Genomic DNA, 57,671 nt, shown 5'->3' on the forward strand with positions numbered 1-57,671 from the left:
CGCAGGCCGTTCAATGCCTTTGATGCGTCCGACAATCATCAGTCCCGCCGTCATCAGTGCACCGGTATTCCCTGCCGAAATACAAGCATCGGCACGCCCTTCTTTTACTTCCTGTGCGGTCAATACGAGTGATGACTGCTTTTTCCGACGGATGGCCCTTACTGGCTCGTCATCTGCTGTAATAAACTCCTCGGTATGTATAATCCGAATATTAGCCGGACGGACCTCGCCGAGATGCGGTTCGATCTTGCTTTGATCCCCAACAAGTGTCAGTTCCAAAGAAGCATCCTTTGTTGCTGCAAGCACGGCACCTTTGACTATTTCCTCAGGTGCGTGGTCGCCGCCCATTGCATCGATTGCGATTCGCATAACTTATTTCCCTTCTTTGACGCTCGAGCGGAACATCTCAAACGTACCTTTGAATACTTGTTCCTGATCCACAGCACTATCCACTTGGATGACCGTCCGCTTCCTGTCCTGCCGAATGACCTTTGCTTTCGCTACTACCCGCTCGTGGAGTTTCACTTGTCTGGTGAAGGTGATTTCGGAGTGGAAGGTAAGGGCAAACGGATCATCGATCAGCGCGACAGCCAGCGAGTTGGCCTGTGCAAACAGGTGATGCCCCCTGGCAATCTGGTTTCGTGTGAAAACATGCTCTGGCTTGATATCCAATATGCTGATTGCCCGTTCATCCAGTTCCAAATCAATGATTTCCCCGATGACCTCATCAATATTGATCGATTTCACGGTTTCATTCCATTGCGAATTGGCGACGTGCTTAATTCGTTCCCGTAATTCCGGTATCGTCAGCTCCATTCTGTCCAGTCGGATCGTCTGGATGCTGACGCCGAATTTTTTGGCCAATTCCTCATCTGTGATAAACGGTGTTTTTTCAATCGTTTCCCGCAGTAAGTCCTGTCTGTCTTTTTTGCTTCTTCTCATTTCTCCACCGCCAAAATTAAGACTAGGTACTAAAAGTAATATATAATAGCAGCCCAGAATTTGCAACCGCCGTTTTTAGTCCAACACGTTTCCATTCAAGGCAAACTCAGCGTCCAGCGCTTGTAATAAATTACGATAAGCCGGGTCGTTTTCCAGCTTTTCTTCCGCTATGATTTGCTCTGCATCCTTACGCGCCGTTTCCAAGGCACGATAATCGTGCACCATATCACCCACCTTGAATTCCGGTATACCGCTCTGCTTTTTCCCGAAGAAATCACCTGGCCCGCGAAGCTGCAAATCTTGTTCGGAAAGCTCGAAACCATTATTTGTTTCGGTCATGATACGCATTCGCTCCTTGCCGATTTCCCCTTTCGGTTCCGCAATTAGGATACAATAGCTTTGCGCATCTCCCCGGCCCACTCGCCCACGAAGCTGATGCAGCTGTGACAAGCCAAAACGTTCCGCATCGTAGATGATCATTAAAGTGGCGTTGGGTACGTTCACCCCTACTTCAACTACCGTAGTGGATACAAGCACTTGTGTATCATTGGCCGCGAACTCCTTCATCACTTCTTCCTTCTCATCAGCGGGAAGCCGCCCATGCATGAGACCGACATGGATATCCGGTTCGAAGACGGCAGACAGCATTTCATGCAAATCGACTGCATTCTGGATGTCCAGCTTGTCCGATTCCTCGATCAGCGGGCTGATCACATATGCCTGATGACCTGCTGCAACTTCCTTGCGGATGAAATCCAGCACCCTGTCAATCGTATTTTCCTTCACCCAGTAGGTTTCTATTTCTTTGCGGCCGGCTGGCATCTCATCGATTGCTGATACATCCATGTCGCCAAACGCCGTGATCGCCAGTGTACGCGGAATCGGAGTGGCAGTCATGAACAGGACATCCGGGTGCAAGCCTTTATCACGAAGTGTCCGCCTCTGCGCGACACCAAAGCGATGCTGTTCATCTACGATGGCCAATGCAAGATCACGGAAATGGACTTCATCTTGGATCAGCGCATGCGTCCCGACCAGGATATCCACTTCACCATTTGCAACTTGTTCAAGAATGGCTTTCCGGCGCTTGCCTTTAATGCTTCCAGTCAGAAGCGCTACTGTGGCAAAGCCATCGAGCATCCCGCTAAGAGATTGGGCATGCTGTTCTGCCAATATCTCTGTCGGCACCATGATGGCACCTTGCTTGCCAGCTGTGACAGCTGCATAAAGCGCAACTGCGGCAACAGCTGTTTTACCTGACCCCACGTCTCCCTGCAGCAAGCGATTCATCCGATATGACGATTTGAGATCGCGCATGATCTCTGTCAATACACGCTGCTGGGCGTTCGTCAACGTAAAAGGCAAAGTAGCAACGAATGCTTGTACCCTGTCGTTATCGAAGCTTAAGCTTCCGCCGCTGGAAGCTTCCCGTTTTTGTTTTCGGATAAATTGCATTTTCAGCTGGAAAAGGAGGAATTCTTCATAAGTAAATCGCCTTCTCGCATGCGCCAAAGCCTTTCTGTCAGGCGGAAAGTGCATATGCTGCAGTGCTGTTTTCCGATCAGGCATTTTGTAGGATGCCAAATAAGATGAAGGGAGAATTTCTTTGATTTCATCGTCATATTGTTCCAATGCTTGCTTCACACTCTTTTGCAGCTGCCTTACCGTCACCGACCCTTTCACTCCGTAAACAGGCTGGACTGGTGTCAATTCATCCGCCCCGCCAACCTTGAAATTACTGACAGTCAACTGCAGGCGGTGCTGATCCCATTTCCCGATCACCGTCACTTTCCGACCCGGCAGCAGCTGCTTCTGGGCAAATGCACGATTGAACATGATCGCCTTCACCGCGACATTTTCGACCAGAAGCGTTACAGTCAATTTATTTTTCTTCCGTCCATAGTATTGCACATGGGCTGGGGAAGCAATTTCACCTTCAATCGTCACTTTATCATCGTGAATCAGTTCTGCGAGCGGCTGGACATCGAAAATGTCGTAGCGATAAGGTAGATGAAAAAGGAGATCTTCGACTGTGAAGATCCCCATATTCGCCAATCCTTCCGCAAGCTTTGCACCGATTCCCTTGACTTGATCAACCGGTTGCTTCAACACATTCCTCACTCTTTCTCTTTTGTTATCCCATAAATCATATCTGCCAGTCTGCGCCCAGTCGGCGTGGCAGCCAATCCGCCTTCCGCTGTTTCCCGAAGTGCTGAGGGCATGGAACGGCCGATCCGGTACATGGCTCCAATCACTTCATCACAAGGTATTCTGCTTGTGATACCCGCCAGCGCCATATCAGCAGATACGATGGCATTAGAAGCACCAGCAGCGTTTCGCTTGATACACGGTACTTCCACTAGACCAGCTACTGGATCACATACAAGCCCAAGCATGTTTTTTAATGTTATCGCAAAAGCTTCGGCGCTTTGTTCTGGTGTACCGCCAGCCATTTCCACCACAGCTGCACTGGCCATCGCAGCAGCAGAGCCTACTTCAGCCTGACAACCACCTTCAGCACCGCTGATGGATGCATTGTTGGCCACAACGAATCCGAAAGCTCCTGCTGTAAACAAGAAACGAACCATTTGCTCGCGTGTGGGATGCAATCTTTCTTTGACAGCAAACAAAGCACCCGGCACACACCCGGCGCTTCCTGCTGTCGGAGTTGCACAAATCATTCCCATTGCAGCATTCACTTCATTCGTTGCAACAGCTTTACTCACCGCATCCAATAACAGATGCCCTGAAAGCGTATTGCCTTTGTCCATGTATTGCTGAAGCAAGACAGCATCATTTCCAGTCAAACCAGAATGGGAGGTCACTCCCTTCAAACCGCGCTCTACTGCTTCTTCCATAATTTCCAGGTTGCGTTCCATCTGGCCCATGACTTCCTCACGGGAACGCTGATGGATATCCATTTCCTGGCGTATCATCACTTCTGAGATGGAAATGCTGTCCGCATTCGCTTGTTCAAGCAATTCCGCTACATTGCGAAACATAAGTCATTCCTCCTGTTCAATTGATCAATCGGGATACACGATTGATGTGGGATGCATGCTCGAGTACAAGCATCACATCATCCTCCACGTTTTGATCCGTCTCGATCACCATAAGCGCATCCTTCCCGACATCCTTACGGGAGACCTCCATATGCGCTATATTTATCTCGTGCTGCGCCAAAATTTGTGTCACCGAAGCAATCGCACCAAATCGATCATTGTGCATGATCAGGATGGCCGGTTTATTCCCTGACATACGCAGTTCAAAGCCGTTCAGCTCGGTAATTTCCACTTTTCCGCCGCCGATCGAGATACCGACCAGCTCCATGCTGCTGTCTTTTGTACCAAGCTTTACTCTTGCCGTGTTCGGATGATCTGTTGCAGCTGTATCTTCTACGAATTCTATTTTCATATTTTGTTTTTTCGCTGTTTCCAGTGCGAACCTGATTCGATCATCGTCAGTATCATAACCTAGCAGACCGCCGACAATCGCCAAATCGGTACCATGCCCACGATACGTTTTTGCAAATGAACCATATAAATGAATCGTCGCCCAAGTCGGCTCTTTCCCGTAAATCAGCCTGGCGGCACGTCCGATTCTGGCTGCTCCGGCAGTATGAGAACTGGATGGGCCGACCATGACCGGCCCGATAATATCGAATACGGATTGATATTTCATAGGCTCACTCCTCTTGCTTCTATTTTATCATGCATCACACATATGTTCCTACTGCAACCAATGAAAAAAGCTCCTGTCAAGGAGCTTTCCCCACTCTTATTCAACCGCAACCAAGTACGTGTAAACCGGCTGATTGCCTTCATGGACTTCCAGCTCAGCCTCAGAGAATTTCGCTTCGACGAAATCCTCCAAGCGGTCGTCCGCTTTGGTCGCATCTTCTCCGAGGATGACTGTAATCAATTCATCTTCATCACTGACCATTTTCTCAAGCAATAGCTCCAGCGCTGCTTCTGCATCAGAAGCGGCTGAAATGATCTTACCTTCCAAAATAGCAATATATTGGCCTTCCTTGATTGTGACGCCTTCGATTGTCGTATCACGAACAGCATGCGTCACCTGACCGGATTTCACTTGCGTCAATGCTTCCGTCATGGCCTCCTCATTAGCGTCTGCCGGCTGAGATGCCTCAAAAGCGAGCAAGGACCGCATACCCTGCGGAATCGTTTTGGTTGGAACCACAAAAGCTTGTACCTCGGCCATGGAAGCAGCTTGCTCAGCGGCCATTATGATATTCTTATTATTAGGCAGTATATAAACAGATTCCGCATTCGCTGCTTTGATGGCATCAGCAATGTCCTGCGTGCTCGGGTTCATCGTCTGTCCGCCAGAAATGACAATATTTGCACCAAGGCTTTCAAACAAAGCTTTCACACCATCCCCCATCGCCACTGTGACAATGGCGTGTTGGTTTCGTTCCTGCTTTTCTTTTTTACCGACAATAGCTGCATGCTGTTCCCGCATATTTTCGATTTTCATATTGATTAAACTGCCATAGCGTTGGCTGTATGTCATGACTTCCCCTGGATATTCCGTATGGATATGCACCTTCATGACATCCTCATCAGCAACCACCAGCAAGGAGTCCCCTCTACCGTTCAAATTCTCCCGATAAGCTTGTTCATCGAAGGGGTTTTCTTTCAGTTTGTCCGCTTCGAATTTGACCATGAATTCCGTGCAATAGCCATACGTGATATCAGTTGTATCCAAAAAGTCCTGCGCCTGCTTGTGGTGCTCTGCATTCACAAGATTCTCCATCTTGCCATGCTGAACCTCAGCAGGAAGTTCTTCCCCTGTCAAAGCGGCAAGGAAACCTTCATAAACAGTGACCAGCCCCTGCCCCCCGCTATCCACAACGCCGACTTCCTTGAGAACAGGAAGTAAATCAGGTGTACGGCTCAGACTTTTTCTTGCAGCTTCCACCACTGATCTGAATAACGCCACCGGGTCGGCTTCAGTCTTTGATTTTTCGACAGCTGTAGCCGCCGCATCCTTCGCTACAGTCAGAATTGTCCCTTCGACAGGTTTCATGACTGCTTTATATGCAGTTTTAACACCAGCATCCAATGCATTGGCAAGCTTGCCTGCAGTCAGATCCTTGTTTCCTTCCAGCGCTTTGGCAAAACCGCGGAAAAGCTGAGAAAGTATGACTCCTGAGTTTCCTCTTGCTCCCATCAGCAAACCTTTGGCAAAGGCTGCGGCAAGCACGCCGACTTCATCGCTGTCCGATTCTTGGACAGCCTTTGCCCCAGACGTAATCGTTAAGTTCATGTTCGTACCTGTATCGCCGTCCGGCACAGGAAATACATTCAATGCATCAATCGTTTTGGCGTTATCCGCCAGATGATGTGCACCGGTCAGCAGCATCCCCGCAAATGTCTTCCCATCCACATTTCCAACACTCAAACTGTTTCCTCCTTAAATCTGCCGGCTATTCTAGTCTGCAGAAACGCTGACGCCTTGAATATAAATGTTCACAGAGCTCGTCAGCACGCCCAATGCCCGATCCAATGTATATTTCACTTGGGATTGCACGTTATGTGCAACCTCGGATATTTTCGTTCCATAACTTACGATAATATGCAAGTCGATCTGGACTTTGTTGTCCGCCTGGGTTACGACTATTCCTTTTGAATAGTTCTCCCTGCGGAGAATTTCTGCAATGCCGTCACGTAATTGATGTCTGGAAGCCATACCGACGATGCCATAGCATTTTACGGCGGCACTTCCAGCCAATGTCGCGATTACATCCGTTGCAATCGTTATTTTTCCATCTTCTGTAGTCAGATGAAGGCTCATGCGGCTCCTCCTAACGCTTATCAAATCTATTCCTACTATACTATATGGAAGCTTCATTTGAAAGCGGATTAAAAATAGCCCTTTCTACAATGCCAGCTAAACAGAATACTGTCAAGTAATTTTTCTTGATATATTTTTGTTAGATTATTGCATTACGCGCCAAGTTGTGATAAATTTGTTTAGTGTTACAAACTACTCGTCATATTAGGAGGGATAACATGGGACGCAAATGTGTAATCACAGGACGTACAACTCGTTCTGGTAATGCTCGTTCTCATGCCATGAACGCTAATAAACGTACTTGGAAAGCAAACGTTCAAAAAGTTCGCATCCTTGTTGATGGTAAACCTAAAAAAGTTTACGTTTCAGCTCGTGCGCTTAAAAAAGGTAACATCGAACGCGTATAAATAGCATTTCTAAAATACTTTTATGGTAGCATTCGCATGCGACAAAAAAAGCACCCTTTCAAAAGGAGTGCTTTTTTTGTGCTAATCTTTTTTAAACGTTCCGATAATGACACGGACGAAGCCACCGATGAACCTCGGGAGTTTAAAGGTATAGAATTTCATAAGTTCCCCTTCCTCCTTTTTCCTGAGCAGCCTGACGCTGTAGCTTTTAAACATCCTTGCTCTTTATCATTATTACTATGCCAGAGGTGAATGAATAAGTACCAGTTTGTGCAACAAGCTCATTGGAGATGGACAGTGTCTCGCCCCAATGGATTGAAGCATCTGTTAAAGGATATTTAAAGCCGGTCAAGGTTAGACCAGTAACTTGCTCAGAGAAGGAAAGAAATGATACATAACGGTATGTATCCTCTTGTATTGTTCGGTATGTACCCGGACGGTGCATGCGAATCGCGTTCTGCCTGTCGATGATGACGGTTTGATCGAAGGTATCAAGCAAACGGTATAGCATCTGGACGTTGATCAGTTCATGATCGAGCCTTCCGCCAGTCACTCCATATACAGCCACATCACTTGCGCCGATTTCTTGCGCATGCCGAATTGCCAGTTCAAAATCCGTTTCATCTTTTTCCGGCGAGTACAGGAGTACTTGATCAGCATATTGCCGGATCATCACCAAATCCGCTTCCGACACCGAATCAAAGTCCCCTACTGCCAGCTTCATCCGAATACCGGCAGACGCCAGTGCTTTTGCACCAGCATCAGCTCCGATCCATATATGGTGGTTTTCAGCGCGTAAATCCGGCAGGCTGCCAGCACCTCCGACCAGCCCGATACTAAGTTTTGCTGCCATTTGTCATTCAGCCGCTTCCCGAATTGCTGCAATTGCCGCTGCCCGGTCTTCCTGTCCATAGACCGCACTGCCAGCGACCAGTACATCCGCACCGGCATCCGTACATAATTTAGCTGTATCGGTATTCACACCACCATCGATTTCGATTTCGAAGTCGATTCCCAGTTTAGTCCGAAGCTTTGCTAATTCTTCCACCTTCTTCAATACAGAAGGGATGAAGCGCTGGCCTCCAAAACCAGGGTTGACCGTCATCAAAAGTACCATATCAACCTCCGGCAAAATTTCTTCGATCAAACTAACAGGTGTGGCCGGATTCAACACGACCCCCGCCTTGACTCCCAGTTCCTTGATCATCACGATTGTGCGGTGCAGGTGGATGCACGCCTCCTGATGGACAGTGATGATATCGGCACCAGCCTTTACGAATGCTTCAATATACCGCTCGGGATTTTCAATCATGAGATGAACATCGAGCGGAAGCTCCGTGACAGGACGAATCGCCTCAACGATCAGCGGTCCAATCGTAATGTTCGGAACAAAATGTCCATCCATAACATCAACGTGGATATAATCGGCCCCGCCTTTTTCCACGTCACGGATTTCCGCAGCCAAGTTGGCAAAGTCAGCTGAAAGAATAGATGGTGCGATTTTTGTCATCATTAATACCTCGGCTTTCTCGATTTGATTTCCTCAAGGAACTGCAGATAATGCGTATAGCGGTATTCCGGAATCTCACCTGCGTCCACCGCTTGCTTCACTGCGCATTTAGGCTCCTTGTGATGCATACAGCCCCTGAATTTACAACTGTCTTCCCGCTCCCTGAATTCCGGGAAGCATGATGGCAGTTCTTCGGCTTCTAATTCAGTAAATTCCAGCGAACTGAACCCCGGCGTATCTGCGACGAGACCGCCGCCAATCGGAATCAGCTCCACATGTCTGGTCGTATGGCGGCCGCGTCCAAGACTTTCGGATATTTCCTTTGTTTCCAGCTCCAGCCGCGGATCGATCGCGTTAAGCATCGATGACTTACCAACACCTGACTGCCCCGCTATAACCGAGATTTTGTCTTTCATATGCAGCTTGACTCGATCCAAATTAGTCTCTTCCTTGGAAGAAAACATCTCCACGGGATATCCAAAGCGCTGATAATCTTCTTTAAATGCTTCCATTCTAGCTAGTCCATCTGCCGACAGCATGTCCATTTTCGTAATGAAAATAACCGGCTCGATATGCTTTGATTCCACTAAAACAAGGAATCGGTCGAGTAAAGCCGTACTGAAATCCGGCCGTGCTGCCGACGTCACGATGATGGCCTGGTCGATATTTGCAATTGGCGGCCTGATAAGCTCGTTTTTTCGCGGCAAGACATCCAGCACATATCCTTCCTGTTTTGTCTCTGCCTCGAATTCCACTTCATCACCGACAAGCGGCGTTATCTTTTGTTTACGAAACACACCTCTGCCACGGCATTGATAGGTTTCTCCTTCATCTGTCAGGACATAATAAAACCCGCTCAATGCTTTCATAATCTTACCTGATGGCATTTATTCACCTTCCCTGTCTTCGTACGGAACAGTTTTTTCCAAGAACACTTCGTCATTTCGCAGTACGCGATATTCGGCTTCCCCGCCTGCCGGTATGCTGAGTGTGAGCGAAATTTCCTCATCCTCTGTGATCAAACGTTCATCATAAAGCTCCGTCACATCATGATCGGCATCACCGACGTATATCTGAACAAGTTGCGGGACAGGTTCATCCTGCCCCTCCCCCGTACCTTCCCCATCTCCCGTTTGTGCATCTTCAGGTTCATATGGAACAGTGAATGTCACGGTATGTGTCGCGGGCGGCAGATTCTCCGGTCCAGTCGAGACATACAGATCGACACTGCCATTTTCTTCAATCGACTGTCCTGCTCTTGGTTCATGACGGATCACGACGCCTTCTTCGACTTCATTAGATGGCTGTTCGATGAAACTGCCATCAAGATTATTCTTATCCAAGTAAGATTGAGCTTCTTCTTCCGTCATACCGGTAAGATCCGTCAATGTGACCGCTTCCGGCCCTTTGCTCACTTCAAAGATGACAGTCGTGTCCTCCGGAACCACTTTGGATCCAGCTTGAGGCTGGATCTGGGAGATGATAGTACCTACCGGTTCATCCGAGAATTCTTCATAAGAGCGTACATTTTTATATCCCTTATCATCCAACAGTTTTTCCACTTGGGAGAATGATTTGCCCTCATAATCATCGAACTCTTCTTTTTCCTTCCCAATGCTTGTGTAGACTGTGACACTGGTGCCTTCCTTGATCTTGCTGCCGGCTGAAGGATCCGTCTTGACGACATTTCCTTCCTCCACTGTTTCTGATGCCGTCGCTTCGCGTTTTACATGCAAATCCAGATCAGATAGCTTATCAACTGCATCTGCATAGGAGTCCCCAGTCACATCGATCATGGTAACTTCCTTCGGCGTCGTTGCAAGCACCAGTCCTATTCCCGCACATGCCAGCACTATAATGATGGCAGCTATCCATAAAAGGACTTTCCAGCGTTTTTTCTTCTTTTTTGGTTTTTCTTCTTGTTTCGGCGGATTCGTATGACCGTTATGTACGATCGTGTCGGCCAATGACGCTTGGTTAAGGTCCTTCTCGGAAATGATCGGAATCGCCTTGGTCGTTTCGCCATCGTCCTTAGGCGGCGTGAAACGCGGTTCATCCGCTCTGGCTGGATTGAGACATGTTTCCAGATCAGCTTCCATATCGTAAGTGCTGATATAACGATAAAAAGGATCTTTTGTTGTGGCTTTCAGTACGATATTCTCCACACTTTGCGGAATATCGCCAGTCCAGCGTCTGACCGATGGGGTTTCTGTCTGCAAATGCTTCAAAGCGATGCTCACCGCTGATTCGCCGGAAAATGGCAGACGGCCGGTAAGCAATTCGAACATGACTATCCCTAGGGAATAAACATCTGACTTCTTGGTTGCAATGCCTCCCCTTGCCTGTTCAGGGGACAAATAATGAACAGAGCCAAGCAGGGCATTCGTCTGGGTCAATGAGGTGGCACTCAAGGCTGTGGCAATACCGAAATCCGTCACCTTCACTTTGCCATAATCATCAATCAGGATATTCTGCGGTTTGATGTCGCGATGGACGATTCCATTGGCATGGGCATGGGAAATCGCTGAGGTGACCTGTTTCATGATATCCACCGTATCAGGAACCACGATGGTACCATGCGTCTGTATGTATTGCTTCAATGTCATTCCACTGACGTATTCCATGACCATGTAGTAAATGCCTTCTTCATCACCGACGTCATAGATCGTGACGATATTCGGATGCGAAAGACTGGTAGCCGCATGGGCTTCCCGGTGGAATCTGGCAATGAATTCATCATCGTTGGCATATTCCAGTTTCAGGACTTTGACGGCAACTTCACGATCGAGAATGACATCCTGGGCCAGATAGACATTTGCCATACCGCCTCCGCCGATCAGACGGTGAATTTCATACCGTTCATTCAGCGTACGTCCTTCGAGCATGCTAAGCACCCTCCCGGACAGGTGTATCAGCCAAATCGGCTATGATCAAAGAAATATTATCTTCCCCGCCTCGCTCGTTGGCAACCGTTACTAGCTGGGCAGCGATATGTTCAATCTCTTCCCCCGATGTGAGATACTGCAAAAGCTCTTGCTTGTCAATTTTATTTGATAGTCCATCCGAGCATAACAGCAGGCGATCACCGGCTTCCCAGGTGATGGATACCAAGTCCATCTCCACTTCCTGATCTGTTCCGAGCGCGCGCAGCAGAACATTTTTACGCGGATGATGCTCTGCATCCTGTTCCGTGATCTGGCCCGATCGGACCAATTCATTTACAAGGGAATGATCTTCCGTCACTTGCTTGAATCCCTCTTCATTCAGCATATAGCAGCGGCTGTCGCCAATATGGGCAATTGTCACAAAATCATCTGTACAAACAGCTGCAACGATTGTCGTTCCCATACCTGACAATTCCTCGCTCTGACGTGATTCTTCATAAACGCGCAGATTGACATCTTTGATTGCCTGCTTGACTGCTTCTTCCGTCTGTTGCGGAGAATCGAAGACGCTTGCGGATTCCCACCAGCTACGTAAATTGGAAATGGCAAGCTGACTGGCGACATCACCCGCCTTGTGTCCGCCCATGCCATCTGCAATGACAGCTAGATGTTGTCCATGGGAATTAGAGAACACCCCGCCTGCATCCTCATTATGACTTCTGATCTGGCCACGGTCAGTAATGAAAAAACCTCTCACGCTATTCACCTCATCTATATGCAGTCTGTTTGCTGCTCCAAGTTTATCCTACCACATTTCTTACCCTTTTCTAACAAGTCGAACAAGGAAAAAGCCATCCGTATTGAAATCCTGCGGGAAAATCTGCAAACCCGCATCCGTCAGTCCAGGTGCATCGTGAATGGCCTTTGGCAAATCGCTGCGGAAATCCGGATCGACTTCGAATTCTGGATGCTGTTTTAGAAAAGTGCGGACAACTTGTTCATTTTCCGCTTGATCGACAGTACAAGTACTGTAGACAAGCTTCCCGCCTATTTTCAAAAGCGGTGCCACCTCTTCCAGCAGGTCGGCCTGAATGGAAGCAAGTGATAAGACATCCTGTGCCGACTTATGGTATTTGATATCAGGTTTACCTCTTAGCACACCTAGTCCGGAACAAGGTGCATCGAGCAGAATCCGATCGAAGCTCTCTTGTTCGTGTTTCTCCTGCAGCTTCCGGGCATCAGCCTGGTTGGCATCGATGATGGTCAGCTTGAGCTTTTCAGCTTTCTGCTGGACCTGTTTCGCTTTTTTGGCATGCAGGTCATATGCATAAAGCTTGCCTTGATTGTCCATCGTTTCGGCAATATGCGTCGTCTTGCCACCTGGCGCACTGCACGCATCCAGCACGGTCATCCCTGCTTTTGCATTCACCATCCGACCAGCAAGCATACTCGTCTGATCTTGGACGGTCACTTGATTGGAGAGGAATAGATCACTTTTCAGGACATTGCCTTTTTCAATGATGATTCCTTGCGTATCGATGACAGAAGGACGGACAGTGAAGCCTTGGGACTCCAGTTCCTCCATCGCTTTCGCACGTGTTGTAAGCAGAGGCTGTACGCGGACACTTATCGGCTTTTCCACCTGATTGACGGCACACATTTCCCGGGCTGTTTTCTCTCCATATTGTGAAATCCAGCGCTCAACCAACCAGTGGGGATGGCTCGTTTCCAATGCAATCCGCTCTGCTGGGTCCTTTATGTCATCCAGATTCGGAAAGCCTTTTCGCTGTACGTTACGCAGTACAGCATTCACAAGTGATGCAATACCTTTATGACCCCGCTGCTTGGCGATTTCGACAGATTCATGGATGACAGCATGATCAGGCACCCGATCCAACGAATACATCTGGTAAAAAGCAGACAGCAGAAGCCATTTGGCCCATGTATCCAATTTCCTGGACACAAACTGACCGAGAAAATGCTCCAATGTCAGTTTATAAGACAACGTTCCATAGACAATTTCTGTTAGGAGTGCTGTATCCCTGCTGTCAAAGTCTTTGTTTCGTATTGCCTGATCAAGGAGCAGGTGACTGTAACCGCCCTGATCCCCGATCCGGGTCAATAATGTGACCGCTGTGTCACGCAGTTCATACTTCTTCATGCTGGCCCAACCTTTCTCCAGCTTGCATATCTTTACCGACACCGCGCAGATAATCCGCTGCAGTCATTTGTTTCTTGCCTGCCGGCTGCACCTGTGTCAATTTGACAGCTGTATCGTTTCCGCAAACAACAACGATACCGTCGGACTCGATTGCAGCAATGGCTCCTGGTTCTCCGTCGTACTTTTGATCCAGCAATTCACTGCCCCATACTTTGAAAGGCTTGTCTTTATATGTCGTGAAAGCCACCGGCCATGGATGCATGCCTCGGATATGATTGAAGACTTCCCAGTTGGAACGGCTCCAGTCAATCACTTCCTGTTCCCGTTTGATTGTCGGTGCAAAGGTCACCTTGTCTTCATCCTGCTTGATCGGTGTCACATTTCGAGCAAAGATAGCAGGAAGGATATCATGGATCATTTCCGCGCCAAGCACTGCCAATTTGTCATGCATCGTTCCAACATGATCTTCCAATGTAATCGGAACAGAACGCTGCAGCAGCATATCGCCTGCGTCCAGCTTCTCTACCATATACATGATGGTGACGCCTGTCTCGGCTTTTCCTTGCTGGATGGCATAATGAATCGGTGCCCCGCCGCGGAGTTCCGGCAGCAAGGAAGCATGGACATTGATACAGCCATATTCCGGATAATCAAGCAGCTCCTTCGGCAATATCTGACCGAACGCAGCCGTTACGATCAAATCAGGCTCATAGGAAAAGATTTCTTCATAACTTTCCTTGATTTTTTCCGGCTGATACACCGGAATACCGTGCTTCAGAGCTTCCTCTTTCACAGGTGAGCTCGTGAGGATGCGTTTGCGTCCTTTCGGGCGATCAGGCTGGGTGACGACGAGCACTAGCTCGCAATCTTCCTCTGTAAGCTGTTTTAGAACGGGCACCGCGAAATCCGGTGTACCCATGAATACGATTCGTTTCATTCAAATAAGCTCCTTTCCTACATGAGCGAATACGGCTGTAAATCAACATGTATTTGCAAGTCTTCTTTTTTCCGTGCGTCTTCGTAATGATGGAGGATTCTCCTGATCACATCCCGAAGGTTCGGTTCGTTTTTGTATTTTACCATGCACTGGAAGCGATATCTATCTTTGATTCGCGCCAGTGGTGATGGCGTCGGTCCAAGTATCCGGACTTGGTCGGACAAATGCTTCTGCAGCAGCTGTACGATCGTCTGTGTCGTCTGCATCGCCTTCATTTGGTGCTGGTGGCTGATGGTCATGAGAGCCAGATAATAGTACGGCGGATATTGAAATGCACGCCGTGTTTGCATTTCCGTTTGGAAAAATGGACGATAGTCGCCTGCTGCTGCTAGTTCGACACTATAATGTTCCGGCGAATAAGTCTGAATGATGACTTCACCGGGCAAGCTGTGCCGTCCAGCACGTCCGCTTACCTGTGTCAGCAGCTGGAATGTCTTCTCTGCCGCTCGGAAATCCGGCAGATGCAGCATCGAGTCTGCTGCCAGGACACCGACGAGCGTCACTTTTTCAAAATCCAGACCTTTTGCAATCATCTGGGTACCGAGCAAGATATCGGCTTCGCCTCTGCCAAATGCACCAAGCAGCTTTTCATGTGCACCTTTTCGTCTCGTCGTATCGACATCCATCCGAATCACGCGAGCTTCCGGGAGCAGCTGCGTGAGTGCTTCTTCGACTTTTTGGGTACCTGTTCCGAAATAGCGGATCGTATCACTTTCACAAGCAGGACAAATCGAAGGAATCGGTTCTTCATAGCCGCAATAATGACATTTTAGCTGTTCACTGCTCCGATGGTAAGTCAATGTGATGTCACAATGCGGGCACTCCACCGTATGACCGCAGTCGCGGCACATGACAAATGTGCTGTAGCCGCGGCGATTCAAGAACAAAACTGTCTGTTCCTTCCTGTGCAGGCGTTCCTTCATTTGTTCCAGCAAATCTCGGGAAAAAATCGAACGATTTCCCGCATGCAGTTCATCCCGCATATCGACGATTTGATAATCGGGCATCGCTGCTTGGTTCACGCGTTCCGGAAGCTCCAGCATGTGATAGACACCTTTTTCCGCTCTGGCAAATGATTCGAGCGAAGGTGTCGCACTGCCAAGGACAACAGGAGCATGGTGATATTCCCCGCGAAAAACGGCTATGTCCCTGGCATGGTATTTCGGATGATCTTCCTGCTTATAACTTGTTTCATGCTCTTCATCAATGATGATGATCCCCAAATTCTCAAAAGGTGCGAAAATGGCGGATCTGGCTCCGACAGCTACTTTGACTTGTTTTCGCTGAATTTTCCGCCACTCATCATATTTTTCACCTGCTGATAAAGCACTGTGAAGCACGGCAACATCAGAGCCGAATCTACCTTTGAATCGGTTGACTGTCTGCGGGGTAAGTGCAATTTCGGGAACGAGCACAATGGCTTCCTGTCCTTTTTCGAGCACCTGCTGGATTGCCTGCAAGTATACTTCCGTTTTCCCGCTTCCCGTGACACCATGAAGTAAGAATACTTCATGTGATTCCGACTGGATGCTCCAAAGGATGGGTTCAAGTGCTTTAGCCTGTGAATCTGAAAGCTGCAGCGGTCTTGTTCGCTCAATTTGCCTATCTTCATACGGATCCCGGAGCACTTCTTTGTCATATGAGTGGAGCAAGCCTGTTTCCAGCAATGGCTTGAGTGTGGATGCTGTCGTCTCATACATGTCGAGCAAATGCTTTTGTACGATCGGCCCTGGCTCTTCGATGAAATGCTCAAGCAGCGCTCTTTGTTTCATGGCACGGGCATTCACTGATTCAAGTGCTTTCTGAAGTTCTTCCACGTTCTTGCTGGCATCCACCATCCGGATTGTTTTCTTCGTTTCCTTGGAGTTAACTTGATAATGCAGTTCAATCTGCCCCGCTTTGATCGCTTGCTGGAGCGTTGCTAATGGTACGCCGCTGTGCTCAAATTGTTCATAACCGGCAGTGTCTCCTTCCAGAAACAGCGGATGCAAAGCTTCCGCTATTTCTCCTGTCCGGATAAGCAGTTTCTGATATTTCGCCTTCATCGCTTGGGGCAGCATTGCCTGGAGAGCTGTGATGTGGAAACTCAATGTCTGCTCTCCCATCCACACTCCCAAATCAAGCAATTCAGGTGTCAGTGCCGGAAGCAAATCCATCGTTTCCTGTATTTCCTTCAACTTGTCCACTTCAGCAGAGCTGCCGATCTCCAGGACAAAACCCATGATGCGGCGATTTCCGAATGGCACGACGACACGCATCCCCGGCTGTAGGACGCCAATCATATTCTCGGGTATCAGATAATCATACACGCGGTCGGTCTGACTAGCCGGGACGTCGACAACAACCTTCGCGATGTTCATTTTCTGTCAGCCTCCATATCTTCCAGGATTTCATCCAAAATCCGGTGAGCGATTTGTTTCTTCGTTTCAGTAGGAAGATGCTGTTCCTTGCCTTCTTTATTCAAATAAATCACTTCATTGGTGTCAGATTGAAACCCGCTGTCTGCTTTTCCGACTGTATTTACGCAAATGGCATCCAGACGCTTGCGCTCAAGCTTCCCTTTGCCATATTCTATTGCATTGTCTGTCTCTGCCGCAAAGCCGACTAGGTACTGGTGCTGTTTTCGCTGTCCGAGCGTTTGGAGGATATCGGTCGTACGTTCCAACTCGATTGACAAGTTGCCATCCTTTTTCTTCATTTTGGAATCAAAAGTCTGCACTGGCCGATAGTCAGCTACAGCCGCTGCCTTAATGACGATGTCCTGCTCCTCATATCGAGCCAGTACTTGATCGAGCATATCCTGGGCACTCGCAATATCCACTCGCTTTACACTCCGAGGTGCAGTCAGCTGGGTAGGTCCGCTCACTAGGGTAACATCTGCTCCGCGTCTAGCGGCTGCTTCGGCAAGAGCATAACCCATTTTGCCCGAGGAATGATTCGTAAAGAAACGGACCGGATCGATCGTTTCCTGAGTCGGGCCGGCCGTGACTAACACGCGTTTACCTGCCAAATCACGTATAGGTTCCTTTCTTTCTTCCAGGATTCGGATGATGGATTCCGGTTCTTCCAGTCTGCCTTTGCCGACATATCCACAAGCAAGATAACCTGCTTCCGGTTCGATAAAATGATAGCCCCAATCATCCAGCTGCTGCATATTGCGAATGACGGCAGGATGCGCATACATATGGACATTCATCGCGGGCGCTATATAGACAGGTGCCTCGGTCGCAAGCAATGTCGTCGTAAGCATATCGTCTGCAATACCATTGGCAAGCTTTCCGATCAGGTTGGCTGTTGCTGGTGCCAGCAGGAATATATCTGCTTTATCTGCCAGATCGATATGAGCGATTTTCTCCGGATGCTTCTCATCAAATGTATCAATGTATACCGGGTTACGGGATAAAGCTTGGAACGTAAGCGGTGTTACGAATTCCGCGGCATGCTTTGTCATGATGACGTGCACATCAGCACCCTTTTGCGTCAGTTTGCTTGTCAGTGCACATGCTTTATACGCTGCAATTCCTCCGGAAACTCCGAGACAAATCGTCTTTCCAGCTAAATTCATTTCACTTCCCCCTCCTGATGGACAATAAGAAAGAAACCCCCGCTAGGTGTTCACCATCGCGAGGGCATCTCCATCGGATGCACCTGGCATCCTCACCGTTTATTCTTCTGTATATTCCAATTGATCAGCTTGGATTTCTTCCAGCGCAATACCAACGTATTTATGAGATTTCGGATTGGCAATCTTCGTTGTTTTTGTCTCCTGCAGCTGACGAGCACGCTGAGATGACAATGAGACCAAAGTGTATTTCGAATTGATTTTTTCCTGTAGTTTATCAATAGACGGTTCTAGCATCATATCAATTTACCTCCAATGCTTTCTTGTATTCTTTTGCGACACGCTCGCGCTTGCAATGTTCACTCTGGACGATGGATTGGATCTTCGACACAGCATGATCCAGCTGATCATTGACCACGACATAGTCATAAGCATCCATCATCTCGATTTCATCCCGGGCAGCGTTCAAACGGTTCTTGACAAGATCCGGTGTTTCGGTACCACGCCCGACGATACGATTCTTCAATTCCTCCAGACTTGGCGGAATGAGGAAAATGAAAACTCCTTGCGGGAAGTTCTCTTTCACCTGAAGTGCACCTTGTACTTCAATTTCGAGAAAGACGTCATGACCTGCTTCCAATGTCTCTTCTACGTAATCACGAGGAGTGCCATAATAATTGTCTACATAGCTCGCATATTCAAGGAGCTTATTCTGGCCAATCAAATGTTCGAATTCTTCCTTCGATTTATAGAAATAGTCCACGCCATCCTGTTCACCCGGTCGCATGTTCCTTGTTGTCATGCTGATTGAGTAGCGAAGATGTGTGTCCTGTTCGAATAATGCCTTCCTTACTGTCCCTTTTCCGACACCGGAAGGTCCGGACAGGATGAAAAGGATCCCTTTCTGTTCAATCATGTGCTTCCTCCTAGCTATTCCTCAGATAGTTCATCGTCACGCAGGACACGCTGGCCCACCGTCTCCGGCTGTACAGCCGAGAGGATGACGTGATCACTATCTGTGATGATGACAGCTCTTGTTCGCCGACCATATGTAGCATCCACCAGCTTATTCGCATCACGGGCAACCGTGATGATACGCTTGATGGGAGCCGATTCAGGAGAAACTATCGAGATAATCCTGGTTGCAGAAACGACATTTCCGAAACCGATGTTGATTAATTTCAGACTCATCTTGCTTCTCCCTTCCTGCTGTACTGCTCTTCTTGACTGGCGCTAAAAATAATGTAGCCATCTTCTTAGATCATTAAAAAAGAAAATACCCATTTTTGTTCTAAAAATCATGCAAATGTTACATAGTAAATCATCGGGATAAATTATAATTAATTCATAATAATTCTGCTTTATTGATTCAACTTAACAACTATATGCATAATAATTCTACTTATAAAGGCTACCTTACATTATAAGTATACTCCTTGATAAACTCAATACTATTCTATATTTTGCACTTGCTCTTTTATTTTCTCCAGCTCCGATTTGAGACTGACAACGATTATACTGATGGAGGAAGCAGTCGACTTGGATCCGATTGTATTCACTTCCCGCTGCATTTCCTGCAGGATGAAATCACATGTCCTGCCGACTGGCCCTTTTTCCTCCAGGTTCACAGCAAGCTGATCCAAATGACTTTCCAAGCGAATGAGCTCCTCTGTTATATCCCCTTTTTCCGCCAGCAGCGCTATTTCCTGATGCAAGCGGCTGTTTTCCGGTAATCCATCGTCAACATAGCTTGCAACCCTGTCCTCGATGCGTTGCTTGTATGCTTCCATCACTTGGGGCCGCAGCTCGGTCAGCTGTTTCAGCATCGCTTGAATGGCGGTCATTCTGTTCTGGATGTCACTTGCCAAAGCAGTTCCTTCTGTCGTCCGCATCAATAGGAAAGCTCCAAGTGCTTCTTGCAGTGCCTTATCCACCAAGTCAGGCAGTTCTGTTAGTTCAGGCTGCGCTTCTTCCACAAAGATATCTGCCGATTGCGTCAGCAATGTGTCGATCGTAATATCGCCACGCAGATCGAATGCGGACTTTATAGCTTTCAGCTTAACCATATAAGCCTCCGCTAATTCCCAGTCAATGGATATTTCACGTTTTCGCAATGCTCCGCCTTCCACATCCACTGTCAGCTCGAGCTTTCCCCTGCTGACAGCTTGCTGCAGCTGATCCTTCACAGTCGCTTCTAAAAAGGCGGCCGCTTTCGGCAGCTTGCATTTTATATCCAAGTACCTGGAATTGACGCTCTTTAATTCCGCCGTGACACGCAAACCGCTTCCGGATGCGGCACCTCTTCCATACCCTGTCATACTCCTAGTCAAGCTGATCCCTCCGGCTTTATGGTAGTCACAGTGTATCAAAATCCCAACTGTTTGTCCTGCTTGAGCAACGGGACAAACATAAAAGCATGCTGTTCACTCGAACAGCATGCTTCTGAACTTATTTTTTCATAAAACCGAAAAGTACGGTCGGCACTGCACTCAAAGCCAAAATCAGTGTCCAATCCCGCATAACCAAGTCTGTCGTATGGAAGATCGGCTGCAACGGGTCGACATAGATGACAGCCAGTAAAAGCACGATAGACGAAAGCACAGCTCCGATAAGCCAGACATTCCCCAAAGGATTACGAGCAAATACCGACTTCTCACTGCGGCAGTCAAATACATGGATTAGCTGTGCCATTACCAATGTAGTAAATGCTGTTGTCTGGGCATAAACCAGCCTTTCCGGATCCCCTTGATACATCAGCATGAACGCGATGATCGTCACGGACCCGATCAAAATACCGCGAGTGACGATTTTCGTGCCAAGACCTCTGGCAAAGATTCCTTCATTGGGATGACGCGGCTTCTGTTTCATCACTTCATCTTCTGCCTTGTCCATACCGAGGGCAATGGCCGGCAGACCGTCTGTCACTAGATTCACCCATAATATTTGAATAGGCACAAGCGGCATCGGCAATGCCAGGATCATGGCAAACAGCATCACCAAGATTTCCCCTACATTGGAGGCGAGCAAATAGCGTACAAACTTTCTTATATTCGAATAGATGGTGCGCCCTTCCTTGATGGCTGCTTTGATCGTGGCAAAATTATCATCCATCAAGACAAGTGCACTTGCTTCTTTGGCAACGTCTGTACCAGTCACACCCATGCTTATCCCGATATCACTTGCTTTGATAGCCGGGGCATCGTTGACACCATCGCCTGTCATGGCAACGATATGACCGACCTTCTGCAGAGCTTGGACAATCCTGAGCTTATGCTCGGGTGTAACCCGTGCAAACACATACATGTTATCTACATCTGCCTGTAGTTCTTCATCCGACATATGATCCAAATCTTTGCCTTCCACTACCTTTCCTGCCGGCGGCAGGATATGCAGCATATTGGCAATTGCCGTGGCCGTCTTGACATGGTCGCCTGTGATCATGATCGTTTTGATGCCGGCTTTGCGACAGTCGATGATAGCATCCCTTGCTTCCTTACGCGGCGGGTCGATTAATCCATTCAGCCCGATGAAGCTCATTTCTTTTTCCAGTTCTTCTTCTTTCGGTTCGTAACCTGCCGGGAACTGACGAATACAGACCGCAATCGTCCGAAGCGCTTTGGCCGCCATTTGATCGACCGCTTCATATAATTTCCGCTTATCTTTATCAGCAAGCAGCTTTTTATCTGCTCCGAGATACGCAGCTTTTTCTATTAAAACATCTGGTGCACCTTTGGTGATGGCTATTTGTTTGCCATCTGGCGTTCTTACCAGCACTGTCATCCGTTTACGCTTCGAGTCAAAAGGAATCTCGTGCAAAATATCATATTCAGAGAGCTTCCCTTCATCTATTCCTGCCTTTTTGGCTGCGACAACCAATGCACCTTCTGTTGGATCGCCATCAATCATCCAACGCTTCTTTTTTCGGAATACCTTCGCATGACTTGAAAGCACACCATAACGCAGGAATTGCTGCAGCGCTTCTTCCTTCGATTCTTTATCATCGCGGTAAAATCCGCCGGATGGATCGTAGCCATCACCTGTGACCGTGTAGGTTTTACCATCGAGATATATTTCTTTGACGGTCATTTGATTTTCCGTGAGCGTTCCTGTCTTATCCGAACAGATAACCGTTGCGGAGCCAAGTGTTTCCACAGCTGACAGACGTCTGACAATCGCTTTTTGTTTGATCATGCGTTGTACGCCGAGTGATAGAGCCACGGTCACGATCGCCGGCAGGCCTTCCGGAATGACTGCCACGGCAAGCGATACACCGGCAATCAGCATCTCATATACAGGATTACCTCGGTACACACCTGCCAAAACGGTCAAAGCAGTAAGAAGCAAGGCGATGACGATCAAGATCTTCCCGAGCTTCTCCAGCCTTCTCTCAAGCGGCGTTTCTTTCCTTTTCGTATCCACAAGCAGCTCGGCAATTTGCCCGACTGCCGTATTGGAACCTGTGCCAATAACAATGCCGGTACCGCTCCCCCTCGTGACAAGTGAACTCATGAAGGCGATATTAAGCTGATCCTGAGGACCCAGCTGATCTGATTCCAGTTTCTCTGTCACTTTGGCCACCGGCAGCGACTCTCCGGTAAGGGCCGATTCTTCTGTTTCCAAACTCGTGACAGAAACCAACCGCAAATCGGCAGGCACACGATCACCCGCTGACAATGACACAACATCACCTACAACCAGTTCGGCCGACGAAATTTTTGCCCATTGTCCATCCCGCAGCACCCTGGCCATCGGAGCATTCAGTTCCTTCAGCTTGCTGAGTGATTTTTCGGCATTCCTTTCCTGGAAAAAGCCAATAAGTGCATTCAAAACGACGATCAGCAGGATGGCGATACTATCGATATACTCGCCTAGCAATCCCGAGATGACTGTTGCAACGAGGAGCACCAGAACCATGAAGTCCTTGAATTGGCCAAAGAACAGTGCAAGCTGGGAAACGCCTTTTTCCTCTTTCCATTCATTCCTTCCGTCCCGCTTCAGCCGCTGCTCTACTTCTTTTGTGCTAAGTCCTTTGTGAGGATCGGAATTTGTTTGTTTAGCTGTTTCATCTGCTGAAATCTGATACCATCGCACATTGCATACCTCCACCCTTATTTCTAAAGTAAATGTATGCGTGCTTGTCCGATAAAATGCTATACTAGCAGAGAATGAGGTGAAACATATGGCATTTGACGGAATCGTAACCAGAGCAATGGCCAAGGAACTCCATGACACATTGGCAACTGGCCGCTTATCAAAAATATACCAGCCGACCGATACAGAAATCGTACTCACCTTCCGCAGTCAAGGGAAGAATCACGCACTTGTCTTATCGGCGCACCCAAGCTATGCACGTGTGCATATTACAAACGATACCTACCAAAATCCGCAAAACCCTCCGATGTTCTGTATGCTTTTGCGCAAGCATCTGGCAGGCGGATTCCTGGAAAAAGTGGAACAATTCGAAAACGAAAGGATCATTCAGCTCAGTTTCATCAGTAAAGATGAGCTCGGTGACACGACATCAAAACGCATCATCATGGAAGTGATGGGCAAACACAGCAACATCATGCTGGTCGATAATGAAACGGATATGATCATCGACAGCATCAAACATATCTCTTCCAGCGTCAATCGGCACCGTACCATCCTGCCGGGACAAACATATAAAATGCCGCCGAGCCAGGAAAAGCTGAATCCTTTTAACCTGGACCCAGCCGAGTTTTCACGCAAGCTGGACTTCAATGCAGGGAAAATCAACAAACAAATTTTGAATCTGCTGCAAGGCGTATCCCCTGTTTTGGCCAATGAATTGGCCGAACAGGCATATATGGGTGATAAAGAAAAATATGCAGCAGTTTTCGTAAGCTTCATCAATAAGCTGAAACAAGATGACTATGAGCCTACTTATTTCAGAGGAAAAAAAGAAGACTTTTATGTCATGGACCTCGCTTCCATCGAAGGCACGAGGGAACATTATGATTCAATGAGTGAGCTTATCGACAGCTTCTACTCCGGGAAAGCAGAACGTGACCGGGTCAAACAGCAGGCTGGTGACTTGATCCGCTTCCTGAAGAATGAACGGGAAAAAAATATCCGTAAGCTTACCATCCATGAAAATACATTAAAAAAAGCCGAAAAAGCGGATATCTATCAGCGGCAGGGAGAATTGCTTACTGCTCATATGCACCAAATTAAGCAAGGGGATACCGAAGCTGTTGTCATTGATTACTATGATCCAGAACAACAGCAGCTCACCATTACACTCAACCCGCATAAAACACCGAGCGAAAACGCCCAAAGCTATTTCAAACAGTATAACAAGCTGAAGAAATCGCGTACGATGGTTGAATTGGAGCTGGAAAAAACCAATGCAGAAATCGACTATCTCGATCAGCTTATCCAGCAAGTCGAAGGCGCCCGGGAACAGGATGTAGAGGAAATCCGCGAAGAATTGCGGGAGCAAGGCTATCTGAAGGCTAAAACGCAGCAGAAGAAGAACAAAAAACCGAATCTTCCCGAACCGGAAATATACACCGCAACCGACGGTACAACGATTCTCGTCGGACATAATAACAAGCAGAATGAATACTTGACGATGAAGCTTGCGAACAAACAGGATACTTGGCTTCATACGAAGGATATCCCAGGTTCCCACGTCGTGATCCGCTCTGCAGAACCGTCCGAGGAAACATTGGAAGAAGCAGCTAAACTGGCTGCGTGGTTCAGTAAATCCAGACTTTCTTCCTCTGTACCTGTCGACTATACAAAAATTCGGCACGTGAAGAAACCGAATGGCGCCAAGCCTGGTTTTGTAACATATGATCAGCAAAAAACGTTGTATGTCACGCCAGAAGAATCTCTCGTGAAAAGGTTGGCAAATAAATAAGGAAGTGCGCCCTGTTGGCGCACTTCCTTATTTTATTAGCTTGTAATAAAAGTTACCGGCTAGATATGTACCGAATGCATCCTGTGCAAAGTCCGGCACTTCCCCAAACAATACATACCCCTCGGACTGATAAAGCTTGTTGGCAGGTCCCTCTTTTTCCGTATCAAGCAAGAGAAGTGTTTTGCCGTCTGCCTTTGCCGCTTGCTCCGCATGCTGGAGCAGCTTTCTGGCAACGCCCTTTCTCCTTGCTTTCAGGCTTGTCATCAATTTGGCGATTTCAGCCCGGTGCTGCCCGTTTTCCTTGTCGCTATAATGAAGTTGGACCGTCCCTGCAATTTGAGAGTCTATAAGCCCAATAAAGAGTCGGACCTGTTGAGAAAGTACGGAATTCCAGTAATTCATTGCAGTCTCATCGGTCATCGGATGCAAATAGTTCATGGATGCGCCGGCAGCTACTACTGACTGGAATAAACTTGCCAGCTCTCTTTTATATACTTCAATATCTGTGACTTCCTTGATTTCCATTGTAACTCCCCTTTGCCATACAAGTTGTAAAAATATATGAATGTTACGATAAATTGAGCTCTATCCAGTTAAAGATAACGTAAGTCCGTGGGGAAAACGAATGAAATGTTACATATCCTTACATACTTTTGACATCTTACCTTAAATGAATGATTGGCTCTCTATCGGTTAATCGTAATATGAATTCTTGAAAGTCCAAGTAAGACTTTCAACTCTGAAGAAAGATTATTTCGTGAGCAGCAGCTGCTATTTAGCTAAAATAAATAAATTTAAAATAAAAGCAGATTTGACTCTATTTTCAAGTATAATAAAGCCTATTCGGATCATGCATACAATATATCTCGGAGATAATTCTATACATATGATGAAAAAACAAAAAAAGAGGTTAGAAAATGACTGAAGAAAGTTTTGCTGATTATAACGTTAGCGAAGAAATAAAAAGAGCCTTATCCGTATTAAAATATAGAACTCCAACAGAAGTTCAAAGTAAAGTCATTCCATTAGCATTGGAAAATCAAGATCTTGTGGTTAAAGCACAAACAGGAAGCGGCAAGACTGCATCCTTTGGCATTCCTATTGCTGAGATGGTTGAATGGGTGGAAAAAAAGCCACAGGCCTTGATTCTTACCCCAACCAGGGAGCTTGCGGTTCAAGTGCGCGAAGATATTACGAATATCGGAAGGTTTAAACGCATTAAAGCCGTAGCGGTCTATGGAAAAGAACCTTTTAAGAAACAGAAGGATGAACTGCATCAAAAAACGCATGTCGTCATTGGTACGCCTGGACGGGTCATGGACCATATTGAACGGAAAACACTTGCTTTGGATCAAATAAAGTATCTTATCATAGATGAAGCGGATGAGATGCTCAATAGAGGTTTCATCGATGAAGTCGAAGCGATCATCAAGGCGCTGCCTTCGGATCGAGTAACAATGGTTTTCTCTGCTACCATGCCTACAGATGTTGAGAATCTATGCCATAAATATATGAAGAATCCAGCACACGTTGAAATTGCTTCAACAGGGGTAACGGCCTCTACCATTGAACATGCTTTAATAGAGGTAAGAGAAGAAGAAAAGATTGCTCTCCTTAGGGACGTAACCATTGTAGAAAATCCAGACAGCTGCATGATTTTCTGCCGGACCAAAGAAAACGTCGACAATGTGTACAGCGAACTGAATCAAGCTGGATATCCTTGCGAGCGACTCCATGGCGGGCTGGAACAAGAAGACCGGTTTACTGTCATGGAAGGCTTTAAGAGGGGGAACTTCCGCTATCTAGTAGCTACCGATGTAGCTGCCAGAGGAATTGATATTGATAATGTCAAACTCATCATCAATTATGACGTTCCGATGGAAAAAGAGTCCTATGTGCACAGAACTGGCAGAACCGGCCGTGCCGGAAACAAAGGCACAGCCATTACATTCTCGACACCTCATGAAGGTAAATTCGTTCATGCAATTGAAAAATATATCGGCTTTGAGATACCAGTTGCAAAAGCTCCTTCCAAACTAGAAGTGGCGGCTGGAAAAGATGTTTTTGAAGATAAACTTAACAGCAAACGTATTGTAAGAAATAATAAAACCGCCCGCATCAATCAAGATATCATGAAGCTTCATTTCAACGGCGGGAAAAAGAAGAAAATACGTGCGGTTGATTTTGTCGGGACGATTGCAAAGATCCCCGGTGTCACAGCAGAGGATATCGGCATTATAACGATTCAGGATAACATGTCATATGTGGATATTCTGAACGGTAAAGGCTCGATTGTTTTGCAGGCTATGGAGAATACGACTGTTAAGGGTAAGAAGTTGAAGGTTAGTAAGGCGATTAAATAGTAAATTATAAAAGCATACTTAAATCTCCCTCACTTTTAATGGAGGGAGATTTTTGTCTATATATTCTTCTTTACAATCATATAAATTAAGTAGGAACACGTACTTCTCCTCCTTCCTGTAGTATGGCCTCAACAATTATGCCTAACCTGTTAGTAACTTATAAAAAGGAAGTAGGTACGGAAGAGTATAAATCAAAGGGGATATGCAAAGATAAATACCGAGTAGTTTTTATAGATAAGGATAAAGAACAAGATTTATTTGTCTCGCTCCTTTCGATTTTTTAATTGAATCTAGCAGTCTATTTAATTAGAATTATAAAGGTAATATTACTTATACTTACCAAATATGAGTGATATTAGAAAATCATAAACAGACACCTTGTTATACATAAAAAGGAGTTACATTGTGAAAAAATCATTTATTAGCATGCAACAAGGAAAAAACAGCAATTGGCGATATATATTATCTTTGTTGTCGATTTTCTTCTTTATGATTTTAAGCGGCATTGCTTATTTCGTTTTACTTTTTGTAATTGAACCAGCCTCACTGGATACGCCTGAGTTAACATTAGGAAACCCGATATTAGACTTGGCCTTGTCACATATAGATTATCTTTTTTGGTTGATGGGTCTCTGGTTCAGCATGAAAGTCATTCTTAAGCGTCCATTCAGAACACTTATTACCCCTTATCGAAAAATTAATTGGAAGCGGATCGTATTTGGATTTCTCATTTTCTTTGGTCTTATGGCGATTTCATCCATCGTAGAATTTCTAGTATTTCCAAATAATTTTACCTTGCATGACTTTAATATCTCAAATTATATTTGGCTGTTGCTGATTGCATTATTACTTGTACCTATCCAGACAACTTGTGAAGAATTAGTATTTAGAGGATTTATTCTACAATGGTTAGGTAAAGGATTAAAAAATCCTATTTTACTATCTATTATCGTAGGAGGCATATTTGGTTCTCTGCATTTTGCCAATCCAGAGATGAGTGACGGAGCATTATTCGTAGGTTTTGATTATGTATTTACTGGCTTTATGCTTACCTATATAGCGGTAAAAAGCAATTCAGCTGAATTATCCATTGGTGCTCATGCAGCCAACAACGTCTTCCTGGCGTTATTCTTTACTTCGGATAACGATGTTTTTGGAGAAATCCCATCCCTATTTGTAGTTTTAGATGAGTCTCCGTTTTACAGTGCCCTTATGTCTTCCATCATTATTATTACTTTTTATGTCATCACGGTAAAAACTAGATTTGGAAAACGTATGAACAATGAGGGAAATCGGATATAATAACACAAAAAGAGTTCCGCTAGCAAGCGGAACCTCTTCCTGTATCTTCTTTCCAAACTATAGCATAAACAAGTCATCTATCTTGTCACTCCGCGTAAAAGACTCTTCGTTAAAAGCGATGTATCCGTGATAAAAGCCGCAGAATGTTGAAATGTGGCTTCATTAAAGTACTTTTCACCATATAGGTTAGAAACGTTTGCAAATAAACCCCTAAATCAATTAACCAGCCGACTTCTCAGAACGTGCAGTGAGCTCTGCTTCAATTTGCTCCAGGCTGCGTCCCTTTGTTTCGACAACGACAAATCGGACAAAGAGCAAGCCCAAGACGCATATGACACCAAAGGAGGAAAAGATAACACCAAAGCTAAATTGGTCTGCAAGAATAGGGAATACGAGACCGACGACCAAGGAACCTGTCCAGTTAAAGGCCGAAGAAATTCCAGCACCAATTCCGCGTACAGATAGCGGGAAAATTTCCCCGACTATTATCCAAGTCAAGGGCGCCCAAGAAAACGAATAAAATAAAATAAAGCTGCATAAGGAAATTAAAGTGATCCAGTTGAGTGCGCTTTCATTTAATCCAATAATCTCGAGAATTGCAGGAGCAAAGAAGGAAAGCGCCATACCCGTACCACCGACGGTTAGGATAGCACGGCGATTAAACTTGTCCACAAACTGTAAGAAAATTATCGTTGTTACAACGAAAATCACACCGACAATAACCGTAAATCCAGCAGCGACCTGCGGTGCTAACCCCACATTACGTGCGATACTTGTTGCATAATAAACGATAGAGTTAGAACCTTGGACTTGTTGAAAGGTTGCTATTCCTATCCCGATTATTAATGCCATACGAAATCGTTTCTGGAATAGTTGGCGAACACCTTTTTTCTCGTATTTCGTAATACTATTAATTTCTGCAACTTCAGCATCTACTTCAGCTTTTGATCCGCGCAACGAAGTTAATACTTCTCGTGCCTTGTCCGCCATCCCATTTTTAATTAAATAGCGCGGTGATTCCGGGAGCTTTAATACGCCAAAGTAAAGTACAATCGCAAAAACACCTGCACTGCCAAGCATCCAGCGCCAGCTGTTTGGAACTGGTTCAAAAATGAAAGATACGATATAGCTTAGTAACATCCCGCTTACAATCATCAATTGATTCAAACCTGAAAGTTTTCCACGTACTTTTGCAGGAGCTATTTCCGACATGTATGCAGGAACCAAAGATGAAGCTGTACCGACAGCAATACCTAAAATAATGCGTGATATCGTTAAAGTAATTTCTTCTGGAGCTATGGCTGATCCGATTGAACCAACTAAGAAAATAACAGAAGAAACAAGAATAATGTTTCTGCGTCCGAACCGATCTCCTAATAAGCCACTTAAAATTGATCCAATTATCGCGCCGCCCATCAAAGACGAGACAACAATTCCCAGCCACAATGGACTTAAATTGAACTCATCATGAATGGGGCCTTCCGCACCAGCGATTATTCCTATATCATATCCAAACAAGATACCAGCAAAAGAACCGAAGAAAAAGATAAACTTACTTGATACTTTACTCATGTTTATACTCTCCTTTAAGTGTTGACCCTCTGTGTAAGGTAAATTCCATTTATCTAAAACGCTTTCATTTTAATTCAATTCATCAGGATAACCTTGCTATGCTACTCTTAGATGCGGATATTGTCTCCTAGGAAGCATGGTCGCCTAGAGATGTAAACTTACTTAATTACAACATATTCCAAGCCGACTAATTTTGCATACGAGATAATTTGATCTGTCGTTAGCTTTAACGACACCACGGTATGATGCCCGCCGCCATTTTCAATCCAGGCTTTTATCCCATCATGGAAGTTCGGCTTAATTTCCCAAAGCACCCGAGCCACCGGAAGTTTAGGTGCAGGAACCATTGGTTCAAATGCAGACACTTCATTGATTAATAGCTTAAAATGCGTACCAAAATCAGCCATTGATACAACAACACCTTCTCCAGCTTTACCATCAAATACTAGACGTGCCGGATCTTCACGATCACCGATACCTAATGGAGAAACAACTACCTTCGGTTTATTGCTCGCAAGGCTAGGGTCTACCTCAAGCATGTGAGATTGCAGAACAGACTCCCGGCCAGGAGCCATCTCATACGTGTAATCTTCCATAAAGCCTGTAGATTTGTTGTGGCTCATCACTTTGAGTAAACGATCCAGGGCTGCTGTCTTCCAATCTCCTTCTCCAGCAAAGCCATATCCTTGCTCCATCAAACGCTGAACAGCAAGTCCAGGAAGCTGTTTCATTCCATATAAAACTTCAAAGTTTGTAGTGAAAGCTGAATATCCACCTTCATCTAAGAAACGTTTAATAGCAATTTCATAGCTTGCTTGTACTTTTACGCTAGCTTCCCACTCTTCTTTTGTATAATCGCCATACTCAAAGTCATAGAGATCCTTATATTCATTGAATAGTGCATTAATCTCTTCCTCCGTCACTGCGTCGACATACTGTACTAAATCTCCAATACCGTAATAATCAACCGTCCAGCCAAATTGAATTTGGGCTTCAATCTTATCCCCCTCTGTTACTGCCACATTGCGCATGTTATCTCCGAATCGAGCAACCTTGATGTCAAAGCTCTCTCGATAAGCAGCTGCTACGTCCATCCAATCTGCGATTTCCTGCTGCACTTCTTGTCTATTCCAGTGCCCTGCCACCACTTTATTTTGCTTCTTCAAGCGTGCATTAATGAATCCATACTCTCGATCTCCATGAGCAGCCTGATTTAAGTTCATAAAATCCATATCAATTGTTTCCCATGGAATTCTTTCATTGTATTGTGTGGCCAAATGGAGCATCGGTTTCTGCAATAGTTTTGTCCCACGAATCCACATTTTCGCAGGTGAGAAGGTATGCATCCACGTAATAATTCCAGCAACCTCATCACGATAATTGGCTTCCTTCATGATAGTTGTAATCGTATTTTCACTTACAGCTAAGTCCTGAAGTACAATCGGGTAAGGCAGTACACCGCTATCGTTTAATGCATCTGTCATCGTCTGCGCATTTGCTTTTACCTCAGCTAATGACTCTTCCCCATAGAGACCCTGTGACCCGACAACAAACCAAAATACATTATTCTTTATTTGCATCCTAATTTCTCCTTTATCGTTGATGTTAGCTTCTACTTATTGTCCGTAATAGGCATCTTTGCCATGCTTCCGTAAATAATGCTTATCTAATATTGGCTGCGGTAATTCGGGCGCAAAATGATTTAATTCTCGAGCAAACAAATTCATCTTCGCTACTTCATCCAGCACTACACTATTCATTACAGCCGATTTCGCATCTTTGCCCCACGTAAACGGCGCATGTCCTTGTAGCAGCACACCTGGAACTTCCAAAATATTCAAGTCGCGCTCTTTAAATGTTTCAATAATGACATAACCTGTTTCTGCTTCGTATCCGCGGTCAATCTCTTCCTGTGTCAAGAAACGTGCACATGGAACAGCACCATAAAATGTATCAGCATGAGTCGTACCCATTGCTGGCACATCAAGACCGGCTTGCGCCCAGATTGTCGCCCAAGTTGAATGTGTATGGACAATTCCGCCAATTTCCTGGTAGTGCTTATAAAGAACCGCATGTGTTTTTGTGTCAGAAGATGGATTCAGTTCTCCCTCTACTACGTTGCCATCAAGATCAACGACAACCATATCGTTCGGTTTCAGCTTGTCATAATCAACGCCGCTAGGTTTGATAACAAACAAACCACGCTCCCGATCAATGCCGCTTGCATTCCCCCAAGTATATTTCACAAGTCCATGCTTCGGTAAGTCTAAATTTGCTTGAAAAACTTCTTCTTTCAAATGTTCTAACATTGCAGCTCCTCCAAACTTTATATGAGATAGTTGACCGCAGCCTTCTCAATTTCTAAGCCTGCTTTATATCGTTCAATGAATTGTTCAAACCCTTCCACATCAAATGCGTCTGGATATATTTCTTGCCCATCAATGAATGCAAACACCTTTTGATCAAGGTAATCCGCTAGACTCTCTTTTTCCGTGCTATTTATCATGTAGGAAGCAAGCAACGCCATTCCCCACGCTCCGCCATCTCCTGCTGTTGTCATAACAGAGACAGGTGCATTCATAGCAGCAGCTACCATTTTTTGACCGACAATTGGGGTCTTAAAGAGTCCGCCATGCGCAACGATGCTGTCTATTGAGACCTTTTCTTCTTTGTGTAAAAGATCCATACCAATCTTCAGTGCACCAAATGCCGTAAATAAATGCGTTCGCATAAAGTTTGCTAGATTGAAGTTACTCTCTGGTGAACGAACAAACAATGGTCGGCCTGATTCGAACCCGGTAATATTCTCCCCTGATAAATAGCCGTAGCTAAGCAGCCCGCCGCCATCCGGATCTGCTTGCAATGCCTTGTTTAGCATTACTTCAAAAATAAGACTTGGCTCCGTTTTTATACCCATTGCTTCGGTAAACTCACGGAATAATCCCATCCATGCATTCATATCACTTGAACAATTGTTTGCATGTACCATTCCTACTGGGCTTCCGGTAGGAGTTGTGACCAAATCAATTTCTGGATAAACCTTCTTAAGCTCCTTCTCCAATACAACCATGGCAAAAACAGAAGTTCCGACAGAAACATTCCCTGTCCGCTTCCTGACACTATTTGTGGCGACCATTCCGGTACCTGCATCACCCTCTGGGGGACAAATCGGAATGCCTGCCTGTAAATTCTTCGACCTATCCAGAATCTTCGCCCCAATATCAGTTAAGACACCAGCTTGTTCGCCTGCATTATAAACCTTTGGTAAAACGTCTAATAGCTTCCATGGGTAACCTTTATCTTTTATAATTTCATCAAATTTCCTTACCATTTCTTCGTTATAATCTTGTGTTGTCTCATCAATCGGGAACATCCCCGATGCATCTCCAATGCCTATTGCTTTCTTACCAGTTAGCAGCCAATGAATGAAACCGGCTAATGTCGTTACAACATCTATGCGCGGCAGATGATCCTCGTCATTCATAATAGCCTGGTAAAGATGTGCAATGCTCCATCTTTCAGGAATATTGAATTGAAATGCTGCGGTCAGCTCTTTTGCAGCAGCACTAGTTGTGGCATTTCGCCATGTTCGGAAAGGAACTAACAGCTCTCCCGTTTTATCAAATGCCATATATCCATGCATCATGGCAGAGAATCCGATGGCTCCGATTGTTCGAATTGTAACACCATATATCCGTTCAACTTCTTGTTTCATTTCACTGTATGCCGTCTGTAGACCTGTAATAATATCCACCAGATTGTACGTCCAATAGCCATCTTCCAAACGGTTCTCCCACTCAAAACTTCCCGAAGCAATCGTCTGAAAATTGTTATCGATGAGAACTGCTTTAACGCGCGTAGATCCAAATTCTATGCCTAGTGATGTTTCCCCATTTGTAATGGCTTGTGCAATAGCTGCTCGATTCATGTTATTCCGATACCTCCCTCTCTTTTAAATACCAGCTAAAAGAATGCGCTTTCAAATAAAGCTACCCCCAGTTTATTTTCTGTACGTACAAATGTCAATAATTTTAAAATAGGTACTGTCAATTCGGGATTTCTGATTTGCAAAGCGTAGTTAACGTTCTTCATTTCTTTTTTGCAGATAATTATATCGAGTATTTTTTACATTTAATAAGATTTCCTACCAAAACAAAGGTTTGATTTCATACTTTTATGTCTCTTTTGCTTATGTTAAAATATGTCCATACAAATTTTAAATTTTAAGTATATGATTGCATACAACAACCAGAAAAGAAGTGATAAGATGAAGGCGAAATATCAAATCATCATGGAAGACTTGAAAAGTAAAATTCTATCGGGAGATTACAGTATTGGAGAACGGATACAGACCGAATCTGCTATGCAGGAGATATATGGTGTCAGCCGCCATACAGTTAGAAAGGCAATCTTAGAATTAGCAACAGAAGGATACTTGCGAAGTGAAAAAGGATCAGGAACTTATGTTAACGATTACCATAATGTTGGCAAGCCGCACAACAAAACAATCGGTGTAATCACTACATATATCTCTGATTATATTTTCCCTTCGATTATCAGAGGAATTGAAGGACGTTTAAATGAAGAGAATTACTCTTTGCTGTTAGCAAGTACAAATAACGATGTGGAACAGGAAAAGAAAGCTTTAGAGATGATGCTGTCATACGGTGTGGATGGTTTAATTGTTGAGCCGACAAAAAGTAATCTTTACAACCCTAATATTGCTTACTACCTTTCCTTTAAGGAAAAAGGCATCCCTTTCATTATGATTAACGCCCACTATGAGGAATTAGATGTTCCTTTCCTATGCTTGGACGATGTGAAATCAAGCTATCTTGCCACAAAGTTTTTGATAAGTAATGGACATACACAAATAGGACTTGTTTCCAAGATGGATGATTTACAAGGCAAGTACAGAATGAAAGGATATATAAAAGCACTTGGAGAAGCAAAATTACCTTTCCGTCCAGAGCATGTGCTCTCTTTTAATACAGAAACAAAGCAAGACTTGCATAAAAATTTAAGAGAATTCTTAACAGAAAAGAAAGATGCTTTAACTTCGATTATTTGCTACAACGATGAAGTTGGTTTAGAAGTAGTAAATGTATGCAGACAACTTGATATTGCGATACCAGACAACTTATCAATTATCGGGCAAGATAATTCCTATATTGCAAAAAACGCTACTATTAAACTGACTACTTTAACGCATCCACAAGAACAAATGGGGCGTGATGCAGCTAACTGGCTCATTAAGAAGCTTCAAGGAAAGAAAGATATGCCAAACGAAATCTTCTATCAGCCTGTATTAATGGAAGGCGAGACGGTAAAAGATATTAACGTAAAAAAAAGTTAATATAAATACCTAAACTAAATGAGCCTATTCTTCATTTATGGGTGATTACGATATAGGATAGCTTTTAGTTGAAATCGTGGTGTATTATTTATAATCTTTTCATATACTTAAACGTATAATACATGAGGTGATTACATGCAAATTCAAATAATATCTGGATTACTCGGTATTCTATTTATTGCTCTAGCTTATCTAGTTGCAGTCAAAAAAAATTACATCTTCTTAGAGGATATAATCAGCAACGTATACGCAAACAAAGGCAAAGATTTATTAATCTCGTAAGCTCTTTCTATTTAATTACAGGTGCTGTTTTAATCCTTGTACCTTTCACTCTTTCGTGGTCATGGAGTGCAACTGCATTAGAAATTATGTTAATATTAAATCTAATTATCTTAATATACGTTAACATAACAATGGTTGAAAAAGATTAAGGAATATTTTCTCGAATAATCTAAAAAAAGGTTGTACACTCAGTAATGTACAGCCTTTTTTCTGTATTAAGATTGAACAAGGTTATTAAGCCTACTAAAAGTTGGTCAAATGGCTGAAGAGTATCCATATCGGTCTGAAGTATTATTGGTAGAGGAAACCCATTAAGAAGACATGCTTCTTTCTTTTACTGGTGTATGAAGCAGCTTACACTTCGTCTTCAGTACTTCAGCTAGTTTTGCTACAATTTGATTTACGTGAATATCTACCGATTCATCACCCTGGTCAGCTGTAGTGTTTCAAGTATCCCCCTCTTTCTCCCCATGGAAAGTTGAGCTTCAAAAGGTTCAGCCAATTCGATCAACGTTAACCAAGTATAAAAGTGCTTAACATACCTAAAGTTCTAAATAACATTATATCGAAAAAGATAGATAATCTGAGAAGTTCGGACTTTATATTCCAATAAGGTTAAAGTTTAACTTTGTTAGGAAAGGGTATCATAGTAAAGTTAGGGAGATAGTGACGCGTGCACTTATCTGAAATGGAACTTTTTAATAGGGAGCTAGTCCGATTAATGCATGATTTTGAAAGATGCCCAGATGATATGATTAAAAAGCATATTTATCAAGACATTATGTTACTGAAAAGAGCAATACAATATAACCTAAAAACTAACTCTCCATTTACAAGTGATTTGAAATGGAGAGTTTATATTTTTTAGATATATCGTTTTACCGCAACTTGCAAAGACTGCGTAGTTTTAACGTCAAACCCAATGCCTAATTGCGTTGCCGTCTGTGCTATCTCAGGTCTAATTCCAGACAAGATAGTTTCCACTCCCAATAGTCTTAAAGAATTCACTATATTAAATATTCTGTGGTCCACCACCGTATCTATTATTACGACACCAGACATGTCGGTGAATAAGTACTCTCCCCCTAACTTCGCACATTGCGCAAGGACATTATCCAGCATATACTTGGCTCTATTCGTATCAATTTCACCAACAAGAGGCAACAACGCGACCTCCGCCGTCAATAAAATAACAGGCGTACTGAGTTCCAGGATCATCGTTTGCTGAGTAGCTAGTTTAAATTTAGCTTATTTGGCATTTTCTCTAGTAAACCAAACTATGACTTGATTAAATGCTTAGTTATCTTCTTCGAATAGCGAAGTGACTCTTTACCACATAAATCATGTTTCTCCGTGAAGTCTTCCATAAGCTCTAAGTACTTTGATTCTGTTCTAGTGAATTCATCTATAATGTCTTCAATCGGCGTTCTCAAGTGCTCCTCATCTTTTGAAATCTCCACTATCCACTCTTCAAATACTTCATAAGATAACGTGTTTTCAGGAATTTACAAAAATGCTTATGAAAGGCTTTGTTCTGTTCTAGTAATGCATCTATAACTGCTTGATCATCTGAACCATAAACTCCTTCGTTCTTGTTAAGCCCAGCAAACCAATCACTATTCAATTTTTCAATATTAGCACAAAGAAATTCATTAAATCTTTATCTGCTGCAACTTGCAATTTTTTTCGTTTGCCGTCATTACGTCTCCCTTGTTTTATAAGTTCAATAAACATTCTACCTTCAGTCGCGGTAGATGCGCATTTTTGAAGACGTAATGATTAGATGTGACGATCCTCATCCATCATCTATATTCAATGCCTATTTAGCCAGCTTCCTTTACTCAAAGCTTTAAGGAGGCCATATAAAAGACTGATATCAACCTTGATATCAGTCAATGATGCGATGTTATCTTTTTTCAGTAATAACCAACAAAACTCCAGCCGGAATAAATGCTGATTTATACCAAAAGCCATCCCAGAAAAGCAACCCACAACTACTCATTATAAAAGCTAAAGCTCATCCTATTAACTTGTAATAAAAATTACCAGCTAGAAACGTGCCAAATGCGTCCTGCGCAAAATCCGGTACTTCTCCAAACAGTACATATCCTTCAGACTGATAAAGCAAATTGGCTGGTCCTTCTTTTTCCGTATCAAGCAAGAGCAGTGTTTTGCCATCTGACTTTGCTGCTCGCTCAGCATGCTGAAGCAATTTTCTCGCGACGCCTTTCCTTCTGGCTTTGGTACTGGTCATCAACTTAGCTACTTCTGCGCGGTGGCGGCCATTTTCTTTGTCGCTGTAGTGCAACTGAACGGTACCGGTAATTTCGCCATCAAGTAATGCAATATATAGTCGTACTTGCTCTGAAAGAATAGAATCCCAATACAATAATGCCGTTTCTTTGCTCATTGGGTGCAAATAATTCATAGATGCTCCGTCAGCAACAACTGTTTGAAACAAGCTTGATTTATTTACAAATAGAAATATAAAGAATCAAGTGCAATCCCAATTGTATTTAATGTTCTCAAAAAATTTCTTTTAAAGATCTTATGGCTTGATTCTGCAGCTAATCAGCATGCCAAGAAAAATATGGGGAGGATGCAGGTAACATAAAATAGACCATCAGCAAATAAAGGTTGATGACTTTGTCTAAACGATGACGATACAAAACTTACATTTGAGTAAAACAATACAAAGAAAGTGAATAATTATTTCGTAATCTTCCTTTCAATAAAAAAGGATGCATATCTGCATCCCTTTTTTATAATGTATCACGCCAATCCAACAGTACTTGCTTTTCCTGAACAGTTATTGCCTGATTCTCTACAAGAATATCTGTAAGTTCATCAAAATCAGTCAACGTTTCAAATGGTACACCAATAGCTGCGAAATTATCATCTGCTTTCTTCAGATTGTAGCTGAAGATAGCCAACACTTTCGTCACAAACGCCCCTGCTTCCTGCAGTGCTTGGACTGTGTTGATTACAGAACCGCCAGTTGAGATAAGATCCTCGATGACAACAACATGTTTACCGGCAACGTCAGCTCCTTCGATTTGATTGCCTTTTCCGTGCCCTTTTTTGCTGGATCGGACATAGATCATCGGCAGACCTGCTTTATCAGCTAGCCATGCGGCGTGCGGGATTCCACCGGTTGCACATCCTGCAATGATATCTGTTTCCGGTAATTCTGCTAACTTCTCCTGAAACTGCCGCGCTATAGCTGTCCGTACTTCGGGATGACCTAATGTAAGACGATTATCGCAGTAAATCGGCGAGTGAATGCCAGAAGCCCAAACGAATGACTTGGCTGGATCAATCTGTATCGCATCGATTGAAAGCAATGCTTCGGCTATATTAGTTGTAGTTGTCATAGTTTTTCCACTCCTCGATTACTTGTTCGTATGCTTTTTTTGGATTAGCTGCTGCTGTAACGCTTCTGCCAATCACAAGATAGTCCGCTTGCATTCTTCTAGCGCCAGCAGGCGTTGCGATACGGTGCTGGTCATTTTGTTCAGATCCCGCCAGCCGTATTCCTGGTGTGACGGTGAGAAAGTCGGCTCCGCATGCTGCTTTGATACTAGCTGCCTCAAGCGGAGAACATACCACCCCATCAGCACCTGCTGCTTTGGACAATTCCGCAAGATGCAAGGCATATGCAGCGAGCTCCATCGGCTGTTTTAGATCACTTCGAACCGTTTCTTCATTCATTGATGTCAGCATGGTGACCGCTATCAGTTTAGGCTCAGTTTTTTGGGCTCCTTGCAGCAGACCATCTTTCGCCGCTTCGATCATTTTTGCTCCGCCTAGTGCGTGAACATTCAATATATCTACATCAAGTCCAGCTAGATTACGCATAGCGCTTTTGACTGTATTCGGAATGTCATGCAGCTTAAGGTCGAGGAATATTGGATGGTTATTCTCTTTCAGCTGGTGGATGATTGACGGTCCTTCTCGGTAAAATAGCTCCATTCCGACTTTTACTGGAATATCGGCAAGCTCATGCTGATCGAGGAAATGCAGTGCTTCTTCCCCGGTCGGGAAATCAAGCGCGAGATAGATTGGTATCTGCATGTTCATGCCCCTTTCCGATTGCGTCCTCTACACTGGAGAAACCATATTTACTCAGAACATCAGGTAGATTCTGTATGATTTCAGAGCAGACGAATGGATGCTGGAAATTAGCGGTACCTACCGCTACAGCTGATGCACCGGCCAGAAGGAATTCCAGCACATCCTCAGCTGTTGTTACGCCTCCCATGCCGATGATTGGCAAGTTAGTCATCTGGCGAATTTGGTAAACCATGCGAATCGCTACGGGTTTTACAGCAGGACCAGATAAGCCGCCTATTTTGTTGGCAAGCAACGGTTTTCTTCCCGCTAAGTTAATTTGCATACCTGTTAGTGTATTGATTAAAGACAAACCATCTGCCCCGCCTTCTTCGACAGCGCGGGCGATGACCGTGATATCGGTGACGTTCGGCGAGAGTTTTACATAGACTGGTACATCGCTTACTTCTTTCACGGCAGCTGTAACCATTTTGGCAAGTTCCGGATCGGTGCCAAATTGGACACCACCTTCTTTCACATTCGGACAAGAGATGTTCAGCTCTATCGCTTTTATTACTGGATGCTTGCTTATTTTCCGTGCTACTTCTACATACTCTTCGACAGTGCTGCCTGCTACATTGGCGATAATCGGCGTGTCATAACCCGCTAAAAACGGGAGCTCATTCTCTATTATCTGGTCAACACCTGGGTTTTGTAAGCCAATTGCATTGAGCATACCCGCAGAGGTTTCGGCAACGCGTGGTGTGCCATTGCCGTAACGCGCAGAACCGGTTGCCGCTTTGATTGTAATCGCGCCGAGAAGGTTTAAGTCATAGAGCCCTGCGTATTCCTTGCCGAATCCGAAACAGCCGGAAGCTGGTAAAATAGGATTCTTCATATCCAAGCCTGGAAGTTTGACGTTTAAATTCATGCCAGCACAACCTCCTTCGCTCGAAAGACAGGTCCGTCTTTGCATATTTTCTTATAGCCGCTTTCACTGTCGGGCGCTGGTACAACACATGCGAAGCAGGCGCCAATACCACAGCCCATTCGCTGTTCTATTGAAATGAAACCTTCCTCATCTTCAAGCTGGGTGGATACAGCTTTGAGCATGCCGGTAGGACCGCAGGTGAAAAACTGATCAAAATCGAAACCTTCCTTTTTGATAATATCAGTGACAAACCCTTTTTCCCCAGCGCTCCCATCATCTGTTGCAAGATAATAGTTTCCTAGTTCACGAAATGCTTCTTCATAGAAAACTTGCTCTTTGTTTTGGAATCCAGCTACTATCGTAACCTGGATGCCTTTTTCATGCAGACGCTGTGCCAGATAATAAAGCGGAGGTACGCCAATTCCGCCGCCTACGAGCAATGCATGTTTCATTTGGAGTTCATCGACTGGATAACCTTGTCCACACGGTCCAAGTGCATCCAGCTGATCTCCCGGCTTTGCTTTAGCCAGTGTGTTTGTTCCTTCTCCTAGCAATTTAAAGAGGATTGTGATTGTAGACTCCTGTTTATCAACACCAGCGATACTGATCGGACGACGGAGCATATGATTGCTGCCTTCTCCTACTAGTAAATGCAGGAATTGACCGGGCAGGATATCCTCCTGCGCCATCTTGCCATGGAAAGTCATTTCCACAGTGTCCTTGGCTATCGTCTTTCGACTGATGATTTGGAGCTGTTCATGAATCAAGATGGCATACCTCCTGCGACTACAGGTTTGGCTGTGAATGTCATGGATTCGATGATGGTTGCGATCGCTTTAGCTGTATCCAGGCTCGTCAGGCAGGCGATGCCATGCTCGACCGCTTCACGGCGGATAAGGAAGCCGTCAGATCTAGGCTGTTTGCCAGAAGTCAATGTGTTTACAACAAATTGTACTTCGCCATTTTCAATAATGCTGATCACATTCTGCTCAGAAGCACCAACCTTACCTACTGTTGTTACCGGAAGGCCTGCTTCTTCGACTGCTGCGCTTGTTCCTTCGGTTGCATACAGCTGGAATCCAAGCGCATAGAAAAGTTTCGCGATTTCCATTGCTTCTTCCTTGTCTTTATCAGCCACGGTGAGCAGGATGGCACCTTCCTGCGGTACAGACAGACCGGATGCAAGCAGTCCTTTGTACAGTGCTTTTTCAAGGGTGCGGTCATGCCCGATTGCTTCGCCTGTCGATTTCATTTCCGGTCCGAGCAAGGTATCGACGCTCCGCAGTTTCTCAAAGCTGAATACCGGAACTTTCACATATACATCCTCTGGCTCTGGCAATAAACCAGATACATATCCCATGTCAGCAAGCTTTTGACCCAATATTGCCCTTGTGGCAATATTCGCCATCGTCACATGTGTGATTTTGGACAAGAATGGGATGGTGCGGCTGGCACGCGGGTTCACTTCCAGGACATAAGCTTTGTTTTGGTGGATGACGAACTGGATGTTGATCAAGCCTTTCACTTTCAATGCCTTGGCGATTTGCATTGTTGCATCGATGCATTGCTGGCGGCATTCTTCCGATATCGTCTGTGTCGGGTAAACGGCGATCGAGTCACCAGAATGGACGCCTGCGCGTTCGATATGCTCCATGATGCCGGGTATGATTGTTGTATCTCCGTCACTGATAGCATCCACTTCGACTTCAATTCCAGTCAAGTATTGGTCAATCAGCACTGGATGGTCATGGCGGACATGCACCCGTTTTTCCATGTAATGTTGCAATTCGTCTGCATTGTAGACGATCTCCATATTGCTTCCACCAATGACGTATGATGGTCGGACAAGCACTGGATAACCGATTCTTTCAGCTGTCGCCGCTGCATCCTCCAGTTTGGTGATGGATGCTCCTTCTGGTTTTGTAATCTTCAATTCATCGAGCAGTTTTTCAAACTTATCCCGGTCTTCCGCTGCGTCGATTGCCTGTAACGATGTTCCAAGGATGTTCACGCCGCGGCGCTCCAATCCTTCTGCAAGGTTGATCGCAGTCTGTCCGCCAAATTGCACGATGACACCGAGCGGATTTTCCAAGTTGACGACATGCATGACATCTTCCAGCGTAAGCGGTTCGAAATAGAGCTTATCGGATACGCTGAAATCCGTTGAAACCGTTTCGGGATTGCTGTTGATGATGATGGCTTCGTAGCCTGCCTCACGAATGGCCAGGACGCTATGTACTGTTGCATAGTCGAATTCAATTCCCTGCCCGATACGGATTGGGCCGGAGCCAAGCACGATTACTTTCTCTTTATCAGAAGCGACAGATTCATTTTCTTCTTCGTAAGTGCTGTAGAAGTATGGTGTTTGCGATTCGAATTCTGCTGCACAGGTATCGACCATTTTGTATACAGGCTGAAGGCCGTTTTCTATTCGGAAATCATATACTTTGTCCTCTGTTGTAATCCACCAATGGGCGATTTCCCGGTCAGAGAAACCTTTTTGTTTTGCTTCTCGCAATAATGCAGGTTCCCATGGCTGTTCTGCCAAAGCTGTTTCCAGATTGATCAGTGCTTCAATTTTCCAGAGGAAGAAGCGATCGATCTTTGTCAGTTCATGGAGCTGTTCTACGGAATACCCGCGGCGGAAAGCCTCTGCAAGAACGAACAATCGCTCATCATCCGCTTTGACAAGCCGATGCTCCATCTCTTCATCGCTCATGTCATCCAGGTTGATCGATTTAAGGCCGTTCGCTTTGTTATCCAGGGAACGGACACCTTTGAGCAAAGCTTCCTCCACATTACGTCCGATCGCCATCACTTCTCCAGTCGCTTTCATCTGTGTACCGAGCTTGCGGTTGCCGCTGACGAATTTATCGAATGGGAAGCGCGGCAGCTTCGCGACCACATAATCGAGTGCTGGTTCAAAGTATGCGTATGTCGTCCCTGTCACCGGGTTTTTGATTTCATCCAATGTCAGCCCGACAGCAATTTTGGCAGCCATCTTTGCAATCGGATATCCCGTCGCTTTGGAAGCAAGTGCACTGGAACGGCTGACGCGCGGGTTCACTTCGATGATGTAATAGTTGAAGCTGTGCGGATCCAGAGCCAGCTGTACATTACAGCCTCCTTCGATCTGCAGCGCTTTGATGATTTTAATGGATGCATTGCGAAGCAGCTGGTATTCCCGGTCACTCAGTGTCTGGGAAGGTGCAACAACAATGCTGTCTCCTGTATGGATGCCAACCGGATCGACATTTTCCATATTACAAACGACGATCGCCTGGTCATTTTTATCTCGCATCACTTCGTATTCAATTTCTTTGAAGCCGGCAATATTACGCTCTATCAGACATTGCGTCACTGGGGAAAGCGCCAGACCGTTTTTTGTAATTTGCTTCAATTCATCTAAGTCGTAGCACATACCGCCGCCTGTGCCGCCCAATGTATATGCCGGACGTACGATGAGCGGAAAACCGATTTCTTCGGAAAATGCTACAGCTTCCTCTACTGTCGTGACAATTTGACTCTCCGGGACTGGTTCGCCAAGCTCGTGCATCAAATCACGGAATTGCTCCCGGTCCTCCGCCTGCTGGATTGCCGCAAGCGATGTTCCAAGCAGTTCGACGCCGTATTCTTTCAGGATGCCTGAGTTATCCAGTGCAACGGCCAAGTTCAAACCCGTTTGCCCGCCGAGTGTCGGAAGCAGCGCATCCGGCTGTTCTTTACGAATGATCTTACTGAGGAATTCCACGGTGAGCGGCTCCATGTAGACTGTATCCGCAACCGTGTGATCTGTCATGATAGTAGCTGGGTTGGAGTTGGCAAGAATGACTGTATAGCCTTCTTCACGCAATGCTTGGCACGCTTGTGTACCGGAATAATCGAATTCAGCCGCCTGCCCGATTACGATCGGACCGGAACCGATGACGAGGATTTTTTGGATATCAGTACGTTTAGGCATAAGTTGCTTCCCCCTTGGCTGTCTGTTTGCTTTGTGTAAGTTTTAGAAAATCATCGAATAGATGGCGGGTATCTTCCGGTCCTGGTGCTGCTTCCGGATGGTACTGGACACACATCACTGGATGTAGGCGGTGTTTAAGCCCTTCCACGGTTCCATCATTCAAGGCAACCTGGGTCAGGATGAGATCCGTTGCAGCCAATGATTCCTTGGTTACGGTAAACCCGTGATTTTGTGAAGTGAGGTAGGTTTTCCCTGATTCCAAGTCTTTGACAGGGTGATTGGAGCCCCGATGCCCGAATTTCAGTTTTTCGGTATTGGCCCCGGCTGCGAGTGCAATCAGCTGGTGACCGAGACAGATACCGAAAATGGGTACTTGGCCGATCAGCTCACGAATCGTCTGGATGGCAGGTGACACGTCTTTCGGGTCCCCAGGTCCATTCGTCAGCATGATGCCATCAGGGTTTAAATGAAGGATTTGTTCGGCAGTGTAATGCCAAGGTACAACGGTGATATGACAGTCGCGGGCAGCCAACTCGCGAAGGATGCCATGCTTCATGCCAAAGTCCATGACGACGATGCGTTTGCCGCGTCCTGGCACAACATAAGCTTTTGCAGTACTCATACGCTGTACTTGATCATTTGGGAGGGAAATCGTTGTCCAGCTGACGTCGGCTTCAAGTGTTTCAACTGCTTCTGTCAATCTAGCTTTCATCGCCCCTTGCTTACGGATGATCTTTGTCAGTTTACGAGTGTCGATACCAGCAATTCCAGGAATTTGATGGAACTGAAGGAAGGCGTCAATTGTATGCTGCTTACGGAAATTGGAAGGTCCACTGCTAGCTTCTTTCACAACCAGTGCCTGAATGGATGGCTGGATGCTTTCGAAATCATCACTGTTGACGCCATAGTTACCGATCAAAGGATATGTCAACGTTACAATCTGACCGCAGTAGGAAGGGTCGGAAATAATTTCTTGATAGCCAGTCATGCCTGTGTTGAAGACGATTTCTCCAGTCGTTGCGCTATCGCTGCCAAACGCAGTACCGGTAAATACGGTACCGTCCTCCAGGATAAGTTGTCGTTTCTTCATTTTACCGCTTCCTTTCTGTAGACGATTTCTCCGCCAAAAATCGTCATCGTTGGTTCTGCTTTGTAGCGCCATCCGATGAATGGTGTGTTTGTTCCTTTTGATTCGAATTGGGATGGATCTACTTCTCCTTCGGCATCAAGATTCAAAACAGCTAAGTCTGCTGCTGCGCCGATTTCGAAGCGGCCAAAAGGAAGCCCGAATGCTTTTGATGGCTTGATTGTAAGCCAATCAATCAGCTGATTCAGCGTAAAGATACTTGTTTCAACAAAGTGTGTATAAAGCAAGCTGAAAGCAGTTTCCGATCCAACGATACCGAATGATGCATCCAGCATGCTGACATTCTTCTCTTCCGCTGTGTGCGGCGCATGATCTGTCGCAATCATATCGATCGTTCCATCAAGCAGTCCTTCAATCAACGCCTGGCGATCAGCCTCGGATCTGAGTGGCGGATTCATCTTGAAGTTTCCGTCATCTGTTTTGATATCCTCATCTGTCAGAAGTAAATGGTGCGGTGTCACTTCGGCAGTGACGCGGATGCCAGCACGTTTGGCATCGCGGATCACCCGGACCGATTCCTTCGTGCTCACATGGCAGATATGATAATGACAACCAGCGGCTTCCGCCAAGAGGATATCGCGGGCAATATGTACGGACTCAGACACGCTGTTGATACCCGGCAGTCCGAGTCGCGCGCTTGCTGTGCCTTCGTGCATGACGCCGCCTGGTACCAGGCTGTCATCTTCGCAATGTGCAACGACTGGCATGCCTAACTTGACTGCTCGCTGCATCGTCTCCAGCATCATCCCGGCAGATTGGATGCCAAGACCATCATCTGTAAAAGCAAATGCATCTTGCATGTTTTCCATGTCCACAATTTCGCGGCCGAGCTGCTGCTTTGTGATCGTCGCATATTGCAGCACGCGGATCACGCCGCTTTCTTCATTTCTTGCTCTGATGCTGGCGAGTGTCTCTGGACAATCCGGTGCGGGACGGAGATTCGGCATGGCAGCGACAGTCGTGAAGCCGCCTCTGGCTGCTGCCTTTGTACCTGTTGCAATCGTTTCTTTCTTTTCTGCCCCTGGTTCGCGCAAATGCACGTGCACATCCACAAAACCTGCTGTCACAAGCTGACCTTCCAAATTTTCTACATTATCTTCTGCTGTTATCTCTATTTGACTTGCGATCTCTTTGATGATACCATCGTCGATTTTCACCATTACTTCTTCCAGTTTCTGATCAGCTGTTAACTGCTTCGCGTTTGTCAAGATTGTAGCCATGCTTGATTCCCCATCCTTCCAATAATGTTAAGATTACTGCCATCCTGGCTGCTACGCCATTTTCCATCTGACGGAAAATTCTTGAGCGTGGTGCTTCAACCAAACTGTCGTCGATTTCGATGCCTCGATTGACTGGTGCAGGGTGCATGATGATGGCATGACGCTGCATCCTTTTTTCTCTTTCAACAGTCAATCCGTAATTCTCCAGATACCCCGCTGCTTCCCGCTTTGTTTCATGACGCTCAAACTGGATCCGGAGCAGCATCATGACATCGCATTGTTCTACTGCTTCATCCATATCCAGGACCGGGATTCCGATGGATTCATCCATCCACTCCGGTTTGCCCGCTGCAAAGACTTGCGCCCCCAAATTGCGCAAAGCCATTGCATTGCTTCTGGCAACCCGGCTGTGGCGGATATCTCCGGCAATCACGATTTTCAGGTCCTTGAAGCGTCCATATTCCTGGTAAATCGTCATCAGATCAAGCAAGCATTGTGTCGGGTGTTCCCCTTTTCCGTCACCGGCATTGATAACCGGAATATCCAGCTTTTCTGTAAGCATTGCAGCTGTGTGCTCCTCTGGATGACGGATGACAAGGACCGAAGCGCCGATCGATTGAAGGGTCTTCGCGGTGTCATAGACGGTCTCGCCTTTGGTTACGCTGGATGCCTCAGCGGCGAAGTCCAGCACTTCCAGTCCGAGTTTCCGTTCTGCTACGGTAAAGCTCATCTTCGTCCGTGTGCTCGGCTCGAAGAATAGATTGGCTGCGAACAGCTGCTCCCTGTATCCAGATACCCCCTGTGCCTGTATGTCTGTAGCGAGCTGTACGAGCTGCAGCAGTTCCTCTGCGGTAAGATGCTTCATCGATACGAAATGCTTCATGTCCTTCTCCTCCTTATTTGGTTGCTTGTTTCTGATCTTCGGCTGTGAACAGACTGCCGTTTCCAAGACCGGATTCTTTGCCCGGCAAGATAAGGTTCAAGATGACACCGACTAGTGCTGCCAAGGCCATACTGTTGATCTCCAGGTCAAGTTCGGCGATTTGGAAGCGAAGGAAAGCTCCCCCGATTCCGATGACCAAGATGATCGAGCTGATGATCAAATTGCGTTTATCCCCAAGATCAAGCTGACTATCGATCATTGTCCGAAGACCGCTGGCAGCGATGATCCCGAACAGCATGATGCTCACGCCGCCCATGACCGCAGATGGCACGGAACTGATCAAACTAGTGATGAGGCCAGTGAATCCGAAAAAAATGGCAAGTATCGCCGTGCCTCCGATGACGAAGACACTGAATACTCTCGTGATTGCCAGAACGCCGATGTTTTCCCCATAAGTTGTGTTCGGCGGTCCGCCAAGCAAGGATGCGATCATCGTCGCCACCCCATCTCCAGCAAGTGATGCGTGCAAACCTGGCTTGACAAGCATGTTCTGGTCGACGATTTTTGATAAAGCCAGCTGGTGCCCGATGTGCTCGGATACCGTCACGACAGCGATTGGTACCATCGTGAAGAAGAGCTGCCAGCTGAATACATCTGCGACATTGTAGTCGACGAACGGAATGGTGAAATCCGGTACCGTGAACATGCCGCTGAAGAAAGAACCGATGGAATCTGCTGTTGCAATCTGGTTCCAGGCAGACTGTACGCCACTCGTATCGACGATTCCCTGTGTAAGTGCGTAGATATAGCCGCCGATGATTCCGATCAGTACCGGAATCAATCCGAGGAATCCTTTCAGGAAGATGGAAGCCGCTACCGTGATTGCCAGCGTGACAAGTGCGACGACGAAATATTTCGTGCTGTATTCCCCAGTATCAGGAGCATTCATTGCCATATCCACTGCGGTTGGTGCCAGGGCCAGACCGATGACGATGATGACTGGTCCGACGACAATTGGAGGAAGCAGTTTAATGATGCCTTTCATCCCGCCGAGTCGGATGGCGATTGCGACGATTCCGTAAGCAAGACCTGCCAAAAAGCTGCCGATCATGGCTCCGCCGATCCCGGCAGCTTCAATCGACTGCGTAATCGGATAGATAAAAGCAAAACTTGAGCCTAGATAAGCTGGCACCGTCCCTCTTGTGATCAAGATGAATGCGAGTGTACCGACACCGCTTGATACTAGTGCCACTGCTGGATCCAGTCCGGTCAGTGCCGGTACAAGGATGGTCGCACCAAACATGGCGAATAAATGCTGCAAGCTGAAGATGATCCATTGATTCCATTTTGGTATGTCGTGTATGTTCAGTGCTGGTTTCATTATTTCTCTCCTCTTTTCCCCTATAAAAAAAGCCTCTTTGCGATTTTGGTCGCAAAGAGGCACACGTCTGCCACTTCACGTGACGACGTTGTTGCTTGCGACCTTGTAAGCCTCTCTGGACTTACCTTAAAGGTCCTTATTCATTTTCGTAAATATCCACGCTCTCGTAATCATCTGTCTCTTGCAGTTCGACGACGATGACTTCCGATTGCGAAGTCGGGATATTTTTCCCGATATAATCGGCTCGTATCGGCAGTTCCCGATGGCCTCGGTCGATCAGTACGGCTAATTGGATCTGTGCTGGACGTCCCGCGTCCATGATCGCATCCATCGCCGCTCTCACTGTTCTTCCTGTGTATAACACATCATCGATTAAAATGACGGTCTTATTCGTTAAATCCGTTCCAAGTTTCACTGGCTGCACCATCGGCTCTTGATTGTCTGATGCATGGGCCAGATCATCCCGGTACAATGTGATATCCACTTCCTCAAGCGGTACTGTCGCTTGTTCGATTCCTTCGATTTTCTGCTGCAGACGTTTCGCGATGGGAACACCTCTAGTCTGGATTCCGACAAGTACCAGATTTTCCGGTCCTTTATTGCGTTCCAGGATTTCATGTGCAATCCGTGTCAGTGCACGCCCGATTGCAGCTTGATCCAGCAGGGTCGCTTTTTTATTCATTCTTTTCCCACCTTTCCTTGAAGCTATGAAAAAAACCCCTTATCGCCATGAGGCAATAAGGGGCATGGATACACACACGTATCCCGTTCATCTCCGCTTCCTTATCAGCCTCTCTGGACTGTCTTAAAGGTTCTTATTTAACTTCATTCAGTATCGCATGTCAGTGTGTGACTGTCAAGCATTGAATTGAAGCTTGTCCAATTCTTCTTGGAAAACTTGCGGAACAGGCGCTTCGAAATGAAGCCATTCCCCTGTTATCGGGTGATGGAATCCAAGTACTGCGGCGTGTAGTGCTTGCCCGTCGATATCCAATGTTCTGCGCGGGCCATATTTTGGATCTCCGGCAAGCGGGTAGCCAATGTATTGCATATGCACGCGGATTTGATGCGTTCTGCCTGTCTCCAGCTTACATTCTACATATGTGAAATCTTCAAAACGCTCCAGCACTTCAAAATGCGTCACTGCAGGCTTGCCATTCTCAACGACCGCCATTTTTTGACGATCATTCGGGTCACGGCCGATCGGTGCTTCAATAGTTCCGAATTCATGGTCGATGACACCATGTACGATAGCCCGGTATTTCCGTTCAATATCGTGATCCTTCAACATATCCGTCAATTTCTGATGGGCTTTATCATGCTTAGCAACAACTAGCAAACCGCTTGTATCCTTATCGATACGGTGGACAATACCTGGACGCATCGTTCCATTGATACCGGAAAGATCTTTCAGATGGTAAAGCAGCGCATGTACCATCGTACCAGACTGATGTCCATTGGATGGATGTACAACCATCCCGCGCGGTTTGTTTACAACTGCAATATCAGCATCTTCATAGATGATTTCAAGCGGGATGTCCTCTGCTTCGATTTTCATTTCTTCAGGTTCAGGAATCGTCCAGGCGATTACATCTCCCTCTTGCACAGTATACTTATTTTTCACCTTGGTGCCGTTCACCGTAACCAGATCATCCTTGATCCAGCTTTGCGCCTGACTCCGGGAAACATCTTCCTGGATATCAGACAGCAGTTTATCGATGCGCAAACCCGCTTGCTCGGCTGCGACTGTATGTTCCAACTGACTCATGCTTCTTTTCTTCCTTTCTTTCTCTCATCGAGCAGCATCGCAATAATGATGAGGATGACACCTACAACCAGACAGGAATCCGCCACGTTGAAGATGGGATAATGATAGTCACCGAATCGTGTATCGACGAAATCGACGACTTCTTTTCGGAACAGCCGATCGATGAAGTTCCCGATTGCTCCCCCAAGAACGAGTGACAGACCAGTCCCCATCAATTTGCTTTCCTTGCTATATTTCACAATATAATAACTGACTATGACAATAACAATCGCTGTCACAAGATAAAAGAACCAAAAATGCCCCTCTAAAATGCCCCAGGCCGCTCCTCGATTACGGTGTGAAGATAGATACAGGAAGTTGTCGATGATCGAGATGGACTCTCCTTCCGTCATATTCTTCACTACTGCCAACTTTGTTAGCTGATCGATGATGATCAGAATGATCGCGATGACAAAATACATGGACTTCATTTCCTCCGTTCGATACAATCTATCTTGCATTTTACCATAGATAGGCTGAAAAAGATTGTATAGATAAAAAGAAAGCTCCGCTAAAAAGCGAAGCTTTCTCCCCATTATGCGTGATAATGTGCTTCTACGATCTCTGCACAGCGTGAACATAGTTCTGGATGTTTCTCATCCTGACCAACTGTTTCAGAAGCAACCCAGCAGCGTTCGCATCGTTCTGCCGGATGTTTCTCTACGCGGACGGCCACATGCTCATAATCTGCCGCTTCTGCATCTGTGTCCACTACATTGGCTTCGGATACGATAAGCAGTTGATGCAGATTATCGATACCTTGAAGCAGCTGTTTTGTTTCATCATCTTTGGCAACGATTGTCAATTTGGATTCAAGTGACTTACCAATTACCTTCTCACTGCGTGCAATTTCCAATGCTTTCAAGACATCATCACGGACTTTCATGAAATGATCCCATTTTGCAAGCAATGCATCCTGATCTGCAATTGCGATAGCTTCAGGGAAGTCTGTCAGCTGTACACTCTCTGCTTTTTCACCAGGGATATGGCTCCATGCTTCCTCTGTTGTATGCGCAAGGATCGGTGCAAGCATTTGCACAAGCGCTTTGACGATTTCATAATAAGCAGTTTGGATGCTGCGGCGAGCCGGATGATCAGCAGCTTCGATATAAAGGATATCTTTACCGAAATCAAGGTAAAACGCACTAAGCTCTACCGAACAGAAGCTTAGGATGGCAGAATATACATCCGCAAACTCGTATTTGTCATAGCTCATGCGTACGCGCTTGATCAAATCGGAAAGCTTCGCAAGCATGTAGCGATCAACTTCCACCATGTCAGCATGCGCTACGCTATCTTTAGCAGGATCGAAATCATGCAAATTAGCCAGCAGGAAGCGGAACGTATTCCGGATTTTACGGTAGCCTTCTGATGTTTGTTTGATGATTTCATCAGAGATGCGGACATCAGATTGATAGTCAACAGAAGCAACCCATAGACGAAGGATATCGGCACCGTACTGCTTCATGATCTTCGACGGTACGACGATGTTTCCTAGTGATTTACTCATCTTCTTGCCTTTTCCGTCCAATGCGAATCCGTGGCTTAGGACCGCTTTATACGGTGCTTTGCCTGTTACGGCAACAGCAGTCGTCAAGGAAGAGTTGAACCAGCCGCGGTATTGGTCGGAGCCTTCCAGATAAAGATCAGCTGGACGCTGCAATTCCGGACGATTCACTAATACACCTTGGTGGGAAGAACCAGAATCGAACCATACGTCCATGATATCTGTTTCCTTCGTGAAGATGCCGTTCGGGCTATGCTCGGAAGTGAACCCTTCCGGAAGCAAATCCTTCGCTTCTCTTTCGAACCAGACATTGGAGCCATGCTCGAGGAAGAGATCGGACACATGCTGGATCGTTTCCTCTGTGATGATCGTTTCGCCATTTTCGCCGTAGAATACCGGAATCGGAACACCCCACGCGCGCTGACGGGAAATACACCAGTCTTCGCGGTCACGGAACATGTTATAAAGACGTGTTTCGCCCCATTTCGGGAACCATTCCACTTCCTTGATCTGTTCGATGATCTGGTCACGGAAAGCTTTGATGGAAGCAAACCATTGAGCTGTTGCACGATAGATGACCGGTTTTTTCGTACGCCAGTCATGCGGATAAGAATGCGTGAAGAAATCGAGTTTCAATAAGGCACCTTTTTCTTCAAGCAATTCTGTGATATTTTTGTTTGCCTTATCATAGAATACACCTTCAAAACCAGGAGCTTCCTTCGTGAATACGCCTTTGTCATCCAATGGGCTGATGATCGGCAGTTTGTATTTCTGGCTGGCAAAGAAATCTTCTTCCCCGTGTCCAGGTGCTGTGTGTACACAGCCTGTACCGCTGTCTGTCGTTACATGTTCGCCAAGGATGATCAATGATTCACGGTCATAAAAAGGATGCTGTGTCGTTACGTATTCCGCTTCTTTTCCTTTGAACGTTTTCAAGACTTGCGGATCGTTCCATTCAAGCGTTTCTGTTACATTGTTCAGCAATTCCTCTGCAACGACATATTTCTCTGTACCGACTTTTGCTACTACATATGTCACTTCCGGGTGAAGGGAAATTGCAACGTTTGCTGGCAACGTCCAAGGAGTTGTCGTCCAGATGATGAATTTCTCATCACCTTCGAAGAGATTTTTACCATCTTTCACTTGGAATGCAACATAAATGGATGCAGAACGTTTATCTTGATACTCGATTTCCGCTTCTGCCAAAGCTGATTCAGAAGAAGGAGACCAGTATACCGGCTTCATTCCTTTGTAGATATAGCCGCGTTTCGCCATTTCACCGAAGACTTTGATTTGTGCTGCTTCATAATCCTTTGTCAACGTGATGTACGGGTTATCCCAGTCACCACGGACACCAAGCTGTTTGAACTGCGTGCGCTGGTTGTCGATTTGCTGCATCGCATATTCTGCACAAAGACGACGGAATTCCGCGACTGTCATTTTCTTACGGTCGACTTTTTTCTTCGTGAGCGCCTGCTCGATTGGCAGACCATGTGTATCCCAGCCTGGAACGTATGGTGCATGGAAGCCGGACATGGATTTATAACGGACGATGAAGTCCTTCAATACTTTATTCAGCGCATGCCCCATGTGCAGATCTCCATTGGCATATGGAGGTCCGTCATGTAAGACGAAAAGCGGACGTCCTTCCGTTCTTTCCTGCACTTTTTTGTAAATGTTTTCTTCTTCCCACTCCTGCTGCATTTTTGGTTCCTTGTTCGGCAGATTGCCGCGCATCGGGAATGCCGTTTCCGGCATCAGCAATGTATCTTTGTAATCCAATATTCTTCCTCCTTATCATGACCGAGCTTGGGGTAAAAAAAGAGCCTCTCATCATCCCCAAAAGGGACGAGAGAGACTCGCGGTACCACCCTTATAGACAGACTAGCATCATCTATCCACTCGAAATTCGTAACGTGAATGAGACGTCCATTTCTACTGCTTGCGGTTCGAATGGAAACTAGCGGGTGATGTTCGAAAGAAATACCGTACCAGGCTCCCACCTTCCCTGGCTCGCTTTAAAAGCGGTATGGACTTCCTACTGTCCCGATCACAGTCTTTATATCTTGGTCATATTGTTTGCTTATAATAGTAAAATTATATGTAAGTTTGCTAAAAACGTCAAGCGGACTTTATTCCGCCGTCTCTTCCTCAGGCTCATATGCTACCTCGGTCGCGAATAAACCATCCCAATCATCCGTTTCAATCATCTCAAGCTGTGCTTCCACAAGCATCTTCAAGCGAGTACGGAATACTTTCGCCTGCTTTTTGAGCTCCTCTACTTCCAAGGCAATCTGGCGTGACTTCGTGAGGGACTCGTTGATGATCCGGTCGGCATTCTTCTCTGCTTCTTTGATGATCAGCTTGGACTCTTTCATTGCGTTGCCCTTCACTTCTTCTGCAGTTTCCTGCGCTACAAGAATCGATTTGTTCAAAGTCGTCTCGATGTTATTGAAATGACCAAGACGTTCTTCCAGCTGCTGGACCCGTTCTTCCAAATCCTTCTTCTCGCGGATGATGATCTCGTAATCCTTGATCACCCTGTCGAGGAAGTCGTTTACATCATCTTCATCATAACCGCGGAATCCGCGGGCGAACTCTTTATTGTGGATATCCAAAGGTGTTAATGGCACGACGGCCACCTCCTGTTAAAAGATCTATAATAGCTGTTATTCGACAAAGATAGCATAAAACAGCCATTTCGGCTACTTTAATTTTTCCAGTGTGATACGCTGCTTGTCCTTCTTGGTTGTACCTTTCACTTGTGCAAGCTTCCCACGCCCTTTGCCGCGAAGGGAAATGAGGTCACCTTCAGCAAGCTGATAGCTGACGTCCTCGACAGTCCTGAAGTTGACTTTGACGAGACCTTTTTGAATGCGTTCGGCAGCCTGCTGCCTCGACATCCGGTAGAGCTCCTTCATGACGGCGTCCAATCTGAGCGAAGATACGGTAGCTTCCATGTTCACCCACTCCAGCTTTTCCGGACTGAATCTCGCAGGATCGACCGAATCCCATGATACCTTTGCCCGTTTAATCTCCAATAGATTCGCATGTATGTAGGCAGCGATGTCCGAAGTAGTGAAAAGCTGGATCACGCCATCCCTCACACTGATATCGCCCAGTTTTTTGCGATCGATGCCAAGGGAAAGGAATGAACCCATCACATCACGATGTTCAAGCGTGACGAATTTAGCGGGATAGGCAGCTTCGAGCAATTCGATGCTGAAATCCTCGGCTGTGATATTGTCATAAATCGGAGCGATGAGACCCCGCTTTCTTTCCGCATTTTCGGATCCGCCTGAAAAAGCCCACTGCAGTTCGGATTGGCCGCTTAGCAGCTGCTGGAAAATAAGCTGTTCCCGGGGATCCAAAAAGTCGGTAACCCGCGGCTGATACTGGCGTTCCACTTGTTCCATCCAGGAGAGGATCTGGTCGATGAAAGGACGCTCCTCTTCCCGGTAATGCTGATAGATACTCACGTTTGCGTTGTACACCTCATCAATAGAAAATCATTAAGTAAATCGTTCTTAATCCACTCTCCGCTAACCGCAGGACTAAGATTCCCACGATGGGAGAAATATCGATCATGCCTAGTGGCGGAATGAACCGCCTGAATACTTCAAGATAAGGTTCACAGATCCTTCCAAGGATTTCGCCAAATGCCGATTGTCTAGCTCCTGGGAACCAAGACATCAAAATATAGACGATCAATGCCAAAGAATAGACTGTGAAGGCTGTCTGAATTATACTCCAAAGCATCGGCTTCTACCACCTCTTATTATAATCATCTTGTTCCTCCAGCATATCGGATATACTGCCTGTCAGTTCTATATTGTCCGGGGCACACAGGAAGGTCTGGCTGCCCAGCTTCTGGATATCTCCATTAACCGCGTAGACGGTACCGCTCAGAAAATCAACGATCCGCTTCGCTTGGTGATGGTCAACCCGCTGTAAATTGAGCACCACTGCCCTTCTGTTCACAACATGATCAGCGATTTCCTGTGCTTCATTATAAGTCCTCGGCTCACAAAGAACGACTTTGGAAGATGATTGTACACTTTTCAAGCTCACGACGTTTTGATTCTGGTTCCGCCCGCTCTGACGGTACGGTTCGATTTCTTCTTGTTCTTCAGGCTGTTCCTCGACGTATTCATATTCCTCATCATCCACAGTAAAGAAATTTTTCATCTTATTCTTGAAACTCATGTTCTTCACCTCGCTTATTAATATGGACCTACAAGAGCAGAGCCTACTCTGACATGAGTCGCTCCTTCTTCTATTGCAATTTTGTAATCATTACTCATTCCCATGGATAACAATGCGCATGGTGCATGGGCCATATTTTGAGCCGCAACTTCATCACGCAGCTGTCTCAATCCACTGAAGACACTGCGGAGCACATCTTCATCCTGTGTATTGGGTGCCATTGTCATCAGGCCGACAACCTCAATTGCCGGATATGCTGCTAGTTCCTGGATGAAAGCGAGTGTTTCAGCTGGTGATACGCCGGATTTTGTTGCTTCTGCGCTTACATTGACCTGGACGAAGCACTTGATCTTCTTGGCTGCCCTTTTTTGTATTTCCTTTGCCAATGAAAGCCTGTCAAGTGCATGCAGATAATCCACTTGATTGATGACGTCTTTCACTTTCCTGGATTGCAGACTCCCGATGAAATGCCAAATGGCTTCATCCCCGATTGCCGCCTGCTTCTCCAGGAAACCCTCGATCCGGTTCTCGCCTAA

The 57,671-nt window shown here is 45.8% G+C and carries 52 protein-coding genes and 1 other annotated feature (2 of these 53 running past the window's edge); of the genes, 5 read left to right on the forward strand and 47 right to left on the reverse strand.

The window, feature by feature from the left end; translation table 11 throughout:
* The 7 genes from plsX to BLQ53_RS07290 form a co-directional block, all read right to left on the reverse strand.
* Positions 1-369, reverse strand: partial view of a phosphate acyltransferase PlsX gene (gene plsX, locus BLQ53_RS07260; protein ID WP_093726631.1) — the 5' end (the start) only. 642 nt of this gene lie to the left of the window's left edge; 369 of the gene's 1,011 nt are visible here — the first part of the coding sequence; it begins with the start codon at positions 367-369; its stop codon lies off the left edge, out of view.
* A gap of 3 nt (positions 370-372) precedes the next feature.
* Positions 373-942 carry a transcription factor FapR gene (gene fapR, locus BLQ53_RS07265; protein ID WP_093726632.1) on the reverse strand — a complete coding sequence of 190 codons (570 nt, stop codon included), beginning with the start codon at positions 940-942 and terminating at the stop codon, positions 373-375.
* 75 nt (positions 943-1,017) lie between these two features.
* Positions 1,018-3,054: an ATP-dependent DNA helicase RecG gene (gene recG, locus BLQ53_RS07270; RefSeq protein ID WP_244499280.1), complete on the reverse strand. Its 2,037-nt coding sequence runs from the start codon at positions 3,052-3,054 to the stop codon at positions 1,018-1,020.
* Between the two features lie 5 nt (positions 3,055-3,059).
* Positions 3,060-3,944, reverse strand: coding sequence for an L-serine ammonia-lyase, iron-sulfur-dependent, subunit alpha (gene sdaAA / locus BLQ53_RS07275; RefSeq protein ID WP_093726634.1), 885 nt, complete (start codon positions 3,942-3,944; stop codon positions 3,060-3,062).
* A gap of 16 nt (positions 3,945-3,960) precedes the next feature.
* The gene (gene sdaAB, locus BLQ53_RS07280) at positions 3,961-4,623 is read right to left on the reverse strand and encodes an L-serine ammonia-lyase, iron-sulfur-dependent subunit beta (protein ID WP_093726635.1); all 663 of its coding nucleotides are present in this window, start codon (positions 4,621-4,623) and stop codon (positions 3,961-3,963) included.
* Positions 4,624-4,719: 96 nt separating this feature from the next.
* Positions 4,720-6,366, reverse strand: coding sequence for a DAK2 domain-containing protein (locus BLQ53_RS07285; RefSeq protein ID WP_093726636.1), 1,647 nt, complete (start codon positions 6,364-6,366; stop codon positions 4,720-4,722).
* A gap of 30 nt (positions 6,367-6,396) precedes the next feature.
* The gene (locus BLQ53_RS07290) at positions 6,397-6,759 is read right to left on the reverse strand and encodes an Asp23/Gls24 family envelope stress response protein (RefSeq protein WP_093726637.1); all 363 of its coding nucleotides are present in this window, start codon (positions 6,757-6,759) and stop codon (positions 6,397-6,399) included.
* 218 nt (positions 6,760-6,977) lie between these two features.
* Here BLQ53_RS07290 and rpmB point away from each other — a divergent pair, with 218 nt between their 5' ends.
* Complete coding sequence (rpmB, locus tag BLQ53_RS07295) at positions 6,978-7,166, forward strand: 50S ribosomal protein L28 (RefSeq protein WP_038560076.1); 189 nt, start codon at positions 6,978-6,980, stop codon at positions 7,164-7,166.
* Between the two features lie 81 nt (positions 7,167-7,247).
* Here rpmB and spoVM read toward each other — a convergent pair whose 3' ends face one another.
* From spoVM to BLQ53_RS07370, 15 genes are all read right to left on the reverse strand, one after another.
* Positions 7,248-7,382 (reverse strand): stage V sporulation protein SpoVM, encoded by a 135-nt coding sequence (spoVM, locus tag BLQ53_RS19360; RefSeq protein ID WP_340082140.1) that lies wholly within the window; start codon positions 7,380-7,382, stop codon positions 7,248-7,250.
* Entirely contained in the window at positions 7,375-8,019 is a 645-nt protein-coding gene (locus BLQ53_RS07305; protein WP_093726638.1) for a thiamine diphosphokinase, read from the reverse strand. Before BLQ53_RS07305 ends, spoVM begins: the two co-directional genes overlap by 8 nt.
* A 3-nt stretch (positions 8,020-8,022) precedes the next feature.
* Positions 8,023-8,676, reverse strand: coding sequence for a ribulose-phosphate 3-epimerase (rpe, locus tag BLQ53_RS07310; RefSeq protein ID WP_093726801.1), 654 nt, complete (start codon positions 8,674-8,676; stop codon positions 8,023-8,025).
* Between the two features lie 2 nt (positions 8,677-8,678).
* Positions 8,679-9,563, reverse strand: a complete 885-nt coding sequence (gene rsgA / locus BLQ53_RS07315; protein ID WP_093726639.1) for a ribosome small subunit-dependent GTPase A — start codon at positions 9,561-9,563, stop codon at positions 8,679-8,681.
* Positions 9,564-11,561 carry a Stk1 family PASTA domain-containing Ser/Thr kinase gene (gene pknB / locus BLQ53_RS07320; protein WP_093726640.1) on the reverse strand — a complete coding sequence of 666 codons (1,998 nt, stop codon included), beginning with the start codon at positions 11,559-11,561 and terminating at the stop codon, positions 9,564-9,566.
* 1 nt (position 11,562) lies between these two features.
* Positions 11,563-12,318 carry a Stp1/IreP family PP2C-type Ser/Thr phosphatase gene (locus BLQ53_RS07325; RefSeq protein WP_093726641.1) on the reverse strand — a complete coding sequence of 252 codons (756 nt, stop codon included), beginning with the start codon at positions 12,316-12,318 and terminating at the stop codon, positions 11,563-11,565.
* 60 nt (positions 12,319-12,378) lie between these two features.
* The gene (rsmB, locus tag BLQ53_RS07330) at positions 12,379-13,722 is read right to left on the reverse strand and encodes a 16S rRNA (cytosine(967)-C(5))-methyltransferase RsmB (RefSeq protein ID WP_093726642.1); all 1,344 of its coding nucleotides are present in this window, start codon (positions 13,720-13,722) and stop codon (positions 12,379-12,381) included.
* Positions 13,709-14,659, reverse strand: coding sequence for a methionyl-tRNA formyltransferase (gene fmt, locus BLQ53_RS07335; RefSeq protein WP_093726643.1), 951 nt, complete (start codon positions 14,657-14,659; stop codon positions 13,709-13,711). Before fmt ends, rsmB begins: the two co-directional genes overlap by 14 nt.
* Before the next feature lie 17 nt (positions 14,660-14,676).
* Positions 14,677-17,079 (reverse strand): primosomal protein N', encoded by a 2,403-nt coding sequence (priA, locus tag BLQ53_RS07340; protein WP_093726644.1) that lies wholly within the window; start codon positions 17,077-17,079, stop codon positions 14,677-14,679.
* A complete protein-coding gene (coaBC, locus tag BLQ53_RS07345; protein WP_093726645.1) occupies positions 17,076-18,284 on the reverse strand; it encodes a bifunctional phosphopantothenoylcysteine decarboxylase/phosphopantothenate--cysteine ligase CoaBC in 1,209 nt (402 codons plus the stop codon). The genes priA and coaBC overlap by 4 nt, the downstream gene beginning before the upstream one ends.
* A gap of 99 nt (positions 18,285-18,383) precedes the next feature.
* The gene (rpoZ, locus tag BLQ53_RS07350) at positions 18,384-18,581 is read right to left on the reverse strand and encodes a DNA-directed RNA polymerase subunit omega (protein ID WP_093726646.1); all 198 of its coding nucleotides are present in this window, start codon (positions 18,579-18,581) and stop codon (positions 18,384-18,386) included.
* 1 nt (position 18,582) lies between these two features.
* On the reverse strand, positions 18,583-19,197 hold the full coding sequence (gene gmk, locus BLQ53_RS07355) for a guanylate kinase (RefSeq protein ID WP_093726647.1): 615 nt from the start codon (positions 19,195-19,197) through the stop codon (positions 18,583-18,585).
* Between the two features lie 14 nt (positions 19,198-19,211).
* Entirely contained in the window at positions 19,212-19,472 is a 261-nt protein-coding gene (remA, locus tag BLQ53_RS07360; RefSeq protein WP_093726648.1) for an extracellular matrix/biofilm regulator RemA, read from the reverse strand.
* A gap of 260 nt (positions 19,473-19,732) precedes the next feature.
* Positions 19,733-20,611, reverse strand: a complete 879-nt coding sequence (locus tag BLQ53_RS07365) for a YicC/YloC family endoribonuclease (RefSeq protein WP_139180853.1) — start codon at positions 20,609-20,611, stop codon at positions 19,733-19,735.
* 118 nt (positions 20,612-20,729) lie between these two features.
* Positions 20,730-23,372, reverse strand: a complete 2,643-nt coding sequence (locus BLQ53_RS07370; protein ID WP_093726650.1) for a cation-translocating P-type ATPase — start codon at positions 23,370-23,372, stop codon at positions 20,730-20,732.
* 88 nt (positions 23,373-23,460) lie between these two features.
* Here BLQ53_RS07370 and BLQ53_RS07375 point away from each other — a divergent pair, with 88 nt between their 5' ends.
* Positions 23,461-25,167 carry an Rqc2 family fibronectin-binding protein gene (locus tag BLQ53_RS07375; protein WP_093726651.1) on the forward strand — a complete coding sequence of 569 codons (1,707 nt, stop codon included), beginning with the start codon at positions 23,461-23,463 and terminating at the stop codon, positions 25,165-25,167.
* A 27-nt stretch (positions 25,168-25,194) separates the two neighbouring features.
* Here BLQ53_RS07375 and BLQ53_RS07380 read toward each other — a convergent pair whose 3' ends face one another.
* The gene (locus BLQ53_RS07380; protein ID WP_093726652.1) at positions 25,195-25,692 is read right to left on the reverse strand and encodes a GNAT family N-acetyltransferase; all 498 of its coding nucleotides are present in this window, start codon (positions 25,690-25,692) and stop codon (positions 25,195-25,197) included.
* 392 nt (positions 25,693-26,084) lie between these two features.
* Here BLQ53_RS07380 and BLQ53_RS07385 point away from each other — a divergent pair, with 392 nt between their 5' ends.
* Both BLQ53_RS07385 and BLQ53_RS07390 read left to right on the forward strand, forming a co-directional pair.
* Positions 26,085-27,530, forward strand: a complete 1,446-nt coding sequence (locus tag BLQ53_RS07385; protein ID WP_093726653.1) for a DEAD/DEAH box helicase — start codon at positions 26,085-26,087, stop codon at positions 27,528-27,530.
* A 405-nt stretch (positions 27,531-27,935) separates the two neighbouring features.
* The gene (locus tag BLQ53_RS07390; RefSeq protein ID WP_093726654.1) at positions 27,936-28,832 is read left to right on the forward strand and encodes a CPBP family intramembrane glutamic endopeptidase; all 897 of its coding nucleotides are present in this window, start codon (positions 27,936-27,938) and stop codon (positions 28,830-28,832) included.
* Between the two features lie 219 nt (positions 28,833-29,051).
* Here BLQ53_RS07390 and BLQ53_RS07395 read toward each other — a convergent pair whose 3' ends face one another.
* The 4 genes from BLQ53_RS07395 to BLQ53_RS07410 form a co-directional block, all read right to left on the reverse strand.
* A complete protein-coding gene (locus BLQ53_RS07395; RefSeq protein ID WP_093726655.1) occupies positions 29,052-30,404 on the reverse strand; it encodes a sugar porter family MFS transporter in 1,353 nt (450 codons plus the stop codon).
* A gap of 158 nt (positions 30,405-30,562) precedes the next feature.
* Positions 30,563-31,984 carry an L-arabinose isomerase gene (araA, locus tag BLQ53_RS07400; protein ID WP_093726656.1) on the reverse strand — a complete coding sequence of 474 codons (1,422 nt, stop codon included), beginning with the start codon at positions 31,982-31,984 and terminating at the stop codon, positions 30,563-30,565.
* 36 nt (positions 31,985-32,020) lie between these two features.
* Complete coding sequence (locus BLQ53_RS07405; protein WP_093726657.1) at positions 32,021-32,713, reverse strand: L-ribulose-5-phosphate 4-epimerase; 693 nt, start codon at positions 32,711-32,713, stop codon at positions 32,021-32,023.
* A gap of 17 nt (positions 32,714-32,730) precedes the next feature.
* Positions 32,731-34,332 (reverse strand): xylulokinase, encoded by a 1,602-nt coding sequence (locus tag BLQ53_RS07410; protein ID WP_093726658.1) that lies wholly within the window; start codon positions 34,330-34,332, stop codon positions 32,731-32,733.
* Between the two features lie 339 nt (positions 34,333-34,671).
* On the opposite strand from BLQ53_RS07410, the gene BLQ53_RS07415 reads away from it, so the two are divergent.
* Complete coding sequence (locus BLQ53_RS07415; protein ID WP_093726659.1) at positions 34,672-35,760, forward strand: GntR family transcriptional regulator; 1,089 nt, start codon at positions 34,672-34,674, stop codon at positions 35,758-35,760.
* Between the two features lie 1,146 nt (positions 35,761-36,906).
* On the opposite strand, the gene BLQ53_RS07425 is transcribed toward BLQ53_RS07415, so the two are convergent.
* From BLQ53_RS07425 to BLQ53_RS07525, 20 genes are all read right to left on the reverse strand, one after another.
* Complete coding sequence (locus BLQ53_RS07425; protein WP_244499281.1) at positions 36,907-37,206, reverse strand: STAS domain-containing protein; 300 nt, start codon at positions 37,204-37,206, stop codon at positions 36,907-36,909.
* A gap of 853 nt (positions 37,207-38,059) precedes the next feature.
* The gene (locus BLQ53_RS07435) at positions 38,060-38,470 is read right to left on the reverse strand and encodes a GNAT family N-acetyltransferase (protein ID WP_093726663.1); all 411 of its coding nucleotides are present in this window, start codon (positions 38,468-38,470) and stop codon (positions 38,060-38,062) included.
* Between the two features lie 334 nt (positions 38,471-38,804).
* Positions 38,805-39,416: an orotate phosphoribosyltransferase gene (gene pyrE, locus BLQ53_RS07440; protein WP_093726664.1), complete on the reverse strand. Its 612-nt coding sequence runs from the start codon at positions 39,414-39,416 to the stop codon at positions 38,805-38,807.
* Entirely contained in the window at positions 39,400-40,116 is a 717-nt protein-coding gene (gene pyrF / locus BLQ53_RS07445) for an orotidine-5'-phosphate decarboxylase (RefSeq protein ID WP_093726665.1), read from the reverse strand. Before pyrF ends, pyrE begins: the two co-directional genes overlap by 17 nt.
* The gene (locus tag BLQ53_RS07450; RefSeq protein WP_093726666.1) at positions 40,088-41,023 is read right to left on the reverse strand and encodes a dihydroorotate dehydrogenase; all 936 of its coding nucleotides are present in this window, start codon (positions 41,021-41,023) and stop codon (positions 40,088-40,090) included. Before BLQ53_RS07450 ends, pyrF begins: the two co-directional genes overlap by 29 nt.
* Positions 41,020-41,793, reverse strand: a complete 774-nt coding sequence (locus BLQ53_RS07455; RefSeq protein WP_093726667.1) for a dihydroorotate dehydrogenase electron transfer subunit — start codon at positions 41,791-41,793, stop codon at positions 41,020-41,022. Before BLQ53_RS07455 ends, BLQ53_RS07450 begins: the two co-directional genes overlap by 4 nt.
* Positions 41,787-44,984 (reverse strand): carbamoyl-phosphate synthase large subunit, encoded by a 3,198-nt coding sequence (carB, locus tag BLQ53_RS07460; RefSeq protein ID WP_093726668.1) that lies wholly within the window; start codon positions 44,982-44,984, stop codon positions 41,787-41,789. The genes BLQ53_RS07455 and carB overlap by 7 nt, the downstream gene beginning before the upstream one ends.
* Positions 44,977-46,074: a carbamoyl phosphate synthase small subunit gene (locus tag BLQ53_RS07465; protein ID WP_093726669.1), complete on the reverse strand. Its 1,098-nt coding sequence runs from the start codon at positions 46,072-46,074 to the stop codon at positions 44,977-44,979. Before BLQ53_RS07465 ends, carB begins: the two co-directional genes overlap by 8 nt.
* Positions 46,071-47,351 carry a dihydroorotase gene (locus BLQ53_RS07470; protein WP_093726670.1) on the reverse strand — a complete coding sequence of 427 codons (1,281 nt, stop codon included), beginning with the start codon at positions 47,349-47,351 and terminating at the stop codon, positions 46,071-46,073. The genes BLQ53_RS07465 and BLQ53_RS07470 overlap by 4 nt, the downstream gene beginning before the upstream one ends.
* Positions 47,311-48,234: an aspartate carbamoyltransferase catalytic subunit gene (locus tag BLQ53_RS07475; protein WP_093726671.1), complete on the reverse strand. Its 924-nt coding sequence runs from the start codon at positions 48,232-48,234 to the stop codon at positions 47,311-47,313. Before BLQ53_RS07475 ends, BLQ53_RS07470 begins: the two co-directional genes overlap by 41 nt.
* A 13-nt stretch (positions 48,235-48,247) precedes the next feature.
* Positions 48,248-49,615 (reverse strand): solute carrier family 23 protein, encoded by a 1,368-nt coding sequence (locus BLQ53_RS07480; protein WP_093726672.1) that lies wholly within the window; start codon positions 49,613-49,615, stop codon positions 48,248-48,250.
* A gap of 136 nt (positions 49,616-49,751) precedes the next feature.
* Positions 49,752-50,297 (reverse strand): bifunctional pyr operon transcriptional regulator/uracil phosphoribosyltransferase PyrR, encoded by a 546-nt coding sequence (gene pyrR / locus BLQ53_RS07485; protein ID WP_093726673.1) that lies wholly within the window; start codon positions 50,295-50,297, stop codon positions 49,752-49,754.
* 174 nt (positions 50,298-50,471) lie between these two features.
* Positions 50,472-51,383, reverse strand: coding sequence for an RluA family pseudouridine synthase (locus BLQ53_RS07490; RefSeq protein WP_093726674.1), 912 nt, complete (start codon positions 51,381-51,383; stop codon positions 50,472-50,474).
* On the reverse strand, positions 51,380-51,844 hold the full coding sequence (gene lspA / locus BLQ53_RS07495; protein ID WP_244499282.1) for a signal peptidase II: 465 nt from the start codon (positions 51,842-51,844) through the stop codon (positions 51,380-51,382). The genes BLQ53_RS07490 and lspA overlap by 4 nt, the downstream gene beginning before the upstream one ends.
* A gap of 113 nt (positions 51,845-51,957) precedes the next feature.
* Complete coding sequence (ileS, locus tag BLQ53_RS07500; RefSeq protein WP_093726675.1) at positions 51,958-54,711, reverse strand: isoleucine--tRNA ligase; 2,754 nt, start codon at positions 54,709-54,711, stop codon at positions 51,958-51,960.
* A 59-nt stretch (positions 54,712-54,770) separates the two neighbouring features.
* Positions 54,771-54,992: a binding site (T-box leader), on the reverse strand.
* A 69-nt stretch (positions 54,993-55,061) separates the two neighbouring features.
* Positions 55,062-55,562 (reverse strand): DivIVA domain-containing protein, encoded by a 501-nt coding sequence (locus tag BLQ53_RS07505; RefSeq protein ID WP_093726676.1) that lies wholly within the window; start codon positions 55,560-55,562, stop codon positions 55,062-55,064.
* 72 nt (positions 55,563-55,634) lie between these two features.
* A complete protein-coding gene (locus BLQ53_RS07510; protein WP_093726677.1) occupies positions 55,635-56,408 on the reverse strand; it encodes a YlmH family RNA-binding protein in 774 nt (257 codons plus the stop codon).
* A 19-nt stretch (positions 56,409-56,427) separates the two neighbouring features.
* Entirely contained in the window at positions 56,428-56,688 is a 261-nt protein-coding gene (locus BLQ53_RS07515) for a YggT family protein (protein WP_093726678.1), read from the reverse strand.
* Positions 56,689-56,694: 6 nt separating this feature from the next.
* Positions 56,695-57,135, reverse strand: a complete 441-nt coding sequence (locus BLQ53_RS07520; protein ID WP_093726679.1) for a cell division protein SepF — start codon at positions 57,133-57,135, stop codon at positions 56,695-56,697.
* A 17-nt stretch (positions 57,136-57,152) separates the two neighbouring features.
* Positions 57,153-57,671, reverse strand: partial view of a YggS family pyridoxal phosphate-dependent enzyme gene (locus BLQ53_RS07525; RefSeq protein WP_093726680.1) — the 3' portion only. The gene runs 159 nt beyond the window's last position; only the last 519 of its 678 coding nucleotides appear in the window; the start codon falls outside the window, past its right edge — the gene reads right to left on this strand; its stop codon occupies positions 57,153-57,155.

The organism is Terribacillus halophilus, from assembly GCF_900101385.1.
GTDB classification, from domain to species: Bacteria; Bacillota; Bacilli; order Bacillales; family Amphibacillaceae; genus Terribacillus; species Terribacillus halophilus.

Coding starts and splice junctions, on each gene's coding strand:
- fapR (WP_093726632.1), bottom strand. CDS start 942: ATGAGAAGAAGCAAAAAAGACAGACAGGACTTACTGCGGGAAACGATT.
- sdaAA (WP_093726634.1), bottom strand. CDS start 3,944: ATGTTTCGCAATGTAGCGGAATTGCTTGAACAAGCGAATGCGGACAGC.
- sdaAB (WP_093726635.1), bottom strand. CDS start 4,623: ATGAAATATCAATCCGTATTCGATATTATCGGGCCGGTCATGGTCGGC.
- BLQ53_RS07290 (WP_093726637.1), bottom strand. CDS start 6,759: ATGAGCCTTCATCTGACTACAGAAGATGGAAAAATAACGATTGCAACG.
- rpmB (WP_038560076.1), top strand. CDS start 6,978: ATGGGACGCAAATGTGTAATCACAGGACGTACAACTCGTTCTGGTAAT.
- spoVM (WP_340082140.1), bottom strand. CDS start 7,382: ATGTTTAAAAGCTACAGCGTCAGGCTGCTCAGGAAAAAGGAGGAAGGG.
- BLQ53_RS07305 (WP_093726638.1), bottom strand. CDS start 8,019: ATGGCAGCAAAACTTAGTATCGGGCTGGTCGGAGGTGCTGGCAGCCTG.
- rpe (WP_093726801.1), bottom strand. CDS start 8,676: ATGACAAAAATCGCACCATCTATTCTTTCAGCTGACTTTGCCAACTTG.
- rsgA (WP_093726639.1), bottom strand. CDS start 9,563: ATGCCATCAGGTAAGATTATGAAAGCATTGAGCGGGTTTTATTATGTC.
- pknB (WP_093726640.1), bottom strand. CDS start 11,561: ATGCTCGAAGGACGTACGCTGAATGAACGGTATGAAATTCACCGTCTG.
- rsmB (WP_093726642.1), bottom strand. CDS start 13,722: ATGAAGAAGTATGAACTGCGTGACACAGCGGTCACATTATTGACCCGG.
- fmt (WP_093726643.1), bottom strand. CDS start 14,659: ATGAAACGAATCGTATTCATGGGTACACCGGATTTCGCGGTGCCCGTT.
- priA (WP_093726644.1), bottom strand. CDS start 17,079: ATGAACATCGCGAAGGTTGTTGTCGACGTCCCGGCTAGTCAGACCGAC.
- coaBC (WP_093726645.1), bottom strand. CDS start 18,284: ATGAATTTAGCTGGAAAGACGATTTGTCTCGGAGTTTCCGGAGGAATT.
- rpoZ (WP_093726646.1), bottom strand. CDS start 18,581: ATGATGCTAGAACCGTCTATTGATAAACTACAGGAAAAAATCAATTCG.
- gmk (WP_093726647.1), bottom strand. CDS start 19,197: ATGATTGAACAGAAAGGGATCCTTTTCATCCTGTCCGGACCTTCCGGT.
- remA (WP_093726648.1), bottom strand. CDS start 19,472: ATGAGTCTGAAATTAATCAACATCGGTTTCGGAAATGTCGTTTCTGCA.
- BLQ53_RS07375 (WP_093726651.1), top strand. CDS start 23,461: ATGGCATTTGACGGAATCGTAACCAGAGCAATGGCCAAGGAACTCCAT.
- BLQ53_RS07380 (WP_093726652.1), bottom strand. CDS start 25,692: ATGGAAATCAAGGAAGTCACAGATATTGAAGTATATAAAAGAGAGCTG.
- BLQ53_RS07385 (WP_093726653.1), top strand. CDS start 26,085: ATGACTGAAGAAAGTTTTGCTGATTATAACGTTAGCGAAGAAATAAAA.
- BLQ53_RS07395 (WP_093726655.1), bottom strand. CDS start 30,404: ATGAGTAAAGTATCAAGTAAGTTTATCTTTTTCTTCGGTTCTTTTGCT.
- araA (WP_093726656.1), bottom strand. CDS start 31,984: ATGCAAATAAAGAATAATGTATTTTGGTTTGTTGTCGGGTCACAGGGT.
- BLQ53_RS07405 (WP_093726657.1), bottom strand. CDS start 32,713: ATGTTAGAACATTTGAAAGAAGAAGTTTTTCAAGCAAATTTAGACTTA.
- BLQ53_RS07410 (WP_093726658.1), bottom strand. CDS start 34,332: ATGAATCGAGCAGCTATTGCACAAGCCATTACAAATGGGGAAACATCA.
- BLQ53_RS07415 (WP_093726659.1), top strand. CDS start 34,672: ATGAAGGCGAAATATCAAATCATCATGGAAGACTTGAAAAGTAAAATT.
- BLQ53_RS07435 (WP_093726663.1), bottom strand. CDS start 38,470: ATGAATTATTTGCACCCAATGAGCAAAGAAACGGCATTATTGTATTGG.
- pyrE (WP_093726664.1), bottom strand. CDS start 39,416: ATGACAACTACAACTAATATAGCCGAAGCATTGCTTTCAATCGATGCG.
- pyrF (WP_093726665.1), bottom strand. CDS start 40,116: ATGCAGATACCAATCTATCTCGCGCTTGATTTCCCGACCGGGGAAGAA.
- BLQ53_RS07450 (WP_093726666.1), bottom strand. CDS start 41,023: ATGAATTTAAACGTCAAACTTCCAGGCTTGGATATGAAGAATCCTATT.
- carB (WP_093726668.1), bottom strand. CDS start 44,984: ATGCCTAAACGTACTGATATCCAAAAAATCCTCGTCATCGGTTCCGGT.
- BLQ53_RS07465 (WP_093726669.1), bottom strand. CDS start 46,074: ATGAAGAAACGACAACTTATCCTGGAGGACGGTACCGTATTTACCGGT.
- BLQ53_RS07470 (WP_093726670.1), bottom strand. CDS start 47,351: ATGGCTACAATCTTGACAAACGCGAAGCAGTTAACAGCTGATCAGAAA.
- BLQ53_RS07475 (WP_093726671.1), bottom strand. CDS start 48,234: ATGAAGCATTTCGTATCGATGAAGCATCTTACCGCAGAGGAACTGCTG.
- BLQ53_RS07480 (WP_093726672.1), bottom strand. CDS start 49,615: ATGAAACCAGCACTGAACATACACGACATACCAAAATGGAATCAATGG.
- pyrR (WP_093726673.1), bottom strand. CDS start 50,297: ATGAATAAAAAAGCGACCCTGCTGGATCAAGCTGCAATCGGGCGTGCA.
- BLQ53_RS07490 (WP_093726674.1), bottom strand. CDS start 51,383: ATGAGTCAGTTGGAACATACAGTCGCAGCCGAGCAAGCGGGTTTGCGC.
- lspA (WP_244499282.1), bottom strand. CDS start 51,844: ATGTATTTTGTCATCGCGATCATTCTGATCATCATCGATCAGCTAACA.
- BLQ53_RS07515 (WP_093726678.1), bottom strand. CDS start 56,688: ATGCTTTGGAGTATAATTCAGACAGCCTTCACAGTCTATTCTTTGGCA.
- BLQ53_RS07520 (WP_093726679.1), bottom strand. CDS start 57,135: ATGAGTTTCAAGAATAAGATGAAAAATTTCTTTACTGTGGATGATGAG.